The 56,844-nt window shown below is 61.5% G+C and carries 54 protein-coding genes (2 of these 54 cut by a window edge); 20 read left to right on the top strand and 34 right to left on the bottom strand.

Annotated elements, in window-relative coordinates; all coding sequences use genetic code 11:
• Together J2046_RS02880 and J2046_RS02875 are read right to left on the bottom strand one after the other, a co-directional pair.
• On the bottom strand, positions 1-743 hold the 5' portion of the coding sequence (locus J2046_RS02880; protein ID WP_210049294.1) for a tRNA1(Val) (adenine(37)-N6)-methyltransferase. It extends 55 nt beyond the left edge of the window; the window shows 743 of its 798 coding nt (coding positions 1-743); its start codon is at positions 741-743; the stop codon falls past the left edge of the window.
• Positions 740-961, bottom strand: coding sequence for a putative signal transducing protein (locus J2046_RS02875; protein WP_037159866.1), 222 nt, complete (start codon positions 959-961; stop codon positions 740-742). The genes J2046_RS02880 and J2046_RS02875 overlap by 4 nt, the downstream gene beginning before the upstream one ends.
• Before the next feature lie 109 nt (positions 962-1,070).
• On the opposite strand from J2046_RS02875, the gene J2046_RS02870 reads away from it, so the two are divergent.
• From J2046_RS02870 to moaB, 4 genes are all read left to right on the top strand, one after another.
• Positions 1,071-2,087: a polyprenyl synthetase family protein gene (locus tag J2046_RS02870; protein WP_210049292.1), complete on the top strand. Its 1,017-nt coding sequence runs from the start codon at positions 1,071-1,073 to the stop codon at positions 2,085-2,087.
• Positions 2,088-2,251: 164 nt separating this feature from the next.
• A complete protein-coding gene (locus J2046_RS02865) occupies positions 2,252-4,087 on the top strand; it encodes a tetratricopeptide repeat protein (protein WP_210049290.1) in 1,836 nt (611 codons plus the stop codon).
• 6 nt (positions 4,088-4,093) lie between these two features.
• Entirely contained in the window at positions 4,094-5,011 is a 918-nt protein-coding gene (locus tag J2046_RS02860) for a 4-(cytidine 5'-diphospho)-2-C-methyl-D-erythritol kinase (protein ID WP_210049288.1), read from the top strand.
• Positions 5,008-5,559, top strand: coding sequence for a molybdenum cofactor biosynthesis protein B (moaB, locus tag J2046_RS02855; RefSeq protein ID WP_210049286.1), 552 nt, complete (start codon positions 5,008-5,010; stop codon positions 5,557-5,559). Before J2046_RS02860 ends, moaB begins: the two co-directional genes overlap by 4 nt.
• A gap of 1 nt (position 5,560) precedes the next feature.
• On the opposite strand, the gene J2046_RS02850 is transcribed toward moaB, so the two are convergent.
• Complete coding sequence (locus J2046_RS02850) at positions 5,561-6,079, bottom strand: glycosyltransferase family 2 protein (RefSeq protein WP_210049284.1); 519 nt, start codon at positions 6,077-6,079, stop codon at positions 5,561-5,563.
• A 130-nt stretch (positions 6,080-6,209) separates the two neighbouring features.
• On the opposite strand from J2046_RS02850, the gene J2046_RS02845 reads away from it, so the two are divergent.
• Positions 6,210-7,367: a PA0069 family radical SAM protein gene (locus J2046_RS02845; protein ID WP_210049282.1), complete on the top strand. Its 1,158-nt coding sequence runs from the start codon at positions 6,210-6,212 to the stop codon at positions 7,365-7,367.
• A 169-nt stretch (positions 7,368-7,536) separates the two neighbouring features.
• Complete coding sequence (locus tag J2046_RS02840; protein ID WP_210049280.1) at positions 7,537-8,205, top strand: ribonuclease HII; 669 nt, start codon at positions 7,537-7,539, stop codon at positions 8,203-8,205.
• A 36-nt stretch (positions 8,206-8,241) separates the two neighbouring features.
• Here the strand turns inward: J2046_RS02840 and J2046_RS02835 are convergent, their stop codons facing one another.
• The 11 genes from J2046_RS02835 to J2046_RS02785 form a co-directional block, all read right to left on the bottom strand.
• Positions 8,242-8,880: a glutathione S-transferase family protein gene (locus J2046_RS02835; protein ID WP_210049278.1), complete on the bottom strand. Its 639-nt coding sequence runs from the start codon at positions 8,878-8,880 to the stop codon at positions 8,242-8,244.
• 112 nt (positions 8,881-8,992) lie between these two features.
• Positions 8,993-9,478, bottom strand: coding sequence for a F0F1 ATP synthase subunit B (locus J2046_RS02830; protein WP_210049276.1), 486 nt, complete (start codon positions 9,476-9,478; stop codon positions 8,993-8,995).
• Positions 9,479-9,482: 4 nt separating this feature from the next.
• The gene (locus J2046_RS02825) at positions 9,483-10,130 is read right to left on the bottom strand and encodes a F0F1 ATP synthase subunit B (protein WP_411828449.1); all 648 of its coding nucleotides are present in this window, start codon (positions 10,128-10,130) and stop codon (positions 9,483-9,485) included.
• A gap of 82 nt (positions 10,131-10,212) precedes the next feature.
• A complete protein-coding gene (locus tag J2046_RS02820; protein WP_037158317.1) occupies positions 10,213-10,440 on the bottom strand; it encodes a F0F1 ATP synthase subunit C in 228 nt (75 codons plus the stop codon).
• 66 nt (positions 10,441-10,506) lie between these two features.
• The gene (locus tag J2046_RS02815; protein WP_037158319.1) at positions 10,507-11,259 is read right to left on the bottom strand and encodes a F0F1 ATP synthase subunit A; all 753 of its coding nucleotides are present in this window, start codon (positions 11,257-11,259) and stop codon (positions 10,507-10,509) included.
• Between the two features lie 64 nt (positions 11,260-11,323).
• Positions 11,324-11,674: an AtpZ/AtpI family protein gene (locus J2046_RS02810; protein ID WP_210049266.1), complete on the bottom strand. Its 351-nt coding sequence runs from the start codon at positions 11,672-11,674 to the stop codon at positions 11,324-11,326.
• 267 nt (positions 11,675-11,941) lie between these two features.
• Complete coding sequence (locus J2046_RS02805; protein ID WP_233469478.1) at positions 11,942-13,096, bottom strand: cell wall hydrolase; 1,155 nt, start codon at positions 13,094-13,096, stop codon at positions 11,942-11,944.
• Positions 13,097-13,253: 157 nt separating this feature from the next.
• Positions 13,254-15,155, bottom strand: coding sequence for a potassium transporter Kup (locus J2046_RS02800; protein WP_210049262.1), 1,902 nt, complete (start codon positions 15,153-15,155; stop codon positions 13,254-13,256).
• A 13-nt stretch (positions 15,156-15,168) separates the two neighbouring features.
• Positions 15,169-16,140, bottom strand: a complete 972-nt coding sequence (locus J2046_RS02795) for a magnesium transporter CorA family protein (protein ID WP_233469477.1) — start codon at positions 16,138-16,140, stop codon at positions 15,169-15,171.
• A gap of 303 nt (positions 16,141-16,443) precedes the next feature.
• Complete coding sequence (gene apbC / locus J2046_RS02790) at positions 16,444-17,595, bottom strand: iron-sulfur cluster carrier protein ApbC (RefSeq protein WP_037158328.1); 1,152 nt, start codon at positions 17,593-17,595, stop codon at positions 16,444-16,446.
• Between the two features lie 370 nt (positions 17,596-17,965).
• A complete protein-coding gene (locus J2046_RS02785; RefSeq protein WP_233469476.1) occupies positions 17,966-18,700 on the bottom strand; it encodes a LuxR family transcriptional regulator in 735 nt (244 codons plus the stop codon).
• Positions 18,701-19,087: 387 nt separating this feature from the next.
• Between J2046_RS02785 and J2046_RS02780 the strand changes: the two genes are divergently transcribed.
• Both J2046_RS02780 and J2046_RS02775 read left to right on the top strand, forming a co-directional pair.
• Positions 19,088-19,969, top strand: a complete 882-nt coding sequence (locus tag J2046_RS02780) for an SMP-30/gluconolactonase/LRE family protein (RefSeq protein ID WP_210049252.1) — start codon at positions 19,088-19,090, stop codon at positions 19,967-19,969.
• 190 nt (positions 19,970-20,159) lie between these two features.
• Positions 20,160-20,756 (top strand): PRC-barrel domain-containing protein, encoded by a 597-nt coding sequence (locus J2046_RS02775; RefSeq protein ID WP_210049250.1) that lies wholly within the window; start codon positions 20,160-20,162, stop codon positions 20,754-20,756.
• A gap of 64 nt (positions 20,757-20,820) precedes the next feature.
• On the opposite strand, the gene J2046_RS02770 is transcribed toward J2046_RS02775, so the two are convergent.
• From J2046_RS02770 to J2046_RS02760, 3 genes are all read right to left on the bottom strand, one after another.
• A complete protein-coding gene (locus J2046_RS02770) occupies positions 20,821-22,866 on the bottom strand; it encodes an NADH:flavin oxidoreductase (protein WP_210049248.1) in 2,046 nt (681 codons plus the stop codon).
• Between the two features lie 106 nt (positions 22,867-22,972).
• Positions 22,973-24,328, bottom strand: coding sequence for a putative bifunctional diguanylate cyclase/phosphodiesterase (locus tag J2046_RS02765; RefSeq protein ID WP_210049246.1), 1,356 nt, complete (start codon positions 24,326-24,328; stop codon positions 22,973-22,975).
• A gap of 102 nt (positions 24,329-24,430) precedes the next feature.
• Positions 24,431-26,107 carry a response regulator gene (locus tag J2046_RS02760; RefSeq protein WP_210049244.1) on the bottom strand — a complete coding sequence of 559 codons (1,677 nt, stop codon included), beginning with the start codon at positions 26,105-26,107 and terminating at the stop codon, positions 24,431-24,433.
• Positions 26,108-26,468: 361 nt separating this feature from the next.
• On the opposite strand from J2046_RS02760, the gene mutL reads away from it, so the two are divergent.
• Together mutL and J2046_RS02750 are read left to right on the top strand one after the other, a co-directional pair.
• Positions 26,469-28,286: a DNA mismatch repair endonuclease MutL gene (mutL, locus tag J2046_RS02755; RefSeq protein WP_210049242.1), complete on the top strand. Its 1,818-nt coding sequence runs from the start codon at positions 26,469-26,471 to the stop codon at positions 28,284-28,286.
• Between the two features lie 66 nt (positions 28,287-28,352).
• A complete protein-coding gene (locus tag J2046_RS02750; protein WP_210049240.1) occupies positions 28,353-28,586 on the top strand; it encodes a DUF2093 domain-containing protein in 234 nt (77 codons plus the stop codon).
• Here J2046_RS02750 and lpxK read toward each other — a convergent pair.
• From lpxK to J2046_RS02720, 6 genes are all read right to left on the bottom strand, one after another.
• Entirely contained in the window at positions 28,583-29,626 is a 1,044-nt protein-coding gene (lpxK, locus tag J2046_RS02745) for a tetraacyldisaccharide 4'-kinase (RefSeq protein WP_210049238.1), read from the bottom strand. The two genes, J2046_RS02750 and lpxK, sit on opposite strands and share 4 nt — an antisense overlap.
• An 83-nt stretch (positions 29,627-29,709) precedes the next feature.
• Positions 29,710-30,441: an HAD family hydrolase gene (locus J2046_RS02740; RefSeq protein WP_210049236.1), complete on the bottom strand. Its 732-nt coding sequence runs from the start codon at positions 30,439-30,441 to the stop codon at positions 29,710-29,712.
• Positions 30,438-31,772, bottom strand: coding sequence for a lipid IV(A) 3-deoxy-D-manno-octulosonic acid transferase (waaA, locus tag J2046_RS02735; RefSeq protein ID WP_210049221.1), 1,335 nt, complete (start codon positions 31,770-31,772; stop codon positions 30,438-30,440). The genes J2046_RS02740 and waaA overlap by 4 nt, the downstream gene beginning before the upstream one ends.
• A gap of 185 nt (positions 31,773-31,957) precedes the next feature.
• Positions 31,958-32,200 carry a DUF4170 domain-containing protein gene (locus J2046_RS02730; RefSeq protein ID WP_210049220.1) on the bottom strand — a complete coding sequence of 81 codons (243 nt, stop codon included), beginning with the start codon at positions 32,198-32,200 and terminating at the stop codon, positions 31,958-31,960.
• Positions 32,201-32,260: 60 nt separating this feature from the next.
• On the bottom strand, positions 32,261-33,061 hold the full coding sequence (locus tag J2046_RS02725; RefSeq protein WP_210049218.1) for a 3'(2'),5'-bisphosphate nucleotidase CysQ: 801 nt from the start codon (positions 33,059-33,061) through the stop codon (positions 32,261-32,263).
• A 5-nt stretch (positions 33,062-33,066) separates the two neighbouring features.
• On the bottom strand, positions 33,067-34,413 hold the full coding sequence (locus tag J2046_RS02720; RefSeq protein WP_210049209.1) for a TldD/PmbA family protein: 1,347 nt from the start codon (positions 34,411-34,413) through the stop codon (positions 33,067-33,069).
• 112 nt (positions 34,414-34,525) lie between these two features.
• On the opposite strand from J2046_RS02720, the gene J2046_RS02715 reads away from it, so the two are divergent.
• Positions 34,526-36,334, top strand: a complete 1,809-nt coding sequence (locus J2046_RS02715; protein ID WP_210049207.1) for a monovalent cation:proton antiporter-2 (CPA2) family protein — start codon at positions 34,526-34,528, stop codon at positions 36,332-36,334.
• 40 nt (positions 36,335-36,374) lie between these two features.
• On the opposite strand, the gene J2046_RS02710 is transcribed toward J2046_RS02715, so the two are convergent.
• Positions 36,375-36,974, bottom strand: coding sequence for a TetR/AcrR family transcriptional regulator (locus J2046_RS02710; protein WP_210049205.1), 600 nt, complete (start codon positions 36,972-36,974; stop codon positions 36,375-36,377).
• An 86-nt stretch (positions 36,975-37,060) separates the two neighbouring features.
• On the opposite strand from J2046_RS02710, the gene J2046_RS02705 reads away from it, so the two are divergent.
• Positions 37,061-37,663 carry an NAD(P)H-dependent oxidoreductase gene (locus tag J2046_RS02705; RefSeq protein WP_210049203.1) on the top strand — a complete coding sequence of 201 codons (603 nt, stop codon included), beginning with the start codon at positions 37,061-37,063 and terminating at the stop codon, positions 37,661-37,663.
• Positions 37,664-37,668: 5 nt separating this feature from the next.
• On the opposite strand, the gene J2046_RS02700 is transcribed toward J2046_RS02705, so the two are convergent.
• Genes J2046_RS02700 through J2046_RS02690 form a run of 3 tightly spaced genes read right to left on the bottom strand, consistent with a single transcriptional unit; the run spans position 37,669 to position 41,171 of the window.
• Entirely contained in the window at positions 37,669-38,547 is an 879-nt protein-coding gene (locus J2046_RS02700) for a patatin-like phospholipase family protein (protein ID WP_210049201.1), read from the bottom strand.
• A gap of 23 nt (positions 38,548-38,570) precedes the next feature.
• The gene (rsmD, locus tag J2046_RS02695) at positions 38,571-39,131 is read right to left on the bottom strand and encodes a 16S rRNA (guanine(966)-N(2))-methyltransferase RsmD (protein WP_210049199.1); all 561 of its coding nucleotides are present in this window, start codon (positions 39,129-39,131) and stop codon (positions 38,571-38,573) included.
• A gap of 6 nt (positions 39,132-39,137) precedes the next feature.
• A complete protein-coding gene (locus tag J2046_RS02690) occupies positions 39,138-41,171 on the bottom strand; it encodes a pseudouridine synthase (protein WP_210049192.1) in 2,034 nt (677 codons plus the stop codon).
• A gap of 151 nt (positions 41,172-41,322) precedes the next feature.
• Between J2046_RS02690 and J2046_RS02685 the strand changes: the two genes are divergently transcribed.
• Positions 41,323-41,778: a nucleoside deaminase gene (locus tag J2046_RS02685; protein ID WP_210049190.1), complete on the top strand. Its 456-nt coding sequence runs from the start codon at positions 41,323-41,325 to the stop codon at positions 41,776-41,778.
• Positions 41,779-41,793: 15 nt separating this feature from the next.
• Here J2046_RS02685 and J2046_RS02680 read toward each other — a convergent pair whose 3' ends face one another.
• The 3 genes from J2046_RS02680 to J2046_RS02670 form a co-directional block, all read right to left on the bottom strand.
• Positions 41,794-42,423 (bottom strand): hypothetical protein, encoded by a 630-nt coding sequence (locus J2046_RS02680; protein WP_210049188.1) that lies wholly within the window; start codon positions 42,421-42,423, stop codon positions 41,794-41,796.
• Between the two features lie 133 nt (positions 42,424-42,556).
• Entirely contained in the window at positions 42,557-45,508 is a 2,952-nt protein-coding gene (ileS, locus tag J2046_RS02675) for an isoleucine--tRNA ligase (RefSeq protein ID WP_210049186.1), read from the bottom strand.
• A gap of 317 nt (positions 45,509-45,825) precedes the next feature.
• The gene (locus J2046_RS02670; protein ID WP_233469474.1) at positions 45,826-46,725 is read right to left on the bottom strand and encodes an MBL fold metallo-hydrolase; all 900 of its coding nucleotides are present in this window, start codon (positions 46,723-46,725) and stop codon (positions 45,826-45,828) included.
• 218 nt (positions 46,726-46,943) lie between these two features.
• On the opposite strand from J2046_RS02670, the gene J2046_RS02665 reads away from it, so the two are divergent.
• Complete coding sequence (locus tag J2046_RS02665; RefSeq protein ID WP_210049182.1) at positions 46,944-47,600, top strand: TetR/AcrR family transcriptional regulator; 657 nt, start codon at positions 46,944-46,946, stop codon at positions 47,598-47,600.
• Positions 47,601-47,626: 26 nt separating this feature from the next.
• Here the strand turns inward: J2046_RS02665 and J2046_RS02660 are convergent, their stop codons facing one another.
• Positions 47,627-48,607 carry a bifunctional riboflavin kinase/FAD synthetase gene (locus tag J2046_RS02660; protein ID WP_210049172.1) on the bottom strand — a complete coding sequence of 327 codons (981 nt, stop codon included), beginning with the start codon at positions 48,605-48,607 and terminating at the stop codon, positions 47,627-47,629.
• A 16-nt stretch (positions 48,608-48,623) separates the two neighbouring features.
• A complete protein-coding gene (locus J2046_RS02655; protein WP_210049170.1) occupies positions 48,624-49,472 on the bottom strand; it encodes a TIGR01459 family HAD-type hydrolase in 849 nt (282 codons plus the stop codon).
• Between the two features lie 309 nt (positions 49,473-49,781).
• Here J2046_RS02655 and groES point away from each other — a divergent pair, with 309 nt between their 5' ends.
• The 6 genes from groES (at position 49,782) to J2046_RS02625 (ending at position 56,028) form a co-directional block, all read left to right on the top strand.
• A complete protein-coding gene (gene groES, locus J2046_RS02650) occupies positions 49,782-50,078 on the top strand; it encodes a co-chaperone GroES (protein WP_210049167.1) in 297 nt (98 codons plus the stop codon).
• 57 nt (positions 50,079-50,135) lie between these two features.
• A complete protein-coding gene (gene groL, locus J2046_RS02645) occupies positions 50,136-51,776 on the top strand; it encodes a chaperonin GroEL (RefSeq protein WP_210049166.1) in 1,641 nt (546 codons plus the stop codon).
• Between the two features lie 362 nt (positions 51,777-52,138).
• Positions 52,139-53,710: a methionine--tRNA ligase gene (locus J2046_RS02640; protein ID WP_210049164.1), complete on the top strand. Its 1,572-nt coding sequence runs from the start codon at positions 52,139-52,141 to the stop codon at positions 53,708-53,710.
• Between the two features lie 54 nt (positions 53,711-53,764).
• Positions 53,765-55,306 (top strand): cation:proton antiporter, encoded by a 1,542-nt coding sequence (locus tag J2046_RS02635; RefSeq protein WP_210049162.1) that lies wholly within the window; start codon positions 53,765-53,767, stop codon positions 55,304-55,306.
• A 73-nt stretch (positions 55,307-55,379) separates the two neighbouring features.
• Positions 55,380-55,577, top strand: coding sequence for a hypothetical protein (locus J2046_RS02630; protein WP_210049139.1), 198 nt, complete (start codon positions 55,380-55,382; stop codon positions 55,575-55,577).
• Position 55,578: 1 nt separating this feature from the next.
• Positions 55,579-56,028, top strand: coding sequence for a DoxX family protein (locus J2046_RS02625; protein WP_210049137.1), 450 nt, complete (start codon positions 55,579-55,581; stop codon positions 56,026-56,028).
• A gap of 63 nt (positions 56,029-56,091) precedes the next feature.
• On the opposite strand, the gene J2046_RS02620 is transcribed toward J2046_RS02625, so the two are convergent.
• Both J2046_RS02620 and hisG read right to left on the bottom strand, forming a co-directional pair.
• A complete protein-coding gene (locus J2046_RS02620; protein ID WP_210049135.1) occupies positions 56,092-56,496 on the bottom strand; it encodes a GFA family protein in 405 nt (134 codons plus the stop codon).
• A gap of 25 nt (positions 56,497-56,521) precedes the next feature.
• On the bottom strand, positions 56,522-56,844 hold the 3' end of the coding sequence (gene hisG / locus J2046_RS02615; RefSeq protein WP_210049131.1) for an ATP phosphoribosyltransferase. The gene runs 376 nt beyond the window's last position; the window shows 323 of its 699 coding nt (coding positions 377-699); its start codon lies beyond the right edge, outside the window; the stop codon is at positions 56,522-56,524.

Here is a 56,844-nt window from a genome sequence, read left to right as displayed (position 1 = left end):
TTGTTGAGATCATCTACAAATGATGTGAAGCTATGGCCATCCGGGCCGTGCACGAAGAATGGAACCCGCAGCGCCAGCCGGGCGCGCGAGCCCTTGACCGCGGTGACGAGGATGCGAGTCGCGTTTTCATCCGGCCGTGGATGGACGGCTGTGATTTCCAGTCCGCCGAAACGTTTGCCGCAGGCGTCGATGATCTCGGCGATCGATTGCGGCCGGGCGATCAGCGACAACTGCCCACCGGGCTTCATGATCGCACCGGCAGTCCGTATCCATGCTTCGAAAAGGCCCACCGTCATCGCATGCGCCTCGGCTTTCAGAGCATCCGGCGTCCTGCGGTCGGCCGCATCGTTGAAGGGCGGATTCATGATGACATGGTCGCAGACCTCATCGAGCAATCCCGCAGCAATTCGCGGCTTGCCGGTCATCGTCACATCGGCCTCCAGCACCTCGACGCGACCGGCCAGAAAGGCGTTTTCGGGAAGTGCCAACGTCCGGCGGGCGTAATCGGCCATCAGCGGAGATTTCTCCACCAGCAGGATCCTGGCCTGTTCCAGACGTGCGGCCACGGCAAGGCCGGCGGCACCGGCGCCAGCGCCGAGATCCGCGACACGAACCGGCTTGTCGGCCACCACCAGCGAGGCGAGCAGCATGGCGTCGACGCCGGAACGATGTCCCCCACCCTTCGGCTGCGTCACATGGAAGCGACCGCGATGAAAGGCGTCGATGGTATGAGTGGAGGTCAAGGCCTCAACTCCGCCGCCAGGCCTGCATCCTTCAATATCCCTCGCGCTTCGTCAGCCTTCTCCGCCTCTACGAGAAAGCGGCGCGGCAGAAGCCCGAGCGAACCTTCCAGCACGCTCATCGACTGGTCCGCGATCATGTAATGGATGCCGGCATCCTTCATCAGGCTTTCCGCCAGCGACAGGATCACGACATCGTTGGTGCGGATGATCTCCAGCATGACGCTTTTTTGAAACCCCATTAAATCCGGCGGGATGCGATTTGCCCTTGCCGCCCTATCCGCCTCTTTCTATTGTCGTTTAAAAGATTTCGATAGGGAGGCCTCATCGTTGGGCGTCGTCATACCGCTTGAAGAAGGTAAAAACAAATCCGCGTCCGTCAAACCTTTGGTGGACCTTACCAAGGCGGACATGGAGCGGGTCAACCAGCTCATCCTGTCCAAAGCCGGCTCCGACGTGCAGATGATCCCGGAAGTCGCCAACCACCTCATCTCATCGGGTGGCAAGCGTTTGAGGCCGATGCTGACGCTCGCATCCGCCTCGCTGTTCGGTTATCGAGGCGACGGACATGTGAAGCTGGCGACCAGCGTCGAATTCATGCATACGGCGACGCTGCTGCATGACGACGTGGTGGACGAAAGCGATCTGCGCCGCGGCAGATCCACGGCACGGATGATCTGGGGCAACCAGGCAAGCGTGCTGGTCGGAGACTTCCTGCTTGGCCAAGCCTTCAAGATGATGGTGGATGCCGGTTCGCTTGAAGCGCTCGATGTGCTGTCGACAGCCGCCTGCGTGATTGCCGAGGGCGAGGTGCTGCAGCTCTCCGTCGCCAAGAATATGGAAACGACGGAAGATGATTATCTCTCCGTCATCCGCGCCAAGACGGCAGCACTCTTTGCCGCGGCTGCGGAAGTCGGTCCAATCGTCGCCAATGCAGACAAAGCCGGCCGCGCGGCGATGAAATCCTACGGCATGAATCTCGGCCTTGCCTTCCAGCTCGTCGATGACGCACTCGACTATGGCGGCAAGGCGGCCGATCTCGGCAAGAATGTCGGCGACGATTTCCGCGAGGGCAAGATCACGCTGCCCGTCATCCTTTCCTATCGCCGAGGGACAGAAAGCGAGCGTGCTTTCTGGCGCAACGCGATCGAGAATGGCGAAAGCAGCGACGAGAACCTCGAAAAGGCGCTCGGATTCATCAACAAGTACGATGCCCTGAACGACACGATCGCCCGTGCGCTGCATTACGGCACAATTGCCCGCGATGCGTTGGCGCCGTTACCGGCGTCGCCGCTCAAGGCAGCGCTTCTGGAAGTCATCGATTTCTCCATCCAGCGTGTCAATTAACACGCTGGATCACTAACGAAGGTGTGACCGGCACCGCCCGCCTGCGGCGCTGGAGAATTCCTTGCGGACGTGCTCCAAAAAAGCCATTCTGTTGTGAATCAATTGGAGCATGTGTGGCGGCTGATTTCAGCGCTGTACCAGGCTCTACACGAAAGGCACCTTTCATGCGGCGGAAATCCAGCCTTCTTCTGCTCTCCAGCGCGGCGCTTGCAGCCCTGCTTTTCATCGGCCCGGTTGCACGCGCGGCAACCGCGGATCCGAGGCCAACGGCAGAAGACGTGGTGACTTTCGATGCCAGCGATGTGAAGTCGTTTTCCGGCGCGTTCCTGGCAGGCCGCACCGCCGACGTGGATCACGACTACCTGACCGCCATCTCGCTTTACCGCAAGGCGCTCGATTTCGATCCGGCCAATCTGGAGATCCGTGAAAGGCTGATGATCTCGCTGCTGCTCAACGGCGATTTCGAGGACGGCCTCAAGGAGGCTGACGCGCTGAAGGAAGATGCGGCCGTCGAGCGGATCACCAAGATCGTCCGCGGCCTCGACGCCCTGCGCGACAAGAAGTTCGACACGGCGAGAAAGGTCCTCGCCTATGACGGGCCGAACGATCTCGACCGGCTGACGCATCAGCTCCTTTCCGCCTGGGCAGATATCGGCGCCGGCAAGGGCAAGCGCGCCATGGCCAATGTTGCCAATCTCAAGGGGCCGGCCTGGTACAAAGTCTTCACCAGCTACCAGCTCGGCGCCATGGCGCTCGTCACCGGCGACATCGGTACGGCACGCCAGCATCTCAACACGGCCGTCACCAACAACGAAGCCGTGGCAACCGCGCCCGATACCTTCATGCGCGCCGTGATGGCGCTTGCACGTCTTGAGGCCGCCGCCGGCAACAAGCAGAAGGCGCTCGATGCAATCGCTGTCGGCGATGGCATGGTGGCCAATTACGCGCCCCTGAAAGCACTCAGGCAGAGCATTGAAAAAGGCGAGAAGCCGCAACAACAGGTAACCAATGCCGCCGAAGGTGCAGCCAGCGTGCTCTTTTCCATCGGCGGTGCGCTCAATCGCCAGGGCGCCGAGGACATGGTGTCGCTCTACCTGCAGATATCCCACGCGCTTGATCCCAAAAGCGCCGATACGCTGATTCTGCTCGGTGGCATAGCCGAAAAGCTTGAACAGCCCGAGCGCGCCATCAAGTTCTATTCGAGCGTGCCGGTCGATTCGCCGATGCGGCGGATTTCCGAACTGCAGCTCGGCGTGACGCTTTCTGAAACCGGCAAGGCTGAGGAAGCCAAACAGCATCTGAAGGCGCTGATCGATTCCGATCCTTCCGACATTCGTAGCTATATCGCCTACGGCAGCGTGCTTTCCGAAGCCAAGGACTACAAGGCCATGGCGGAGACCTACGACAAGGCGGTCGAGGTGATCGGCCCCGTGCCGAAGCCCGGCGACTGGTCGGTCTTCTTCCAGCGCGGCATCGCCTTTGAACGGCTGAAGCAGTGGGACAAGGCCGAGCCGAACTTCCGCAAGGCGCTGGAGCTCAATCCCGAACAGCCGCAGGTGCTGAACTATCTCGGCTACTCGCTGGTCGACATGAGCAAGAACCTGGAAGAGGGCCTCGACATGATCCGCCGCGCCGTCGATGCGCGGCCTGATGATGGCTATATCGTCGATTCGCTCGGCTGGGCCTATTACCGTATGGGCAAGTTCGACGATGCCGTGACGGAACTGGAACGGGCCGTGCAGCTGCGTGCCGGCGATGCCACGATCAACGATCATCTGGGGGACGCCTACTGGCGCGTTGGGCGCAAGCTTGAAGCGGTCTACCAATGGAACCGGGCGCTCGTTTCCGAGGGCGAGGACATCAACCGCGAGCACATCAAGGAAAAGATCGAGAAGGGCCTCCCACCGCTCGATCCGAACGCGACCACTGCCGATCGCAGCCCGACCGAGCCTGCAGCTCCGCCGCCGCCCGCACCGGCAAATCCCGACAAGAAATCCTGACGCTTCATGCCGATCGACAACATGTTTCCCGAAAACGGGCCTGCCGGCGAGGCGGGCCTTTTTGAAATGGCGCCTGCCAAGATCAACCTCGCCCTGCACGTGACCGGACAGAGGGCCGACGGCTATCATCTGCTGGAAAGCATCGTAACTTTCGCCGACAGGGGCGACGTGCTGAGCTTTACCGCGGCGGAAGCCGACGACTTCATCGTCTCGGGCCGGTTCGCCCATTTCGTGCCGACCGATGCGGCGGAAGGGGACGGGAACCTGGTGCCGCAAGCGCGCGACCTCTTGCGCCGGACGCTCGCGGATCGGGGCATTTCAACGACGCCCGTCGCCATCCATCTCGAAAAGAACCTGCCCGTCGCGGCCGGGATCGGTGGTGGCTCGGCAGATGCAGCTGCCACGCTGCGCGGGCTCCTACGTTTTTGGGAGGCAAGCCTGCCGGAGCCGGAACTTATCGCGCTGTGTCTGTTCCTCGGCGCCGACGTGCCCATGTGCCTCAAGGGCGAGGCCCTGATGGCCAGGGGCATTGGTGAAGAACTCGCCGCGCTGCCTACCCTGCCCTCGCTGCCACTTGTGCTCGGCAATCCGCTCATTGGCGTTTCGACGCCGGATATCTTCCGGCGCCTGCTTCGCAAGGACAACCCGTCGATTGGCGCACGTGACGACGACTGGGTGCCTTTCCTCAAAACGTTACGCAACGACCTCGAACCACCGGCCCGCTCGCTTGTGCGCGAGATCGATCAGATCTCCAACATGATCGGCGCCGAAGGGGCCATGCTGACGCGCATGTCCGGTTCGGGCGCGACCTGTTTCGGGATATTTCCTTCCCTCGAAACAGCCCGAAAAGCAGTGGACAGCCTTAACGAGCAGAAGCCGGACTGGTATTTTCAGGCCGTGCAGACCATCGGTACAGAGCCATGAACCGGATAGACGAAACACGCAACTTCATTCCCGTCGGCATTGCAGTGCTGACCGTTTCCGATACGCGCACCCCGGAGAGCGACAAGTCGGGCGACACGCTCGTTGCCAGGATTGCCGAGGCAGGCCATCAGCTCAAGGCCCGCGCCATCGTGTCCGACGATAAGGAACGGATCGCTCAACAGGTTCGGGAATGGACGCTCGATCCGGAGATCGACGTGGTGATCACCACCGGCGGCACGGGCTTCACCGGCCGCGACGTGACGCCGGAAGCGCTCGAACCCCTCTTTGAAAAACGGATGGACGGTTTTTCCGAAGTCTTCCACCGTATCTCCTACGACAAGATCGGCACCTCGACGATCCAGTCGCGGGCGACGGGCGGCGTCGCCAATGCAACCTTCATCTTCGTGCTGCCGGGCTCGCCGGGCGCCTGCAAGGATGCCTGGGATGGCATATTGAAGGCACAGCTCGACTATCGCCACATGCCCTGCAATTTCATCGAAATCATGCCGCGGCTCGACGAGCATTTGAGGCGGGGCGCCGGAAAATAAGTCAGCGGGCTGACGCGGCCACCCAGGCAGGGATCATCTCGCTGACGAGCTTCGAGGCCTTCTGCCCCCTGGCGAGCGCTTCCAGGTCCATGCCGGACTTGGCGAGCGCGATCGCCTGTCGTTTCGGCAAAAGCAGGCCGTATTCCAGGGGCGGCACCGCACGCCCGATGCGCTTGAAGAACGGCCGCCGATAGGTTCGCGACGGTGCGAATCGGGCCGGCTGCTTGTTGAGCGCGATATATTCCATCACCTCGTCGATCCAGCCGGCCTGCAGCCGCGCGCCCGGCTCCACCAGAAGCAGCCACTCCCCCCGCGCGCCGCGCAGGATGTCCTTAATCTCCCAATGGGTGTGGAAACGGCAGCCGGCCGCATCGGCGACGTGGGAGGTTCCATCCCGCGAGCCGTGATCGAGCACCACCACATCGCTTACAAGCCCTTCCACCGCGGCGGAAACAAGAATGGAGAGCGTCTGCGCCAGCTCCGATTCCTGGTCGCGGCATTCCATGATGACAGTCAGCATTCCTGACATTTACCGCATTGCAACAGGGAATGCCAGAAACCGTTTTCAAAATTTGTTCTTGCAATGTTCTCGTTTTGCCGTTAGGAATTTAATCATCACGAACGGGGAATTTCCCCTTCAGGAGCGTCCGATGAACGAGCTGTCCCATCTGCGGCAGGCTGCCTTTGCGCCTGCCCATACGGCGGATATTGCCGATGCGCTGGTGAAGTCCTCCGGCCTCAGGGTAGAGGTCGACCGTCGGCGCGGGCGCGGCGCGGGCTTGAATCCGAGCGGCCGCTTCGAGGAGGAGCGCCGTGAGGTTTTCGACGACGGCTGGCAGACGATCGAGGAACTGGAACCGTTCAAGACCGAGGTGCAGGTGGAAAAGCCGCGTACGGCAATCACTCGCAACGACTCACCCGATCTCTCCTTCGACCGTTCAATCAATCCCTATCGCGGCTGCGAGCACGGTTGCATCTATTGTTTCGCGCGCCCGACCCACAGCTATATGGGTCTCTCGCCAGGGCTCGATTTCGAATCGAAGCTGTTCGTCAAGCCTGACGTGCCGAAGCTGCTCGAGAGGGAACTCAGCAAGCCCGATTACAAGGTGCGGGCGATCGCGATCGGTACGAATACCGATCCCTATCAGCCGATCGAGCGGGAATGGCGCATCATGCGGCAGATTCTCGAAGTGCTGAACAAGGCCAACCATCCCGTCGCTATCGTGACGAAATCGGCACTGATCACCCGCGATATCGACATCCTTTCCGAAATGGCTTCGAAAGGGCTTGCCAAGGTCGGCATTTCCGTCACGACGCTCGACCGCAAGCTGGCCCGCACCATGGAGCCGCGCGCCTCGACCCCTCCCAAGCGTCTTACCGCCATCAAGGCGCTGACCGATGCCGGCATTCCAACGGCGGTCATGGTGGCGCCCGTGATCCCGGCGCTTACTGATCACGAGATCGAGCGCATTCTGGAAGCCGGCCATGCGGCAGGAGCAGCCGAAGCAAGCTATGTTCTGCTCCGCCTGCCGCTGGAGGTGAGCCCGCTCTTCCGTGACTGGCTTCTGCAGAACTATCCGAACCGCTACCGGCACGTGATGTCGCTGATCCGCTCGATGCGCGGCGGCAAGGACTATGACGCCGAGTGGGGCAAGCGGATGAAGGGTGCCGGCCCCTATGCATGGCAGATCGGCCGCCGCTTCGAGATGGCGGTGAAGCGGCTCGGCATGGTGCGCCGCGGCCTGCCTTTGCGCGATGACATTTTTATCCGGCCGGACGGAGGCGGCATCCAGCTTTCGCTGCTTTAGGCATGACAGGCTTGAAGCCTGCGATTTTTTGATTTTCTCTTTCCGGCACCTTCCCCGCTTCCATTGCGTGCCGGAATCTCCCCGGTTCCACCGCCGCCCCGGTGGATAGCGACGCCGCATCGCTTGTCCGGGGTTGCAGGAGATCGGGTCGGCGTGCGAGGTTGCCGCCATGTTGCCTCGCACGTCACCCGATTCTCCGATGCTTTTCGAAGAAGTGCCGCTCGTTCCGGACTTCAGCCTGGAACTTCTGGCAGGCAAGGCCGGCCTTTGGCCGGTCGCCGGCACCGACGAGGCCGGGCGCGGGCCGCTAGCCGGCCCCGTCGTCGCGGCTGCCGTGATTCTCGATCCGAACAACATCCCGGACGGTCTCAACGATTCCAAGCAGCTCACCGCCGCCCAGCGGGAAGTGCTGTTCGAGGCGATCATGGCCACATCCGAGGTCTCGCTTGCCGCTTCCGGCCCCCGCCATATCGACGAGCGCAATATTCTGCGCGCCAGCCTCGATGCCATGCGCCGGGCGATAGCCGGTCTTGCCATAACCCCGGCCTATGTGCTGGCCGATGGCCGCGACGTGCCCGCGGGCCTTTGCTGCCCCGGCAAGGCGGTCATCCAGGGCGATGCACGCTCCGTTTCGATCGCCGCCGCCTCGATCATCGCCAAGGTCACGCGAGACCGGATGATGGCTCGCGCCCACCATGTATTCCCCGCCTACGGCTTTGCCAATCACGCGGGCTATGCCACGCCGCAGCATCGTGCCGGCATCGAGATGCATGGCCCCTGCCGCCTGCACCGGATGAGTTTCCGGCCGCTTCGGAAAGACGAACTGCCGGAGGGTTGACCGCCGAGGCCAGCTTTCGCCCGCTGGCGCCGAGCATCAACTCGTCGGGTCCGTCGCTCGCATGCTCGGGCGATTCGCCATCCGTTCCCACCACGCAAAGACCGCCGGATTCTCGGCCATCATGTCCGAAGCGACCGGTGCCTTGAGGAAATAGTCGATCATCGGCGCGACATGGAGGTCGGCGAGGCTGAGGGCGCTTCCGCATAGCCATGGGCCATTCACCATCAGATCACTGAGCGCCCGCAGACAGGTCGGCGCCCGATCGAGTGCTGGCTGCAGCTTGGCAATCTCCGTCTGCCTGCCGCTCAGGGGCTTCGAGACCTGCTCGACATAAATGCCCCAGACGAGAGTCGCGTAGAGATAACCATCTGCGATGCTGATGATCTGGTTCATCCGCGCCCGGGTGCGGGGATCGCCGGGCTGGAGAGCAGGCCCCTCGAAAGCTTCTTCCACATATCTGGTGATGGCGCCGGTCTCATAGAGTGCGAAGCCGCCGTGCTCGAAGGCAGGAATACGCCCGAAAGGCTGCCTTTCCAGATAGGTGGCGGGCGGGCCACCCGTCGCGAAGACGTCAACCGGCACCAGTTCGTAGTCAACGCCCTTCTCGAAGAGCGTCAGCCGCGCCGCACGCACATAGACACTATAACCGGCACCGAACAGTGTTGGCTTCCGCATTGGCCGTCTCCGAACCTTGCCTCGCTTCGCTGCAGCGAACGCGATGGCGGCAAAAGAAAAGCCTCCGGAGCTCAGCGCTTCGGAGGCTTCAGATGTTCGATGAAAATCGGAATCAGTTCAATCGCGACTGCACCTTGCCGACGGCATCCTGGAAGAGTGCATCCCGGGTGGCGGTGTCCGCCTTCTTGGCAATGACGCTTTCGGCAGCGGCGATCGCGAGATCGACAGCGGCAGCGCGCACGGCGCCGATCGCGTCAGCCTCGGCCTGCTTGATCTTCTGCTCGGAAAGCGCATTGCGGCGAGTGACAAACTCCTCCGTCTTCTGCCTGGCTTCCGCCGTCAGAGCTGCAGCTTCACGCTCGGCAGCAGCGACGATATGAGCGGCATCCGCTTCGGCTTCCTTGCGCTTGCGCTGGTATTCGGCAAGCAATAGCTGGGCCTCGTCACGCAGACGCTTGGCCTCGTCGAGTTCCTTGCGGATGTTTTCGGCCCGCTCGTCGAGCGACTTCGCCATCATGCCCGGCACTTTGAGATAGACGATCAGAGCCAGGAAGAGGACGAGACCGACAAACGCAAAAAATGTTGCATCGAATGCCATCGGATCAGGCCTCCGTCTTCACGGCTGCAACCGCAGCCTTGATGTCATCGCCGGTTGCCTTGGCGCCGATCAGCTGATCGACGATGGCAGACGCGGTTTCTTCGGCGATCTGGCCTACCTGGGCAAAAGCCTTCGCCTTGATCTCTCCGATACGGGTTTCGGCCACCGCAAGCTTCTGAGCCAATTCGGCCTCGATCGCAGCACGATCGGCAGCAGCCTTCGCCTTGGCGGCTTCGCGGGCGGTTTCGGCAATCGAATGGCCCTTGGAACGGGCGGCGGCCAGTTCCTTTTCATAGGTCTCGACGGCAGCATCCGCTTCCGCCTTCAGGCGGGCGGCCTCGTCGAGGTCCTGGGCGATCCGGTCATGGCGGTGTTCGAGAATGCCGCCGACGCGCGGAACGATGACCTTCTTCATCAGGAGATAGAAGAGGCCGAAGGTGATGACGAGCCAGAGGATCTGCGACGGGAAATAGGTCGCGTCGAAGGGCGGGAAGGTTCCGCCACCGTGCTCGCCTTCATGGGCGACGCCGGTTTCGGTATGCACTTCGCCAGCCGGCGCGGCATACGTGTCGCCCGCAGGGGCGGTGCCCGGCGCTGCAGGCGTTTCAGGAGCGGCCGGCGCGGTCTGCGCATGTGCCGAGGTCACGAACATCATCACCTCCAGGTGTATTCCAAATGCGAAGGATCACGGCGCGCTTTTCCAAGCGGCCGCGATCCCGATCCCTGGCCAGGTATCAGACTGCGTAGAGCAGCAGGAGAGCGATGAGCAGCGAGAAGATGCCCAGAGCTTCCGTAACGGCGAAGCCGAATACCAGACGGCCGAACTGGCTGTCCGCGGCGGACGGGTTGCGCAGGGCGCCCGAGAGGTAGTTGCCGAAGATGTTGCCGAGGCCGAGAGCCGTACCGGCCATGCCAAAGCAAGCCAGACCTGCACCGATGAACTTTGCTGCTTCCGCTTCCATGAGAAACTCCTTGAAATGGTTGTTGCGGCTGATGACTGACGCCTCAGGACGCCAATGTCGTTATCCTTAGTGCCCGCCGGGATGGATCGCGTCGTTGAGGTACATGCAGGTCAGCACCGCAAAGACGTAAGCCTGGAGGAAGGCGACGAGGAATTCGAGACCGGTCAGGGCGACCGTCATGATGAGGGGAAGGACTGCACCGCCGATGCCGAGTGCGCCGAGGGTTCCAAGCGAGGCGACGAAGCCTGCGAACACTTTCAGCGTGATGTGGCCGGCAAGCATGTTCGCGAAAAGACGAACAGAGAGCGAAACCGGGCGGGAGAGGAACGAGATGATTTCGATCGAGACGACCAGCGGCAACAGCGCGCCCGGCACACCGCTCGGCACGAAGAGCTGCAGGAAGTGCAAGCCGTGCTTGTAGAAGCCGTAGACGAGGACCGTGCCGATGACGAGCAGAGCAAGCGCGAAGGTGACGATGATCTGGCTGGTAACGGTGAAGAAATAAGGAAACATGCCGAGCAGGTTTGCGGTCAGCACGAACATGAACAGCGAGAAGACCAGCGGGAAGAACTTCATGCCGTGGCTGCCCGCGCCTTCGCGCAGCATTCCGGCGATGAACTCATAGGACATTTCCGCGACCGACTGCGCCCGTCCCGGGATCAGGCCGCGCTGAGACGTCGCAAAATAAAGGAAGCCGGCAGCGCAAGCTATGGTCGCAACCATGAAAAGCGATGCATTTGTGAAGGAGAAGTCGATGCCGCCGATCTCGATCGGAACGATCTTGCTGATCTGAAACTGATGGATCGGATCGTTTGCCACCGTCTACCTCTTTCCTTCGCCGCCGAAGCGACTTCGTTCATTATCGAAGCCGCCGAAGGCCGCTTCATTTCCCATCCTTGTCGTTCCGCTTCTGCATGGATGGTGGCGGAGCCACCATGCCAACGGAGCGGAGCACATTCAAAACACCGGCACAGAAACCGAGGAGAAGCAAAACGATCAGCCCCCACGGCGACGTACCGGCAAAACGGTCGAGCATATAGCCCAGGATGGCGCCAACCGCGACGGCGGAGATGAACTCGGAGGAAAGCTTGAAGCCAAGAGCCATGCCCTTGCGGCTTTCTTCCGATTGCGCGTCCCTCTTCGCCTCTGCCGCGTCTTCGGCCTTCCTGTTCGCAAGCTCTGCGGACAGGCGCCTCCGGCGCTCTTCCAGACCATCGTCCCGATCATCCGTCATTCGCGTCCTCCCCTCCTCCGGCTTCCAGACTAAGCAGCCTGCATGCCGGCCGGCCATCTATAATGCAGCCAGCGAGGGATTTCGCGCCTTCCGGCCCGTTTTCAAGTCGCGCGCAACATAGTTTTGAGCGCCCATATAGTCAAGGCGTCCAAGGCTGTTAGACTGAGGTAAATTAGCTGAGAAGTTTCATATAGTTACAGGCCATGCAACCTGAGCCGGGTAAAACTGTCGCGGGAATCGCTGCCCGTTATGACGCCGGGGGAAGCCTTAGCTCCAGCCGCCGCCATAGGTGCGATAGAAGACATGCAGGCCGATGCGGCCGACCTTCTTCATCGTGCGCGCCCAGGCCGGCCGCACATAGACGGCATGGTAGTGGGTGGCGGACCCCACTTCCGGCAGCCAGATCTTGCCCGCCGTCACGGCCATAGCCACTTCGCGGGCCATCTTCCAGTGATATTGCGAGCGGATGCGGTCCTTGATCCTGTCGCAGGCGAAGGAAAACTGGCAGCGATTGCGCCAATCCTCGTTCTGGTAGACAACGTCGCAAATCGTACCCGGATAGGCGGGATTGCGGACGCGGTTCAGAATCACCTGAGCAACCGCCGCCTGGCCGCGAGCGGATTCGCTGCGCGCTTCGAAATAGATGCCGGAGGCGAGGCATTGCTGTTCACGGGCGGAGAAGGCGGAAGGCGGCAGCGGCGTCGCCGCCCAAGCGTGATCCTTCGGCCCGATCGGTGGAATGAACCGGCCCACATTCGGCTTCTCCTTCAGAATCGCATCGAATGGCGACTGCTTGGCGAAATCGGGCTCCGGCGGTGCATAGGCGGTCGCGAGCACGTCGGCATGGCTGTTGTTGATGAGGCTTGCGACCATCGGCAGGAGACCGTCGTCCGGCTTCGGCTCTTCCTTCTTGCGGAAATAGAAGGAGGCGAGTTCGATCTGCTTCTGTGCCTTACCGGGCTTGGCAAAGGCCGTCAGTTCCTTGCGTGTTTCGATCGGCAGCGTGAGCGCGCTGGAGCGTTGCAGCACGGAACCCGCAGAAAAGGCCTTGGGCGGCTGCATCGGCTCGACGGCGACGACGCGCCCCTTCTTGGAGGCGCGGTTGACGCGGTCCTCATCCGGGCGCGGATCAGTGGATTTCTTCTCATCGACCAGTGCGATCTTGCGCCCATCCGGAAGAGTGATGCCCGCATTGCCGGAAACGGCGTCTTTCAGGCCCGGGAATGCCAGCGAGGCCTGATGGATCGAGCCTGCCGGGGAATTGGTGAGCACCATGCGCCACTGATCCGCGTTATCGAAACCGGTCAGAAGGTCGGCGAGGTCGCCCTGGGCGGGAGAGGATGGAAAAAACAGCCAGCAGGCGAGGCCGAAGACAGCCGGGGAAGTCCAGGCATCCGGACGGGACGAGGACTTGCGACTCAAAATACGCTTCGAACGCAAAACCGAAAACTCCACAACGGCAACGACGACCCGATAAAAGATCGATCATTAACCTTGATGAGCGGTTAACGCGGATGGCCGAAGCGTCCTGAAATCCGGCTTATTTAGCAGATTCACATAAATGTCAGGGTAATGTGTATCAGATGATGACATGCGAGCCGAGCTCCACCACCCGGTTGGCCGGCAGGTGGAAATAGTCGGAAGGATCGGTCGCGGTGTTGGCCATGGCGATGAACAGCCGGTCCTGCCACATCGGCATGCCGGATTCGGCATCCGGCACAAGCTTGCGGCGGCCGAGATAAAAGGAGGTCGACATGATGTCGAACTTGAAGCCGGTTTTCCTCAAATAGGCGAGCGCCTGCGAGACATTGTGCGACTGCATGAAGCCGAAACGCAACTCGATCAGCGTGAAACGCTCGGAAATCTTCTCGATCTTGAACCGCTCTTCCAGGGAGACGCGCGGCTTGTTGACCGTCACGATGGTCAGGATGACGTTCTTCTCGTGCAGGACGTGGTTGTGCTTGATATTGTGCAGCAACGCCGCAGGCGCCGTTTCCGGATCGCTGGTCAGGAAGATCGCCACACCCGGCACCGAGACCGGTGCATGATCGCTCTTCTTCTCCACCATGGGAACGAAGGTCGCAAGCGGCACGTCTATGCGGCGGGTCTTTTCGAAAAGAATCGCCGCACCGCGCTTCCAGGTCCACATGATGATGGTGAAGATGATTGCCATCGTGATCGGCACCCAGCCTCCGTCGTGGATCTTCAGGAGATTGGCGCCGAGGAAGACCAGTTCCAGCGCAAGCAGCGGGGCCAGCACGGCGACTGCGAGTGTCTGCGGCCATTTCCATTTCGCCCGCACGAATTCGAAGGCCATCAGCGTGGTGACGACCATGGCGCCGGTCACGGAGATACCATAGGCGGTGGCGAGCGCCTCGGAACTTTCGAAGCCGAGCACCAGCGCAGTCACGCCGACCAGAAGCAGCGTGTTGACCGACGGCAGGAATATCTGACCGATATTGGTCTCGGAAGTGATGAGGATCTGCATGCGCGGCAGATAACCGAGGTGGATCGCCTGACGCACCAATGAGAACGCGCCGGTAATCACCGCCTGGCTGGCAATGATGGTTGCGGCCGTCGCCAGGATCACCATCGGCAGCAGCGCCCATTGCGGGAACATCAGATAGAAGGGATCGGACATGGCTTCCGGGCGTTTCAGCACGAAGGCGCCCTGCCCCAGATAGTTGAGTGTCAGGGCCGGAAACACAAGCACGAACCAGGCCCACTGGATCGGCCGGCGTCCGAAATGGCCAAGGTCGGCATAGAGCGCTTCCGCCCCGGTGACCGTCAGAAAGACCGCGCCAAGCACAACGATGCCGACAAAGCCTTCGTGCAGCATGAACTCCGCAGCGTACCACGGATTGAAGGCGGCCAGGATACTGTAGTCGTCGGAAATATGAACGACGCCGAAGGCCCCGATGGCGATGAACCAGAGGGCGGTGATCGGCCCAAAGAAGGCCGAAACAAGCCCCGTTCCCTTCGACTGGATGGCAAAGAGCGCGATCAGGATGCCGACCGAAATCGGCAGCACGGCATTCTGCAAGGTCGGCGTCACCAGCTTCAGCCCCTCGACAGCGGACATGACCGAGAGCGCTGGGGTGATCATCGCATCGCCCAGGAAGAGCGCCGCGCCGATAAGGCCAAGCAGCATCAGGAATGCCTTATGGCCATTGGCAGTCTTGGTGAGCATGGCGAGCAGAGAGAGCGTACCACCTTCGCCATCGTTATCGGCGCGCAGCAGGAAGAGCACGTATTTGAACGTCACGATGATCGTCAGCGCCCAGATCATCAGCGAGATAAGGCCGATGACTTCGGTCTGGGTAACGCCGTCATGGGCGACCGGCTTCAGGGCCTCGCGGAACGCGTAGAGCGGGCTCGTGCCGATATCGCCGTAGACGACACCGACGGAGCCAAGCGCAAGCGCGAAAAGGCTCTGCCCTTTCGTTTCTTCGGTGACATGAATTTCAGCGGGTTGACCCATGGCGTGTCTGGCCTCAGAGCCAGCCTTTCCAGCGGAAGATGAAAAAGGGAATAATGGCGGACAGGATCATCGCGACGATTGCGAGCGGATATCCAAAGTGCCAGTCGAGTTCCGGCATGAGATGAAAATTCATGCCGTAGATGGAGGCGACGAGCGTGGGCGGCAGGAAGACGACCGATGCGATCGAGAAGATCTTGATGATGGCGTTCTGCTCGACATTGATAAGACCGAGCGAAGCGTCCAGCAGAAAGGCGATATTGCCGGCGATGAAGGCGGCGTGTTCCGACAACGTGTTGACGTCGTGTGCAACCGTGCGGCAAAGGCTGGCATCACTCTTGTCGCCCTTGATCAACGGGACGTTCATCAGGAAGGTCAAGAGCCTGGAAAGCGAGCCCAGGCTGTCACGTACCTTACTGATCAAACGATGATGATCGGCGATGTCCGCAAGCTTGGCTTCCAGGAACTGCGGCGCGCGGCGTCTGCCGTGATCACGGAAGATATCCGACGACAGCTTGTCGACACGATCGACCGCGTTCTCAAGAATCTCGGCCGTGCGATCGGCTATGGTCTCCAGCAGTCTCCCGAGCAGCGTCACACCATTGCGCATCTCGTCCGGTGCGCGGCCGAGCGCGGCGATGAAGAGCTGAAAGCTTTTCGGTTCCGCGTAGCGGACGGTAATCAGCCTGTTGCCCGACAGGATGAACGCCACGTCGGTGAGCTGGGGATCCCTGCCATCCGCACGCCAGACCAGCGAAGCGGTCATGAAGACCGCGTCCTTCTCGATGTAGAGGCGGCTCGACGGCTCGATGTCCCTGAGGTCATCGCGGGTCGGGACCTGAATGCCGACAAGCCCCTCCACATAGGCATCTTCCTGCGGGGTGGGGTTTACGAGATCGATCCACGTGACATCGTCTGGAAGCTGCGGCAGCGCCTCTGCCGGCAGAAGCGTCCTCGTCGAGCCATTGGCGCTATAGGCATTGATCAATCTTTGTCTCCGGCCGAAATCCGTCGGCCTTGAACGAGAAGCGGGCTTGCCGGCTCCTTCCAGGGCCATTCGGCCTCCAGCGGGACGCGCCTATAAAGATAGCCATAGTCAAAATCAAGAGGCGTATAAACGTCGCTGTCAGCGCGGCAACATGACTCCGGCCCGCAGGATGTTCAAGAGGGCATGCGGCTGCGAGAGGAATCTCGATCGGCATCAAGGCCTTGGCCGGGAACGCCGACCTCAACCACTTCCGACCAAGTCGGACGGTTCGGTTGCCGCGATGGCATTTCGCTTATACGGATTTTATTCGAAAACGATGGCCGGTGTCTGTCGTGGAGCGCGGCCGCCGAGCTCGGCCCAGACCTTTGCGGCGATCTGCCGGTAGATCTCCGCCGTCGCCCCTTGCGGATCGGAAACGACCACCGGAGTTCCGGCATCGGACCGTTCGCGGATGTCGATCGTCAGCGGCACCTCGCCCAGGAAGGGCACTCCGATCCGCTCTGCCTCGCCGCGTGCGCCGCCGTGGCCGAAGATGTCGTAGCGCTTGCCGGTATCCGGGGCAAGGAAATAACTCATGTTCTCGATGATGCCGAGCAGCGGCACCTCCACCTTGCGAAACATGGCGATCCCCTTGCGCGCGTCGATGAGCGCCAGATCCTGCGGCGTCGAGACGATGACGGCGCCGGCAAGCGGCACCTGCTGCGCCATGGTGAGCTGCGCGTCGCCCGTGCCGGGCGGCATGTCGACGACCAGCACGTCGAGTTCGCCCCAGGCCACTTCGCGCAACATCTGCATCAGCGCCGACTGGACCATCGGGCCGCGCCAGATCATTGCCGTCTCCTCATCCACGAGGAAACCCATGGACATGGCCTTCAGGCCATAATTCTCCATCGGCTTTATGATGCGATTCTCGATCTGTTGCGGGCGGCCGGAAATCTTCAGAAGCCGCGGTACGGAAGGGCCGTAGATGTCTGCATCCAGAATGCCGACGCGCAAGCCATTCGCCTGAAGCCCGAGAGCGAGATTGACGGCCGTCGTCGATTTGCCGACACCGCCCTTGCCCGAGGCCACCGCGATAATCGCGCCCACTCCCGGCACGCCGGCCTTCTCGCGCTGCGGCGGATGAGAATGTCCCGAAGCATGACCAGGGGATTGGCCGGCGGAGGACGGGGGCTGCGGACGCGGCGGCGGTGACGAGCCCGCCTTGCGGTCCGCCGTCAGCGTCACAAGCGCACCCTTGACGCCCGGCATCGCCTTGACGCTACGCTCGGCGGCGATGCGCAACGGCTCCAGTTCCTGCGCACGCTCGGACGGCACAGTGATGGAGAAATAGACCTTGTTGTCGGAAATAAAGACATCCGACACCATGCCGCGTGAGACGATATCGCCTTCCAGATCCGGGCCGCGCACCTTCGAAAGCACCGCCAGCACGTCTTCCTTCGTCACGTCGGACATTTTTCAAACTCCCGATTTCTCAAGCATCCTCCCGAAACGAAAGGTCGCTTTCGGCGTATATAGGTGTTCCGCATTGCCGGGAGCAAGAAAGATTAAGCCGCCGTCCGATCGGCAGCCGTATGGCGCACTGATCGAACGACGGCTTTTCTTGGCACGCCTCTTGGGGCGCTTCACAGTCCCCTCTGGACCTGTACCATACAGAAGCACGAAACATGCCAGACGGGAAGATGCTTCCTTTTATTGAGTTTTTTCAACTACTTCTGATGGGAAATACTGCTGCAGCGCAGCAACCTGCCAGATCCGGTCGCTTTTTTCGTCGATCTAGCCTTGAGCAGTGATGAATTTGTGTGCAGTGCAGCACGGATTTTTTTTATTTTATCAAGCCGATACGGAGTGCCTTGGCCACTGCCTGGGTGCGGTTGACCGTGTCGAGCTTTTTTGCGGCACGGTTCAGGTAGTGATTCACTGTATGCTCCGAGAGACCGAGGATCTCGGCGATTTCCGCGCTGGTCTTGCCGGCAGCCGTCCAATTCAGGCAGTCGACTTCACGGTCCGTCAGCATGTCCGTGACGCGCACGTCGAGATTGCGGATTTCAGACAGCCGCTCAAAGACATGGATGGAAATATACATCAGCTCCATCATCTGCTGACGGGTGAAGGGCGGACCGTCGCCGGCGAAGGAAACCGCGCCGCGGCCGCCGGACATGTCATGGACCGGAAAATAAGCGCCGCGGACAATGCCGAACCGCCCAAAAATGCTGCGCACCAGCGGGCCGCGCCGCTCGGGACCGACCGTTTCCAGATCGAAGATTATCGGCAGGGTCGAGGCGTGAAGCCTGCGAAGAATGGGACTCGTCCGCATCAGTCCTTCGCGATCGAAGTGGGCCATCAACTCGGCCGGCCAGTTCGTGATCACGGTGTTGCTCGACAATTCGAGAGAGGTGGCCGGGGGAAGGTTGAGAACCATGAAGGTTCGGCAGCCGTAATGTTCCGTCACTCGCTTCATGAACCGGAACACGTCGAACTGAGTCCTGAGACCCGCGATCTCTTCGACATTTCCGTCAAAGGCCGGAGTTTTTCCAGCTTTCTCGGTATTGATGGACATCACTTGCTTCTTTGCTCGCCCGCCGCAATCGAGCGACCCATGGCATTTCCCATACATCCGCCTCGAACCGGCTATTCATTATTTATTCGCAATACCTGCCGCGGCGGAAATGCACTGAGGACCTTCCGGATCTCACTGGTTGCATTCCCGCCCGACGCACCCTTGGTCAAGGTTGCTATCTTGAGTTTAAATAAGTGCCAAATTTATTGCTAATTATCAGTTCCGGCTTGTGATCGTGCCATTTGCTCATTTTAAAAAATCTTCGCATGCTTCCAATCCTTTGTCAGGAGATAATTGTTGGGGATCAAATCAGCTATGCCGAACATTTGCGAACTCGTGTTTGAATGATACAGATTCGCCCGCCCTGACTGCAATTGGAGATTTTCCGTGACGACCACTTACAATTTTGAGGGTGCTGTCCTTTCCTCGTCCCTTTGCGAACTTGGAGAAGGCCCCACCTTCGAATCGGAGACCGGAACGCTCTGGTGGTTCGACATCCTTGGGAAGGCACTGCACGAACTGCATATGGCGACCAGCCGCGAAATCGTCCACACATTGCCGGTCATGGGCAGTGCGCTCGCCTCCATCGATTCTACCCGGCAATTGCTGGCGAGCGACAAAGGCCTCTTTGTCCGCGACCGGGCAAGCGGAAGGCTTTCTCTCTATCGTGAACTGGAGCCGGCAAAGCCTGGCAACCGCTCCAACGACGGTCGCGTACATCCCTCGGGCAGCCTCTGGATCGGCACCATGGGCAGGAAAGCCGAAGACGGTGCCGGTGCCATCTACCATGTGGCACACGGCGTGGTAACGAAGCTCTTCGACCGGATCAGCATCCCGAACTCGATCTGCTTTTCGCCGGACGGGACGATTGGCTATTACGTCGATACGCGGATCAATCGGCTAATGCGCGTTCCGCTCGATCCCGAGACGGGCCTGCCGGCTGGCGACGCCACCGTGCTTATCGATCAGAATAGCAAACCGGGCGGCATTGACGGCTCCATCTGTGCAAGTGACGGGACAATCTGGAACGCACGTTGGGGGCAAGGAGCCGTCGATCACTATGCGGCGGACGGCACGCATCTGTCACGCCATCTCTTACCGGCGCGCAGGACCACCTGCCCGGCTTTCATTGGCGACGGGAGGCTCGCCGTAACCTCTGCCTGGGAGGGGCTGGACGATGCTGCCCGGGCCGGCGAACCATTGGCCGGAGCACTTTTTGAGATCGCCGCGCCGATTCAGTGCAATCCAGAACCCGCGTATCGCCCGTAAATTGAAGGGGGCGCCAAACTGCGACCACGTCAAAAAGTTCCACCAAAATCGCCTAAAATTTCAGCAATTTGATCCGGAACCAATCGCCTTTCATGACATTTCCCTCTTGAACCGACGCGGGCAAGGAATTCCAACTCAAGGGAAACCGCGCGTTCAAAAAGGAACCCTAGCAGAGGAAGGTAGGATCGTTATGAAGAAGACCCTTAGCACGATGGCGGCCGCAATTCTCCTGGCATCTACAGCCATTGCGCCGGCATTCGCCCAGACCCAGCCGACTCCTCCGGCATCTCCAGCGCCGGCTACGCCTGCCGCTCCATCCGATCCGGCTGTCAAGCCGGCTGACAGTGCGGCAACTCCTGCGCCGAATACCGGCTCCGATATGGCTGCAGCTTCCGGCGCGTATTTGACAGAGCAGACTGAAACCCAGATCAGCGCCAACGACTACATCGGCAAGCCGATCTATAATGCTGAAGACAAGAGCATCGGTGACGTCAACGACCTCATTATGGAAGAAAACGGCGGGATCGTTGCAGCCGTGGTCGGCGTCGGTGGTTTCCTCGGCATCGGCGAAAAGGATGTCGCCGTTCCGATGGACAAGATCACTATGACCCGGGATGCCGAGAACAACAATGAAGTCCGCCTGACAACGACCGAGACGGCTGAAGCCCTGAAGGCGGCTCCGGAATTCAAGACGCTGGCGGACCAGCAGGCCGAAACGGACCGGACGACCACTTCATCGACCGGCACGCAGATGCCTGCAGGTGGCGCCGCTCCTCCGAAGCAATAAAAATCCGGAAGGGCGACACGTCGCAAATTCCGAAAAGGGCGGCACGCGGCAGTGCCGCCCTCTTTTACAAGAGCGAGCAGAAACGCAAGGCGTCGTATATCGCCGCATGAATGTTGCGGCTGGCAACGGCATCCCCGATACGGATGAGATCGAAGCGGCTATCTGACTGCTTCATCGGCAAGGGCGGCTTGCGAGCGATCAGCGCACGGTAGTCCACCGCACCCAGATTTTTAGACATCCGCTTCAGGGCCAGGTAGAGTTCGGCATTGGCGGCTGTGCCGTGTTCCACCACGACCTGCGCCACTCGCCGCTCCTGCTCTCCTGCGGTCGAAAAATCCGACCCCAGGACGGCCACCAGCGCATTGCCGTCGCGTCGAACCGATTTCAGCCGCGTATTGATGGTGACACGCACCTTTTTCTCCGCAAAGGCTCTGGCGTAGGGCACATGGTTCATGCCGCCCATTTCCGGAGCGAAGAAGCGCTCGGGAGACACCACCTCCAGTACCGCGTCCGTCTCCGCGATCACTTCCGCCGCACTCATACCCGGATGGCCGCCGTTATCGTCGAACAGCAGGACCGGACCAGTCGGTTTCACCGTTCCCGCCAGGATATCCCAGCTCGACGTCAGAAGTTCATCGCCGCTTTCCACCTCGGGCATCTGCGCCACACCGCCGGTCGCCACCACGACCAAATCCGGCTCAAGAGCCAGTACATCTTCTGGTTCCGCGTAGACATCGTAGTGAATCTCAACGCCGAGCCGTTCCAGTTCGGCAAGCCGCCAGTCGATGATGCCGATCATTTCCCTGCGGCGCGGATTGCGGACGAGAAGATTGACCTGCCCACCGGCTTCGCCCGCCGCCTCCAAGATCGTCACGCGATGGCCGCGCTCGGCAAGAACTCTAGCCGCCTCAAGCCCCGCCGGCCCGGCGCCGACAACCACAGCCCTACGAATAACGTCCGCTTTGAAGATGACATGTGGCATGTCCGCTTCGCGGCCCGTCGCAGCGTTGTGGATGCAAAGCGCCTCGCCACCCTCATAGATACGATCAAGGCAGTAAGTGGCGCCGACGCAGGGACGGATGCGTGCTTCCTCGCCTCGCAGCACCTTTTCCGCAATATGCGGATCGGCGATATGGGCCCGAGTCATGCCGACCATGTCGAGTTTTCCGGTCGCAACCGCATGGCGGGCGGTCGCAACATCCGCGATGCGGGCCGCATGAAAGACCGGAAATCTCGTCGCCTCCCGCACCTCTCCGGCGAAATCCAGATGCGGCGCGGACCGCATGCCCTGGATCGGTATCACTTCGTTCAAAGGGGCATCGTGATCGATATGGCCGCGGATGATATTCAGGAAGTCGATCTTGCCGGAACCCGCAAAGTGGCGGGCAATCCCAATGCCCTCCTCCCGCGACAGTCCCCTGTCCCAAGCCTCGTCGGCAACCATGCGGATGCCGACGATGAAATCCGTGCCGACGGCCTTGCGCACTGCGTCGATCACCATCGTGGTGAAGCGCAGGCGGTTCTCCAGCGAACCGCCGAATTCGTCCTCGCGCCGGTTGGTGGCCGGCGACCAGAACTGGTCCATCAGATGGCCGTAGGCCTCGAATTCGATGCCATCGAGCCCGGCCGCCTGCATACGCCGCGCCGCATCGGCATAATCGGCGACGATGCGCTCGACATCCCAGTCCTCCGCCTCCTTGGGAAAGGCGCGGTGCGCCGGCTCCCTGACCGGCGACGGCGCCAGCACCGGCAGCCAGTCGCCCTTGTTCCAGCCGGTGCGGCGGCCGAGATGGGTGAGCTGGATCATCACCGCCGCACCATGCTCATGACAGTCGTCGGCCAAGCGTTTCAGCCACGGCACGATCTCGTCGCGATAGGCATGCAGATTGCCGAAGGCGGGCGGACTGTCGGCGGAGACCACGGCCGACCCGGCCGTCATGGTGAGCGCGACGCCGCCCTTGGCCTTTTCCACATGGTAGAGCCGGTATCGATCCTTCGGCAGGCCGCCCTCGGAATAGGCCGGCTCATGCGCGGTCGACATGATGCGGTTCTTCAGCGTCAGGTGCTTGAGCTGAAACGGCTGCAGAAGGGGATCGTTTGAGGTCGGCATCGGTTTCCGGGGCGTTGAGGCGATGGGCCATCATCGCCCAAGGTCGCCTACATCGCGAGAACCGTGCGCGGCGCGTTCTGTCCGAAGAGCGTCGTTTTGAGCGAACTCAGCTCCGTTCGATCGTCACGAAATCGCGATAATGGTCCTGGAGATAGCGCAGCGTCGCGGCGCTGTCAGCGGGTCTGCCGTAGTAGTATCCTTGGCCCATGCCGCAACCGAGTTCCTTGAGCTTATCGGCATCGGCCTTTTCCTCGATGCCTTCAGCCACCACTTCCAGATCGAGGCCCTCGCACATGGCGATGATCGCCTTGACGATATGTTCGGAAGCCCGGTCGGTGGTAATGCGCGAGACGAAGGCACGGTCGATCTTCACCTTGTCGAAGGTGAAGTCGCGCAGGCGGCCGAGACTCGACTGGCCGGTGCCGAAGTCGTCGAGCGCGATGCGCACGCCCTGCTTTCTGAGGTCGGTGATGATGCGCTGCGCCGTGTCAGCGGACGTCATCACCGCGGTTTCGGTGATCTCCAGTTCCAGCCGGTAGGGATCGAGGCCGACACGAGCCAGCGTCGAAAGGATGGTCTCGGTCGTGCCGGGGTCCATCAACTGGGCGGAAGATAGGTTAAAGGACAGGAAAAGTTCGCGCGGCCAGGAGAGCGCGGCCTCCGCGGCCTTGCGCAGCAACGTTTCAGAAAGCGCATCAATAAAACCCCGTTCCTCGGCGAGCGGCACGAAGATCGCGGGCGAGACGAAGCCCAGATCGGCATCGATCCAGCGGGCCAGCGCCTCGAAACCCACGACGGCACCGTCCTTGATGCGCACGATCGGCTGGAAATGCACGTCGACCGCATCGGCTATGACGGCATTGCGCAGCGCCTGTTCAAGCTGCGTCGCCCGCTTCATCTCCTGGGCGATCTCGCGGGAATAGACGGTGATCTGGCCGCGGCCGCGACGCTTGGAACGGTAAAGTGCGGTCTCGGCGCTCTTCAGCAGTTCCTCGAAATCCTCGCCGGCAAAGGGATAGATCGCAAAACCGAACGAGGCGGAGAGACGCACATTGCGATCACCGAGATCATAAGGGGCGGAAAGCACGTCCTTGATCATCTGGCCGATCCGTTCCGCCCCATTCCGCTCGAAGACCAGCGGCAGGACGAATGCGAACTCATCTCCGTCGTGGCGGGTAACAGTCGCGCCGTCAGGAATGCAAGCCTTCAGTCGATGGGCGACCTGACAGAGGATCTCGTCGCCCGCTTCGGCGCCGAAAAGATCGTTGATGGGCTTGAACCCATCGAGATTGGCGATGCAAATGGTGAAGGGCGCAGGATCCTGAGCGCGCTCGGCTGCCAGGAGGCGAACCTTGTCGCGGAGGCGGTAGCGGTTTCCGAGACCCGTCAGAGGGTCGCTGTAAGCCATCGCCTGCAGCTCATTCTGGCTGACCTGCGGCAATGGATTTCCCGCCGACTTCATGAATAATCCCGTTACGCTTCACAAGAACGAAGGCAGGATGGGGGAAAAAGATTAAAAAATCATGGCCCGAGCCTAGCTTACGCCAAAAGTTTGATTAATCGGTTAAGCATATGACCGCTTCACCGGAATGTCGAGATAGGCCTGGAACACTGCTTCCAGAGCCTCGGGGCTGATCGGCTTCAGGATCACGTCGTTCATACCGGCGGCGAAACACTCGTCCCGATCGCGATCGAACGGGTGAGCAAGCACGCCAATGATCGGGATGGAACCATCGATGGTTTCGAGCGAACGGATTCGGGCGCTAGCCTCGAAGCCATTCAGTTTCGGAAGCGTGACGTCCATCAGGATCAGCCGCGGCGAAAGTTCCCCCCACATCCGGACCGCCTCTTCCCCATCGGTGGCGATCGCATATCGATAACCGAAACCTTCGAGGATCTGCGAGAAAACGATCTGGTTCACCTCATTGTCTTCCGCGACAAGGATGTCGATTACGGGGCCATCGGCGTTCACCCCCGTGTCGATCTGCCAGTCCTCCTCCGGCATATTCTCGGCAGCTTCCGCGGGCTTTTGCTTGAGCAGATGAACGACGTTAGACGCCAGCTCCCGCATCATCTCCAGACCGTTGATCGCAAAGGTGGGAATGCCATGCTGCCTGGCAATCTCCACGCATTCAGCGTCGCTCGCCACGTCAATGACGATGAGATCCATGCGGATGCGGGAGTCTTTCGCGAATTGCAGGAAGAGCCGGAGTTCCGCAGCTGTCGAAACCGACGATGTATCGAGCCGAAGCGTGGCAAGAACGTTCGATGCTTCGGCCTCCACCTGGGCGTCCGCCGAAACCAACAGAACCTTCCGGGCTGTGACATCGGCGATGTCCCGCGCCGGGTCGGTACGCACATCGCGCTCATGGCGACCGAAGGTAGCGTCCATCACCTGAAGCCGGTCCTTGCTCAGGACGGGCTCACGTCCATCGTCACCTGTTCCGACGAGTGCCGTGATGTCTTCCATGGCTGTAACGACGTAGTAGCGGCCAGGTTTGCCGATACGATATTTGTTGGCGATGATGATTGCGTCCGGTCCATCCGGCCGTGTCACCCGCTCGGCGAGTTGGACCGGCGCCCCGGTCTCTAGGAGTTGCCGGTTCATGCCATTAAGGCGTTCTTCCAGCTTGGCGGAATGGATATCCGATCCCTTGTGCCCCAGGACGGCTTCGACCGGCAGACCGAGGAACCGGCTGGCAGCCTTGTTGACGGCGACGAAGGTGGAATTTCTGTCCTTTACCGTGATCGGGAACGGCAGATGGTCGAGCACTTCCTCGGTGATCTGCACCCGCTCCATATCTGCCCGCCATTGCTCCTCGCGCTTCTTATGGTCCGAGACATCCCTGATCACGGAAACGCCATAGCCGGAGGGCAGTCGACGCTTGGTGAAACTCAGCCAGCGGTCGGTCCCGCGGCGCTCAAGCGTGTCGGCGCGCTCTTTCCAGAGGGTAGCGATCTGTTCGGCAACCCAGTCCTCGCGGCTGAGCATGCGGCGTGGGCTGGTACTATCGGCAACGAAACGTCCGCCGCTATCGTAAACTGCGCCGAGGAAATCCCTGAGGCGCGTGCCTGGTGCAAGAAATCCCTTGGGAACCGGCAGGAGGCTGAGCAAATGCTGGCTGGCGAAAACGATCTGGTCGTTCTTATCGTAGACAAGCAGGCCGCCCGAGACGCCCTCGGAAATCACTTCGAGCATGGCAGTCTGAATGTTCGCGTCTGCCGACGCCAAATCATTCATAGGATGGAACTCCCCGTATGCTTTTTCGGCTCGGTTCAAAGACCGGCCGTTATGCCGCTTGGTCGCCTTTCGGCGTTATTCCTTCTAGTTTCAGTCGTGAGGGGTCGGAAAACATGCTGGCTCCAAGTCCTCAACGAGTGATCCGGTCTCGCATGACGGTGCCCAGCCGGCCGTCACCCCGATCACGCGCGGGGAGCTGGCACTCCCCCGGGTTCATCCAGTTCAATGTCAACACAAATATCGTTCTTGTCTTAAGGCCGGATTAATGAACACTCGTGCACTTGCGCGAACCTGTCCTCAAATCGGTTGAACGTGTCCATCGAGGCTTTTCTTCCTCACCCGAATCCCGGACAATGATCCCATGTCCGTCAAACAACTGCCCGAGACGCTGATCAATCAGATTGCTGCCGGCGAGGTTATCGAAAGACCTGCCAGCGCTGCGAAGGAACTGATCGAAAACGCCATCGATGCGGGTGCAACCCGCATCGAGATCGCCACCGCCGGCGGCGGCAAGAGCCTGATCCGCATCACCGACAACGGCTCCGGCATGGATGCAGCCGATCTCGATCTGGCTGTCCGGCGGCACTGCACGTCAAAGATTTCCGACACGCTCGACGACATCCGCACGCTCGGCTTCCGCGGCGAAGCTCTGCCCTCGATCGGTTCGGTCGCCAAGCTCACGATCACCAGTCGGAGGGCCGGTGACGCCGCAGGCTCGCAAGTCGCGGTGGTCGGAGGCAAGAATTCCGGCGTCAAGCCGGCGCCCGCCAATCCCGGCACGGTGGTGGAGGTGCGCGACATCTTTTTCGCCACTCCTGCCCGCCTGAAATTCCTGAAGACGGAAAGAGCGGAAGCCGGCGCCATCACCGAAATCGTCAAACGCATGGCGATTGCGTTTCCGAATATCCGCTTCGTGCTTTCCGGTTCAGACCGTTCCACCCTGGAATTCCCCGCGACCGGCGACGACCATCTCGCCCGCATGGCGCAGGTATTGGGAGCCGAGTTCCGTGACAACGCGATCGAGATCGATGCGGTGCGCGAGGACGTGGCACTTTCCGGTTTCGCCGGCGTGCCGACCTTCCATCGCGGCAACTCTGCGCATCAGTATGCCTTCGTCAACGGCAGGCCGGTGCAGGACAAGCTGATTCTTTCGGCAATCCGCGGCGCCTATGCGGAAAGCGTACCGTCCGGTCGCTATCCGGTAGCGGTGCTGTCGATCACGCTCGATCCGGCGCTGGTGGACGTCAACGTGCATCCGGCCAAGGCGGATGTGCGTTTCCGCGATCCCGGACTGGTGCGCGGCCTCATCGTCGGCGCTATCCGCGAGGCGCTCGTACGGGAAGGCGACCGCGCGGCGACGACCGGTGCGTCGGGCATGATGCGTGCGTTTCGTCCGGGTTTTTCATCCTCGCAGCCGACTCCGCGCGCGCCCTGGGCCGCAGCAGCCTCACCCTACCGACCGCTTCATCAGCAACCGGCCAACGATTTTTCAGAACAGGTGCAGTCGGGCTTCGATGTGCTGACCATGCCGACTGCACGCACCGACGCGGTCATTGCCGAACCCGTGGCCACGCCTGCCGCTGCGGAGGACGCGCCGCGCCATCGTCTCGGAGCCGCCCGCGCCCAGCTTCACGAGAATTATATCGTCGCCCAGACGGAGGACGGGCTCGTTATCGTCGACCAGCATGCCGCGCACGAACGACTCGTCTTCGAGGCGATGCGCAAGGCGCTGGACAGCAAGCGATTGGCGAGCCAGGTCCTGCTGATCCCCGAGATCATCGACCTGCCTGAAGAGGATTGCGACCGGCTGGTGGCGCACGGGCAAGAACTCGATCGGCTGGGGCTTTCGATCGAGCGCTTCGGTCCCGGCGCGGTGGCCGTGCGCGAAACGCCCGCCATGCTCGGCGAAGTCGATGCGGCATCCCTGGTGCGCGACCTCGCCGACGAGATCGCCGAATGGAACACGGCCGGCGGCTTGCGCAGCAAGCTCGAATATGTCGCCGCCACCATGGCTTGCCACGGTTCGGTCCGTTCCGGCCGCCGGTTGAAGCCGGAGGAGATGAACGCACTCCTCAGGGAGATGGAGGCGACGCCGGGCTCCGGCACCTGCAATCATGGTCGGCCGACCTATATCGAACTCAAGCTTTCCGACATCGAACGGCTTTTCGGCCGGAGTTGAAAACCGCTGGCAATCGGAGCCTGATCAGGATAGAGCAGGCATATGTTTTTCCGCAGGAGACGACAGATGAACCGGTTCGAAGGCAGCGGCTATCGCGAGGCCAAAATCCGGTATCTCGACGGCGACTACCAGATTCTCGCTGCAGGCTCCTACGTCGTATGTGCCATGACAGGCGCGCAGATCCCGATCGACGAACTGCGCTACTGGAGCGTCGCGCGGCAGGAGCCATATGTCGATTGCACTGCCTCGCTCGAAGCTGAAAAACGCGCCGGCGCCCTGCCGAACCAGAGCCGCGCCTAGGCTTTCGCTGAATTTTCCCTCAACCGCCGCTCGCGGAAATTGGCGATCGCCGTATCGATCATCTTGCCCGGCGCCTGCGGATCGTCGAAGGTCATGTCGACCTCGACCACTTTCGCCTTCTGAGCCAACTCCTCCATGCGGCCGTGGTGACCGGCAAGCCGTACCGCGTCCTTGGCAGTCGTGACGAGCGTCAGATTCTCCTTCGCGGCATCATCCAAGAGGTCGGCGATCTCGTCCTCGCTGAAATAATGGTGATCCGGGAAAGCCCGTTCGATCATGATCCGTCCACCGATCTGTTTGACCGTACGGTAGAACTTCTCGGGGTCGGCAATGCCGGCGAAGGCAAGCAGCGGCCTGTCGGCGATCTCCGGGGCCTCTCGCGGCTTCAACGCCGCAACATAGACCTGCTTGCCGGCGCGCGCCGCCTGGCGCACCAGCTTGTCGGCCGCCGCTCCGGTTCCGACCTTGAGGATCGCCGAGAGCTGGCGCATCTGTTCGGCGATCGGCGCCCTCACCGGCCCGCCCGGCACGAGATGGCCGTTACCGATGCCGCGCATCGTGTCGATGGCGACGAGCGCGAAATCGAGTGCAAGGCGCGCGCTCTGGAAACCATCGTCCATGATGATGAGGTCGACGCCTTCCTCCACCAGCTTGCGGGCACCGTCGACGCGGGTGCGGGAAATGACGGTCAGCGCCTCGCGGCACAGGAGCAGCGCTTCGTCACCGACCGCTTCGGCTCTGTGGTGAGCGGGATCGACCACGGTCGTCACGTCAAGCGAACCGCCATAACCACGGCTCAGGAACCCGGGTTTCAGCCCTTTTTCCCTTGCCGCACGGGCAAGCGCAATCGCTGTCGGCGTCTTGCCCGCACCGCCGACGGTGAAATTGCCGACACAGAGTACCGGCACCGGCACGCTGGCCCGGCGCGCGCGCGCCATGCGGCGCCCGGCGATCCAGCCATAAAGGAAGGAAAAGGGGGAAAGGCCCCAGGCACGCCAATCCGCTTTCGTCCACCAGAATGGCGGTGCTTCCGTTACCATGCGCTACGCTCTCCGGATGATCCGTCCTGAAACAGCCGCGAAGAAGATGGGAATTTCCCAGAAAAGGCAAGCCCCGGCGGAGGTTAGAATGCTCCGGCCTGGTCGGGCAGAAGCGCCTCCAGTGCAGTGATATCGTCGAGGCAGATGTCGGCGGTCGCCGACAGCGTCTCGCGGGAACCGGTGCCCGTCATGACCGCAACGTTGAGGCCGACGCCGGCCTGCTTGCCCATGTGCATGTCGTGATTGTTGTCGCCGACCATGGCAACGCGGTCGGGATCGAGGCCGACCGAACGGCAGAAGCCAAGCAGCATGCCGGGCTCCGGTTTCACGCCATGGCCACTATCGTAACCGGCAATGAAATCCAAATACTCGATGAACCCGAAACGGATGGCGGTCTGGTGGATCGCCTTCTCGTTGTCGCTCGAGGCGACCCCCAGCTTGTAACCCCGCGCCTTCAATCGGGAGAAGAGGCTGGCAAGATCGGTGACCGGCACCGAAAATTCGGCCGAACGGATAAACAAATCATCGAGTAACCGGGTCAGTTCCGCAACATCGACGGGCGAACCGGCAGAGACGAAACCTGCGGCGATCTCGGCCGCATTGCCGGCAGCAAGCAGGCTGTCCGGCCGTGTATGGCCGGATACGGGATCCATGCCGCCGGAGAACAGAAGCTGCGGTTCGAGTTCGGCATTGCCGGCGGATGCGATGCGGGCAGCCTCACGGTTTACCGGTCCCCAGCTTTCATCGTAACGCAACAGCGTCCCGTCCTTGTCGAACAGGATGCCGGCTATCCCTGTGAACTTTCCGGTGTTCATCGGACGGCGGCGGCAGCCGTTGCTGCTTTCGGCTGTAGCCGGGCACTTACTGTCAGCGGATTGATGTAGGGTTCCAATGCCTTGACCGTCTTCGAAAGGGCGCCGCGCATCTCTTCCATCGCATCATAGCCCGAATCGACCATCTTGCGGCGGGCGAGGTCGTTGATCATCAGATAGTGAACGGCCTTGGCCAGCATTTCGACATCCCGGACGATACGGGCTCCGCCCTTGCGCACGAGGTGCTGGTAGGCGTCGCGGAAATTCTGGATATGCGGACCGGAAAGCACTGCGCAACCCAGCATGGCCGGCTCCAGCGGATTCTGGCCGCCCTCAGCCGCGGCAAGCGACTTGCCGACGAAGGCGATTTCGGTGAGCCGCAGGTAAAGCCCCATCTCGCCAATGGAATCGCCGAGGAAAATATCGGTCTCCGGCGTCAGAGGATCGTTGCGCGAACGACGCGCGACAGTCAACCCCGCCTCTTTCAGCATGCTTTCGATCGCATCGGCACGATCGGGATGCCGCGGCACGAGAATGGTCAACTGGCCATTCTTCGGTTTCAGCGCACGATGGACGGTCGCGACCGCCTGCTCCTCGCCATCGAAGGTGGAGATCGCCGCCCAGGTCTGGCGGTCACCGATCTCCTTGCGATAACGAGCCAGCAGGGTCTCGTCGCAAGGGGGCGGATCCGTATCGCTTTTCAGGTTCCCGGAAACGATGACCGGCCAGGCGCCGAGGTCGCGAAATCGTTCCGCATCGAGGTCAGACTGAGCCACGACCAGGGCCATCTTTTCGAACAGCGCCTCGGCAATCGAGCCATAGTTGCGCCAGCGTTCGAAGGAACGGTCGGAGATGCGGGCGTTGACGCGGATCTGAGGGATATAGCGGCGGGCGAGTTCGGAGACCGTCGTCGGCCAGATTTCGGATTCCGCCGTAATGCAGGCATCCGGCTTCCAGTAGGCGACGAAGCGCTTGATCGGAAATTTCACGTCGAGCGGCACGTATTGATGGATGACCTCGTCGGCAAGGCGCGACTGGACGAGGTTAGCGGAAGTCACGGTGCCGGTGGTGAGCAGGATATGGATTTCGCGGCGCCGCAGCTCGCGGATCAGCGGCATGATGGCGATTGTCTCTCCCACACTTGCGGCGTGCATCCAGACGAGCGGCCCCCGCGGACGGGGAAGGCTCGCATAACCCAGCCGCTCCAGCCGGCGGCTGCGGTCTTCCTTGCCCTTGATAGCGCGGTAGCTGAGATAGGGGCCTACCAGCGGATAGAGCAAGATACCAGCCAGCCGATAGCTGAAAAGAGCCGTGCGCGCCAAGCCACTGCTCATAGTACCTGCACCCGATCGATCGTGACCGCCGTCAATATGACAACCCCTCTTATTTCGTAATCCGTAGCCCAATTTCTTGTGTTTTACAAATGCGTCAAAATGGGGTCCTCGCAGGGGCGTCGTCAGGCGGAGGACTTGTATTCGGATGCGGCCCGGAGCCAGCTCCTTGGAGAGTGCGGCTTATCTCAGACAGGCTTGACGCCGGGGTCCAGCAACCGGTGCATATGAACGATGAAATAGCGCATTTCGGCATTATCGACCGTCTGCTGCGCCTTCGACCGCCATGCGGTAAGCGCGCTTGCATAGTCGGGGTAAATGCCAACGATATCGAGCTTCGAAAGATCCTTGAATTCCACGCCTTCAAGGTTCTTGAGCTCGCCGCCGAAGACCAGATGCAGAAGTTGTTTGTTTTCGCCCGTTTCCGTCATTGTCGATATCCGTCCGTTTCAGCTCCCCGGCCCCTCCTCTGCGGCATTCTCGAAGAAACGTCAACCCGCTCCGCCGGCGACCTTCGGCAGCAGATCACGAACCGCCCTTTCGGCACCGGCAACCAGCATTTCGTGGCGGACATCGGTCCGGTTGTAGACAAGCCGTCTGCCGTCAAGATCGACGAGACGCCCGCCGGCACGTTCGACGACCAGATCGGCTGCGGCGAGGTCCCAATCGTGGGAGTTGCGCCTGACGATCGTGCCGTCGATCCGGCCATCCGCCACCATGGCCAGCCGATAGGCCAGCGACGGGATGTGCCCCACACGATGCACCATCTCGCGGAAGGCCGGATCGAATTTCTTGACGAGGGCCTCGTCCGCCGCGATCACCAGCTTGTTATCGGCGTGCCCGACGCTAACGGTGATCGGATCATCGTTCTTGAGCGCCGGGCCGTCCTTGACCGCGGAAAATTCCTCGTTCAGCGCCGGCGCGACCAATACGCCCGCGACCGGCTGGCCCCGGTGGACGACGGCAACCGAGACGCACCAAGTCTTCTCACCATTGATGAAGGCGCGGGTGCCGTCGATCGGATCGACAACGAAAAGCGTCTCGCAGGACAGACGGGCGACGTCGTCATCCGTCTCCTCGGACAGCCAGCCGTAGTCCGGCCGTGCTTTCCGGAGCAGGCTTTCGAGACGGTCATTGGCGGCGAAATCCGCGGCACTGACCGGAGACCTGCCCTCGTTCTTCCACCAGACTTCAGGCGCCTGGCCGAAGAAGCCATAGGCAACCTCGCCGGCCTGCCGCGCCGCATGGAGGATGAGGTCGAGGTCTTCCTCCCAATGCTCAGCAGTGCTCATCGGGATCACCGTCCCGCCAGTGTCATGCCCTCGATGGCGAGCGTCGGGGAAGCCACGCCGAACTTGCGGTCGATATCGTTTGCCGGCGTGATCCGCATGAACATGTCCTTGAGATTGGAGGCGATCGTCACTTCCGAAACGGCATAGGCGAGCTCACCGTTCTCGATCCAGAAGCCGGTCGCGCCGCGGCTGTATTCACCGGTGATCATGTTGACGCCCTGGCCGATCAGTTCCGTCACGTAAAAACCGTTGCCGACCGACCTGATCAGGTCCTCGGGGGAAATGTCGCCGGGTTCCAGCGCGAGGTTGGTCGAGGCGGGCGTCACCGCCGTGCCGCCCCGCACCCCACGGCCGTTGGTCGCAAGTCCGAGCTCGCGGGCCGTCGAGGTCGAGAGGAACCAATGCTTCAGCACGCCGTCCTCGATCATCACCATGCGCTCGCCCGTCACGCCCTCCCCGTCGAAAGGACGCGAGGAGGCGCCCCGGACGACGAGCGGATCATCGGTGATGTTCAGTCCAGCCTTCAGCACCTGCTGGCCCATCCTGTCGCGCAGGAAACTCGTCTTGCGCGCCACGGACGCGCCATTGATGGCGCCTGCGATATGGCCGACGAAACCACGGGCGATGCGTGGATCGAAGACAATGGTAATATTGCTGCCGGTTTCCACCTGGCGGGGATTGACGCGCTTGACCACCCGCTCGCCGGCGCGGCGACCGATCAGCTTCGGATCATCGAGATCGGCGGCATAGAGGCGGCTGTCGAAATCGTAGTCGCGCTCCATCTTCGTGCCCTCGCCGGCGATCACGCTGACGGATCGACCGAAGCGGCTCGCCATATAGCTGCCGGAAAAGCCGTGCGAGGTGACAAGCACGAGACCGCCCATGCCTGCGGAGGCTCCAGCACCGGAGGAATTGGTGACGCCCGGGACGTCGAGCGCCGCCTGCTCCATTTCGAGCGCCGCCTCCCGCAATGCCTCGGTCGGAACATCCGTGCTGTCGAAAAGATCGAGATCGGGGTAGGATTTTGCAAGGTCCTTCTCATCCGCCAGGCAGGCGAAGGGGTCTTCGGGCGACACCTTCGCCATGGCGACGGCGCGTTCAGCGAGCGTCTTCATGTCGAAGCCGGGATTGGCCGAAACACTGGCAACCCTTTTGCCAATGAAGACGCGAAGCGAAAAATCATCGCTTTCGGAGGCTTCCGTTCCCTCCACCTTGCCCAGTCGGGCACTGACGGAGCGGGAGCGGGAGCGCACGACCACTGCATCCGCCTGATCCGCCCCCGCGGCCCTGGCTAGATCGATGAGTTCGCTGGCGCGGGAAAGCAGAGCGGCGGAATCGATTTGGGAGGTCATGATTGCAAGCCTTTCATTCTCGTCCCATTTATTGTGCACTGTCAGAAGCATCAAGGGCGACTCGCCGATTCTTGAGAGGACCAATGCCTGCCGAACTCCGAAAGTGTCTCGCATGACCGCACCCGGCTCCCTGCTTTCCCAAATTCTTCTGCTTTTGGCTGGAGCGGTCCTCGCCGCACCGCTGTTCAAAAAGCTCGGACTGGGTACGGTGCTCGGTTATCTTGCTGCGGGCGTGGTCATCGGACCGGTGCTGCAGCAGATTATCGATGCTGAAGAAGTGCTGCACTTCTCCGAGTTCGGTGTCGTCTTCCTGCTGTTCATCATCGGGCTTGAACTGAAGCCCTCGCGGCTCTGGCAAATGCGCGGCGACGTCTTCGGACTCGGCCCGGCACAGGTGGTACTGACCGGTCTCGTGCTGATGATGCTTGCCTATTTCACCAACATGGCAGACTGGCGCGGTAGCCTCATCATCGGTTTCGGTCTGGCACTCTCCTCGACCGCCTTCGCATTGCAGATCTTGAACGATGAAGGCGACATGAACAGCCGCTATGGCCAGCGGTCTTTCTCCGTACTGCTTTTCCAGGATCTCGCCATCGTGCCGCTTCTGGCGCTGATCACGATTCTGGCCCCTGGGACGACGGAAGCGGAAGCAACGCCACTCGTCGACTTCGCCGTGGCCGTTGCCGCCGTCGGCGCCATGGTACTTGCCGGCCGCTATCTGCTCACTCCGATGTTCCAGGTGATCGCCCGCACGGGGGCGAGGGAGGTTATGATCGCCGCCGCACTCCTCGTGGTGCTCGGATCAGCCACGGCCATGCAGGCTGCCGGCCTTTCCATGGCGATGGGAGCCTTCCTCTCCGGCGTGATGCTTGCCGAATCCTCCTACAGGCATGAGCTGGAAGCGGATATCGAACCATTCCGCGGCCTGCTGCTGGCGCTCTTCTTCATGGCGGTCGGCCTGTCGCTCGAAGTCCACGTCATCCTGGACAATATCCTCTTCATCCTGCCGGCAGTGCCAATCTTCATGGCTGTCAAGGCGCTGATCGTCTACGGGCTGTGCCGCCTCTGGGGATCGTCGCACAACGATGCCGTCAGGATCGCCTTCCTGCTGCCGCAGGGTGGTGAATTCGGTTTCGTGCTTTTTACGACAGCGACTGCCGCGGGCCTCCTCTCCTCCGCGACCGCTTCGCTGCTCATTGCCGTCGTAACCCTCTCCATGGCGTTCACGCCGCTCGGCGCGGCACTTTCCAAGCGTTTCCTCAGCGGTGAAACGCGCGAGGAACTAGAGGAGGATTTCGACGGGGCAGACGCCGACGTGCTGATGATCGGCTTCTCGCGTCTCGGCCAGATCGCCGCGCAGATCCTTCTTGCCGGCGGTCGCGAGGTCACCGTCATCGACGATTCCGCCGACCGCATCCGTCAGGCGGCATCGTTCGGCTTCCGGATCTATTTCGGCGACGGCACGCGCCGCGACGTGCTGATCGCCTCGGGCATAGAGCGGGCAAAAGTCGTCGCGGTCACCACCCAGAAGCGCGAGACGACCGACCGGATCGTCGATCTGATTCGCTCGGAATTCCCTGACGTGCGCCTCTTCGTGCGCTCTTACGACCGTATTCACTCCTTGTCGCTTCGAGCCCGGAATATCGAATACGAACTGCGCGAGACGCTGGAATCCGGTCTTCTCTTCGGCCGCCGGACGCTGGAGGCGCTCGGCATGTCTGAAAACGAGGCGGAGGAGATCGGCGATGATATCCGCCGTCGCGATGAAGAACGGCTGCAGATCCAGGCCGTCCAGGGGCTCGGCGCCGGCCGCGAGATGCTCTTCAACAGCCCGGTTCGGCCGGAGCCGCTCATCAAGCCGAAGCGGGCACCGGTCATGGAAGAGATGGGTTCGGAGCCGGCGGTGGCGGAGACCAGCTAGAGCAGGTCGGCCGCCTCTGTTCTTCCCACGCAAGCCGGCGCTACTTATTGCGCTCGGCCATCGCGACGATCGTTGCGAGGAGTTCCTCTTTGGCCTGCGACGGCGTGATCTCACCGGTCGCAGCAGCGTGGGAAAGAGCCTCTGCCGCGCCAAGCATGCTCCATAAACCAGCCGACCTGATAGTGCCCGCCTTCGCAAAGGGGGCAAGAACAGCCCGGCACTTCTCCATGAAGACAGCCTGGTAATCGCGCTTGATCTTTTCAAGCTCCGGGGAACCGGCAAGGGCGGCGATGACGCCCGGTATTTCACGCCCCTGCTGCAGGACGCATTCCACATAGGAGGAGGCGATCACTCGAGCGCGGTCGGTCAAGTCGGCTTCGCCCTTCTCCAATGCAGCGTCCATAACGGCGGTCTGGCGCACATCGAACTCCTGGTAGAGAGCTATCAGCAAATCCGGACGTGTGGCGAAATGATCGTATACAACTGGCTTGGCGACCCCCGCGCCTTCGGCCAGACGACCCAGGGTCAAGGCATCGGTCCCCTCGTCTCGGGCAATTTTCCATGCCACATCGAGAAGCTGACGATGCCGGGCCTCGCGCGTGAGGCGCTGGCGTGGACGGCGGGTGGTTTGCTCTTCCATGCTTGACTTCACTATATACCAAAAGTAACTTACTAAAAGTATATAATCTCCAGACCTCCACAGCAAGCTCATCAGGAGTACCCGACATGCATGCCCTTATCGTCGTCGCGCATCCCGAGCCAGGTTCCCTCACCCATAATGTCGCTGCCCATATCGGACACGGTATCGCCTGCGATCCGGCCAATTCTTTCGAGATCGCCGACCTCGCGGCCGAAGGCTTCGATCCCCGGTTTACGACAGTCGATCTGGCGGTCCATCGTCGCGAGATGGCGGCTTCCGCTGACGTCATCGCCGAACAGGCGAGAATAAATCGCGCCGATGCGCTTGTACTGGTCTATCCCGTCTATTGGTGGTCGATGCCGGGACTGCTGAAGGGGTGGATCGACCGCGTCTTCAGCAATGGCTGGGCCTATGACGAAGGCGCCGATCTGAAGCTCGTCAAAAAACTTCAGCGGCTCCCTGTCCATCTGGCGGCCATCGGCGGAGCCGACATGCGCACCTATGCGAGGCATGGTTATTTCGGTGCCATGAAAACGCAAATCGACCATGGAATTTTCGACTATTGCGGCGCCAGGGTGGTGACTTCGGAGCTTTTGCTGGAGCAGCGGGAAGGAGAAGATCAGCGATTACAGACCGCGCGCACCATTGGCTGCAATCTTTTCAGGAAGAAGATGTCCCAGGCCGCCTAGCGATCTCAGGCCTCAATCGCTGCGTGAAGCGCGTCGATGGCGCGCTTCAAGTCGTCCTTCACGCCCTCGGATTCCTCCAGGATTTCGCGGGCTCTCAGGAAATCCAGCACCCGGAACCGGTTGACCGAGGGCCGCAGGAAAATCTGCGGCGGATTGAGCTTCAGCTTGAGCGCGATAGTCGCCTGCATGGTGAGTTGGCTGGCGCCGAACAGGCTGTCGATGCGGCTCGGAGCATGGGTACCATCTCCTTCGGGCGCGCCGACCACATCGACGCCGATCACCACGTCGGCAAGCTCCATCAGATGTTCGTAGGGAACGGGATTGAAGACGCCGCCGTCGACCATGATCCGGCCGTTGACGCGCACCGGCATGAAAAGGCCGGGAATGGCAGCCGAGGCTGCGATCGCCGTGCGCAGTTCGCCCTCCTCCAGCACCACCTCCGCCTGGCCGTAATAATCGGTGGCCGAAATCTTCATCGGGATGTGGAGATCGGCGAAATCCTTCGGCACATCAGGTGGCAAGAAGGCATCCAGGATGAGTTCGAGATTGAAGTGGCCGAAGCGGAAGCCGCCGAGCTTATCGCGCATGGTGGCCGGGCCGAGGCTCCAGAGCTTGTTGAGCAGCACACCGCGATTGCCGATCGTTTCCAGCGCAAAATTGCGGATCTCGCAGCCTTTCATGCCCGACGCCATGCCGGCCCCCATGATCGCGCCGATCGAGGAACCGGAGATCGCTACCGGCCGGATACCAAGTTCGTCGAGCGCCTCGATGATCTGGATATGCGAGATGCCCCGCGCGCCACCTCCGCCGAAAGCGATCGCAAAGGTCAGCCCGCTTTTCCGTTCCGCAGACTCGACATCGGGAAGCGCAAGCTTGACGTTCATTCCTTTCCTCTCACGCCTTTCTTTCACATCGGCTGGTAGCGGAAGAAATCCATGCGGGTATCGCCGAAGAGGCGGCTTTCGAGCAGTTTGAAGGCCGGACCCACCGCAGATTTCACGTCGGCACGCTCCTCCAGGATCGCAAGGGCGCCAGGGACCAGCCAGCCGCCCGTGTGGGCCGCGAGCAAGGCCGCATCGCCCAGACCCTGACCATAGGGCGGATCGGCGAAAAGGAAATGGAAAGGCTCCATCGTGCCGACCGCGCCAAGCTTCGTAGCATCGCGGCGCAGGATACGAGAGCGGCCATGCAAACCGAGATTGTCGATGTTTTCCCAGAGCAGGCCCCGCCCTTCGACGCCGTTCTCGACAAACAGGGCATGACGACAGCCTCGCGAGACGGCTTCGAGACCGACCGCGCCGGTGCCGGCAAAGAGATCGATCACCCGCGTGCCGTCCAGCGCCTCCGGATAGACATGGCTGATGATGTTGAACAGGCTTTCGCGTGTCCGGTCGATGGTCGGCCGGATAGCATCGGTTTTCGGTGTGGCCAAGGATCGGCCGCGAAACTCACCACCTACGATCCGCACTGTCCGTCACCCCTTTGGCCCACGCGGCTTGTTGCCGGACCTTGCCCCGCCCGGACGCGAACCGCCCGGACGACCGCCAGGTTTGCCGGCGCCGCCCGGCTTTCCACGACCGCCAGCGCCTTTTCCGGCAAAACCACCTGCGCCGGCCGGCTTGCCGCCGAAGGATTTGCCAGCCGGTTTTCCGCCGCGCGGCTTGTCGCCGAAAGGCCGGTCGCCGGCGGGCCGCTCGCTGCGCGGACGTTCGGAGCGAGTGCGTTCGGCACGCCCCTCGCCCGAGGAGAAGGATCGTGCGGGACGATCACCATCCTCCCGAGGCCGGCGTTCGCCCCTCGGCTTATCGAAGGACCGTTCGCCACGCGCCGGACGGTCTCCAAAGGGACGGTCACCACGCGGATGCTCGGAGCGCCTCTCGCCCGAGAAAGAACGGGCCGGGCGATCCCCGCCCTCGCGTGGCTTGCGATCACCACGAGGCTTATCGCCAAACGGGCGTTCGCCGCGCGGGCGATCACCCTCTTCGCGCGGCCTGCGGTCGCCTCTCGGACGGTCACCAAAGGAACGCTCTCCCCGTTCGGCCCGATCGCCAAACGAACGCTTGCGGCCGAAATCGCCGCCCTCTTCGTCGCGCGGACGGGGGGCCGGCGCCTCGGCGCGGATCCAGTCGTTGTCATCGTCGGCGCGGTTCACCACGACGCGGCGATCATTTTCGGGCGCAGGCTTCTTGAACAGCCGTTCGGCGTCAGCACGCGCGGAGATTTTTTGGGCCTTGCCGTCCGTCGTGGGGCGGGCGCCCGGCGCCATCCAGACATTGGCGGTGCGGCTGGTGCCCATCGGAGGACGCTTCTTCGGGCGCTCCTCTTCGTCCCGATCCCGGTTGCCGAATGATTTGCCGCCGCGGGGCTTGTCCGCAAACTTGCGGTCATCGCGCTTTGTGTCGAGCCGGCCGAGTGCCTTCTCGCGCCTGTCTTCCGGCTTGCCGGCTCGCGGGCGCTCCGTCTTTTCCGGCTTTACGGCCCAATCGGACCGTTCGGAGGCGGACCGTTCGGCGCGCACCGGCTTGTCGTCTTCCGAGCCCCTGTCGTTGTAGAGCGGCGCATCGAAATTCGCCTTGGCTTCCTCGATCAGGCGCGGCCCGAGCTGGTCGCGCAGCATGCGGCCACGCACTTCGATCACCTGGCCCTCGGGCAGATCACCGAGCTGGAACGGCCCATAGGAGATACGGATCAGGCGGTTGACCTCGAGCCCAAGCGCGCCGAGAACGTTCTTGATCTCGCGGTTCTTGCCTTCGCGAAGGCCCATGGTGATCCACACATTGTGACCCTGGCCACGGTCCAGCGTCGCATCGATCGAACCATAGAGCACGCCGTCGACGGCAATCCCCTCCTTGAGCTTGTCGAGCGCTTCCTGATCGACCTCGCCATGGGCGCGGACGCGGTATCGACGCAGCCAGCCCGTTGTCGGCAATTCCAGGACGCGCGACAGGCCGCCGTCATTGGTGAGCAGCAGCAGGCCTTCCGTGTTGATGTCGAGTCGGCCGATCGAGAGCACCCGCGGCAGACCTTCCGGCAGGTTGTCGAAAACGGTCGGGCGGCCTTCCGGATCGGAATTGGTGGTCACGAGGCCGGCCGGCTTGTGATAGAGCCAGAGGCGGGTGCGCTCGATCCCGCGGATCGGCACGCCATCCACCTCGATCTTGTCGTTAAGCGTCGCATTGACAACGGGCGTGTCGAGAAGCTCACCGTTCAGCTTCACCCGACCCTCCATGATCATCCGCTCGACATCGCGGCGGGAGGCAACACCGGCGCGCGCCAGGAGCTTGGAGATGCGCTCAGGCTTGCCTTCGGCCTCGGCGGATATCGTTGCGGCCGGCGCGGGCTTGCGCGCTGCCTTTACCGGTTTTTCGGAAAAGGCTTTCGGCGCGGCGTTTTTCCTTGCCCCCTTGGCGGCCTTGCTGCCGGCAGCCGCCTTCGGGGCCGATCTGGGTTTGGTTTCGCGAACGAAAGTTCTGCCTTCGCCGCGCTTCGGCTTGTCTTTGGAATTCATTTGTTGTTTGCCTGAAGCGTGATGTCTGACGGAGATGATCCGGACATTCTTGTTCGTGTTGACTTAAGTGGTGTTAGGCCCGCAAATCGGGCTTCCGGTTGGATGCTTCCTACCAGTTCGCGCGATCCGGGTTAAGAGGAAATCGCCTGAAATGGCCAATACCGATGGTTTCATGGACACAGCGCTCGCCGAAGCCCGGGATGCCGAAGCCCGCGGCGAGGTTCCGGTCGGCGCCGTGCTGGTGCTCGACGGCGTCATCATCGCCCGGTCGGGAAACCGCACCCGTGCCTACAACGATGTCACGGCCCATGCCGAGATGGCCGTGATCCGCGATGCATCCGCAGCACTCGGGCAGGAGCGGCTTGCCGGGGCCGATCTTTACGTGACGCTCGAACCCTGCACCATGTGCGCGGCGGCAATCTCTTTTGCCCGCATACGCCGTCTCTACTACGGCGCGGAAGACCCGAAAGGCGGCGCGGTCGACAACGGCGTCCGCTTTTTCAGCCAACCGACCTGCCACCATGCGCCGGAGGTCTATTCCGGGCTTGGCGAAACCGAGGCGGCAAGCCTGCTCACCGGTTTCTTCCGATCGAAGCGAGAGGGTTGACCGGCATGCCGGCAATCAGAAGAGCTTCCACCATTCGCGGGAGTTCTTTGCCTCCGTGGCTTCCTTCTTGCGGCGCCTTTCCTTCTGGAGTTCGGGCTCGCCAAGATCGCTCAGATTGGCCGTATCCGCCGAACGGAACTCCGCAGGCGGTTCGGTAAGCGAACGGCGGCGGGCAGAGACGTCAACGGTCTCGGCGTCCTGCTTGGCCTTGCGGAAGGCCTCCCACTTTTCGGATTCGGTCAACTGACCGCCCTGGCCCTTGCCGGTGATAAGGGGAGATTGATATCTCGGATTGTTCGCGTTTGCATCCGCCTCTTCGCGGAGTCGCTTACGCGTTTCTTCCGGAGATTCGACCCAGTTCGGATTGTTTTCGCGGTTGGCAAGCGATTGCTGTGGCGGCGGCAGGTTAGCCGCATCGCCCTTGGCGACGACAAGCGAAGGGCGCGGATTGTATTTCAGATTTCGCTTGGCTTCGTCTTCCTTGCCACCGATCGAAACGGCCGAACCAAGGTCGTCGGTGAGTTGCTCGAGGGCAGTCTTGTCGGTGCCGTAGGTGGGGCTGCCAAGGCAGCCCGAAAGGGTCAAGGTCGAGGCGAGGATGCCGGCCACGCCCATGCCGACACGAAACGCAGATGTCGTTGTCATCAAAACCCTTCCAGCGGCGCCCGTCCTCGACGCCTGAGACTACTTGCACCCCAGATGGCGGGAAAATCCGGCCAATTTCGGGCAGAAATACCGGATGATGCGCCAAAGCGCAATCATCCGGCGGCTTTTCAGGTCAACCGAGGCGACCGAGGGCTGCGAGTTCGCGAAGTGCCGCAGCGTCGCGTGCGGAGACATCCGGCCAGTCGGGATCGGAACCGACATCCTTCGTCACCCGCCAGGAGCGGGCGCACTTTACGCCTTCAGCGAGCTTCGGATCGACGGCGACGCCCGGAACTTCCGGCAGCCGGAAGGCGCTTTCCGGCCCCTCGCCCGCCACGATCTTGATGCCCGAAGTGATGCAGATCTCCTCGAAATCCTGGCCCTCCAGCGCCTTCAGAAGCGCCGCATCGGTGACGTGGACGACGGGAGCCGCTTCCAGCGAGGAACCGATGCGCTTGTCCTTGCGCTCGATCTCCAGCGCGCCGGTGACGACGGAGCGGACCCGGCGGATCGCGTTCCATTTTTCGGCAAGCATGTCATTGCGCCATTCGGCCGGAACGTCCGGGAACTGTTCGAGATGCACGGAGACCGCGCCCGGATTGCGCGACAGCCACGCCTCCTCCGTGGTGAACGGCAGCATGGGCGCAAGCCAGGTCACCATGCAGTCGAAGATCCTGCGGATGACGGAGAGTGCTGCACGGCGGCGCAGCGATGACGGCGCATCGCAATAAAGCGCATCCTTGCGCACATCGAAATAGAAGGCCGAGAGTTCGACATTGGCGAAATCGATGAGCGCGCGTGCAATCTTCTTGAACTCGAAGGCGTCGTAAGCCTCACGCACGAGCTTATCCAGTTCCGCCAGGCGATGCAGCATCAGCTTCTCGAGTTCCGGCAGGTCGGCATAGGCGATCTCCTCGCCCTTGTCATGGGCGAGCGTGCCAAGCATCCAGCGGATCGTGTTCCTGAGCTTGCGATAGGCATCGACATTCGTCTGGATGATCGTCTTGCCAAGGCGCTGGTCTTCCCAGTAGTCCGTCGTCATGACCCAGAGGCGCAGGATATCGGCGCCGGCATCCTTCATGACGTCCTGCGGGGCCACGACATTGCCGAGTGATTTCGACATCTTCTGGCCCTTCTCGTCCATGGTGAAACCATGGGTGATGACCGTGTCATAGGGCGCGCGGCCACGGGTGGCGGCCGATTCCAGAAGCGAGGAATGGAACCAGCCGCGATGCTGGTCGGAACCTTCCAGATAGACGTCAGCCGGCCATTTCAGGTCCGGGCGATCTTCCAGCGTGAAGGTGTGGGTGGAGCCCGAGTCGAACCAGACGTCGAGGATGTCCATCACCTGCGTCCACTTGGCCGGATCATGCCCATTGCCCAGGAACCGTTCCTTGGCGCCTTCGGCAAACCATGCGTCCGCGCCTTCCACCTCGAAGGCATCGAGGATGCGCCGGTTGACGGCCTCGTCAGCCAAAACCTCGCCATGCTCGTCGACGAAGACGCAGATCGGCACGCCCCATGCCCTTTGGCGCGACAGCACCCAGTCCGGGCGCTGCTCGATCATGGCGCGCAGGCGGTTCTGGCCGGCAGCGGGCACGAAACGGGTGTCGTCGATTGCCCTCAGCGCCCGCTCACGCAGCGTCGTGCCGTCGGCAAGCGTCTTGTCCATATAGACGAACCATTGCGGCGTATTGCGGAAGATGATCGGCTTCTTGGAACGCCAGCTATGCGGATACTGGTGCTTCAGGCGACCGCGGGCGAAGAGCATGTTCTTCTCGATCAGCGCCTTGATGACGCGGTCGTTGGCATCGCCCTTCTTGCCGTTGTCGTCCATGACGCGCGCACCCTCGAAACCAGGAGCGTCTGTCGTATAGGTACCGGAATCGTCGACCGGGAACGGGATCTTCGTCTCGATGCCGCGCGCTTCCAGCTCCCGGATATGATGTGTCCAGGCCTCGAAGTCCTCACGACCGTGGCTCGGCGCGGTGTGGACGAACCCGGTACCAGCATCGTCGGTGACGTGGTCGCCGGCCAACAGCGGCACAGGGAATTCATAACCGCCGCCGAGGCCCTTGAGGGGATGGGCGCAGGTGATCGCCGCCATCTCGTCGGCCGAGATATCGCGAAGACGCTTGTACTGGAGCTTGGCCTTGGCGAAGCTTTCTTCGGCCAGCTTGTCGGCAAAGATCAGCTTTTCGCCCGGACGCGGCCCGAAGTCGTTTTCCGCCGCCGTGACCTCATAGAGACCGTAGGCGATCTTCGGCGAATAGGAGATCGCCCGGTTGCCGGGGATGGTCCATGGAGTCGTCGTCCAGATAACGACATGGGATCCACGTACATCATCCATGTACGACTTAGCCTTTTCAGGCGTGTCAATCGCACCAACACTTACAACGGGAAACTTCACCCAGATCGTGTCGCTCTCGTAATCCTGATACTCAACCTCGGCCTCCGCCAGCGCGGTGCGCTCGACCACCGACCACATGATCGGCTTCGAGCCGCGATAGAGCTGGCCGCTTTTGGCGATCTTCAGCAGCTCGCCGGCGATGCGCGCTTCGGCGTGAAAATTCATCGTCAGGTACGGGTTCTCGAAATCGCCGACGATGCCGAGGCGCTGGAATTCGCCTGCCTGCACCTTGATCCATTTTTCCGCATAGGCGCGGCATTCGCGGCGGAACTCGGTCATCGCCGCAGGCTCGGAAAGATCGGGCTTTGCCTTGCCCTTGGAACGATAGTTCTCTTCCTCGATCTTCCACTCGATCGGCAGGCCGTGGCAGTCCCATCCGGGCACATAGTTCGAGTCATAGCCGCGCATCTGGAACGAGCGGGTGATGACGTCCTTGAGGATCTTGTTCAGCGCGTGGCCGATATGGATATTGCCGTTGGCATAGGGCGGGCCGTCGTGCAGGACGAATTTCTCGCGCCCGGCGGCAGAGGCGCGAAGCTTCTTGTAAAGGTCCATCTTCTGCCAGCGGGCAACCAGTTCCGGCTCCTTCTGCGGCAAGCCGGCGCGCATCGGGAAATCGGTTTCGGGCAGATAGAGGGTCTTCGAATAGTCGAGTTTTTCGGCGGTATCGGTCATGATGGCAATCGTTTCTGGCGCCGCAACGGGGCGCGTCTCGATGAAAACACGGTGGCGGAAGGCGCTTGTCGTAAGCGCCGAAAACCCGGACCCTCCGGCCGCTCTTACAGCGCGCGGAAGGCCGGGCCGATAATTCGTATGATCTGAGCCAGCCGAAATTTTTGCATAGTGGCGGTTGTTTATGTGTTCTTGCCGAAAAAAGGAAGAGGGTCGGTCCGGAATATGAAGACCGGCTTCGGCAAAATATCGGACCCGCCTATCTCCTGTCCCACCCGGTTAAGGCAGGCGGGACAGGAACAGGACTGAAACAATGGCGTTCAGCCAAGCGGGATTTCGAGCAAGTCGCGTCCGACGACAATCTCCCCGCCAAAATGCGTGGCGGTTTCGGCACGCCACATTTCGTCGGTGATCCACTCCATGTCGCCAGGCCCGAAATGGCTGAGGACGAGTTTTTTCGCGCGTGCCTGTGCGGCGATCATCCCCACCTGCTCAGCCGCCGTGTGGCTTTCGACGATGTGCTTGCGGAAAGCGGGGGTGCCATTCGCTCGCTTCACCAGGGCGTCGACGCCGGGAAGGTAGAGGACTTCGTGCACCAGCACGTCCGCATCGCGCGCGAAATCGGCCAGCGCCGGATTATAGGCGGTGTCACCTGAATAAACGACGACCCCATACGGCGTCTCGAACCGGTAGGCGAGATTTTCCAGCGGAGGGTGGGGCGTCGTGAAGGCGGTCACTTTTACGCGCTCATCCTGCATGACCAGTCCGTTCTTTTTGGTAAAATCGTGGGCGCGCAGGAGCTTGGACGGGTCGGCACGCCCCTCGTCCTCCATCCTGGTCGCGACGTCGAGACGGTTGAGCTGCCAGAAATCCCTTGCCATATCTTCAAGCCCGGCCGGTCCATAGGCATCGATCGGCTGCCGCAGTGCCCCGGATACCCAGATATTGTAGACCAGATTGCCGAATTCGAGCTGATGGTCCGAATGCATGTGGGAAATAAGGATCGTGCGGATGCTTGCAAGATCGATCCCCGCCTTCACGACCTGAGCCGTTACCCCCATGCCCGTGTCTATGATGTAGGTAACGCCGTCGACGATCAGCGCATTGGCGGGGCTGGATCGATTTCCACCCACGCGCGGCCCGCCCTTGGTGCCCAGCAGCACAAGTTTCGCCCCCTTGGGAACTGCCGGCGCCTCGGCATGAGCGGCAATCGGAAACATGCTTGAAGCACCGGCTGCCAGGACAAAGTTAAGAACATTCCGACGAGTGAATGCATGCCCGCTGTTTGAAATCTCCATCTCTCTCCTCCCTCCGATCAGAGAGCCGAAATTTAACAACAGCCGAACAAGGAATCAATCAGAATAAGAATCTCATTCTGTTTTAAGCTGATGGACAACGAGAATACGATACGCAATTCATAGAGGAGAGGCGGTGCATATTGAGAACGACAGCGAATTGGCATGACGATCTGGCGCGAGTTGGCGTTCTTCCGGCCCAGCAGTCGCGCAGCCGTGAATTGCGCGATCGCCTGATCGAGGAAGGGCTGCGCATCGCGCGAAAGATTTCCTTCGACGAGGTCGGCGTTGCCGATATCTGCAACGCCGCCGAATGCTCGACCGGTGCCTTTTACGCACGCTTCCCCGACAAGCTGACGCTCTTCAAGGCGGTCATGGTCGCGGCTGCGGCGGAATCTGGGCCAATGCTCGAGGCCATTGTGCGGGAGACGACCTTCAACCGTATTCTCGCTGAACTGACACAAGCGCAAGTCGCCCGCTACATCGAGCAGAAAACCTTCTTCCGTTCCGCGTTCAAGGTCAGCCTGGAATCAGGAGAGGCCTGGGAACCCTTCCGCCGGAACGTGCATGCGCTGACCGATGCCTTTCTCGATCGGGTTGCCCGCGAACCGTCTATCGATCATGCCCGCGTCGATGAGGCCCGCATCCGCTTCGCCTTCCAAGTGATGTACGGCGTTCTCAACAACACCATCATCAACCAGCCCGGCCCCTTCTTCCTGGAAACACCGGAGTTTCCGGACATGCTCGAACAGACGATGCTGGCGACAATGGATTTGCTGCGCAGGCCGACTGCGAGCTGACTTGCGGACCTCTTCACCAAACGACGTCAGAATGCGATTTTCGCGTCCAGTTCCCCGAGCGGCCTGACACCGGAAAGCAGTGCCTGCGCTTCCTCCTCGTCGCGTTTGATCTGCACCACCAACGCGTCGAGGCTATCGAATTTCAGCTCGTCGCGCAGGTGCCCGAAGAAGGAGACGGAACAGATTTCACCATAGAGGCTGTCGGAGAAATCGAAGAGATAGGTTTCAAGCAACGGTGCGCCGTTCTCCGTCACGGTCGGACGGCGCCCGTAGCTTGCAACGCCATCGTGGAGTGTGCCGTCGGGGCGGCGGAACCGTACGGCATAGATGCCTGCCTTCAGCTCTGCTTCCGGGGACAACTGCATGTTGGCGGTCGGGAAGCCGAGCTGCCGGCCGAGCTTTTTGCCGCCGATCACCTCCGCCTCGACCGTGTAGCGATAGCCGAGAAGACCTGCCGCACCGGTGACGTCGCCTTCCCCCAGCAGAGCCCGGATGCGGCTCGACGAGATCACCTCGGCATTTTCATCCCGGAAGGCATCGACCAGCGACACCGCGAACCCGTGCCGCTCTCCCGAGGCCATCAGGAAGGCCGGGCCGCCCTCCCTGCCCTTGCCGAAATGGAAATCGAAGCCGGTGACGACTGCGCCGGCATGCAGCCAGTCGACCAGGATCGTCCGGATGAATTCTTCCGCCGAGCGCGTCGCGAATTCCCTGGTAAAGGGATATTCGATCACCGACTGAAAGCCCATGGCCTCCAGCAATCGCGCCTTCAGCGGCGCGGGCGTTAGCCGGAAGACGGGTTCCTCGGGCCGGAACACGGTGCGTGGATGCGGCTCGAAGGTCAGCACCAGCGCGGGTGCGCCGCGCTCTTCGGCAAGCGACAACGCGCGCTCGAGAACGCTGCGATGGCCGCGATGCACGCCGTCGAAATTGCCGATGGCGATGACGCCGCCCTTCAACGCCTCGGGCAGCGGTTCTTTCTTTTCGTTGCGGTGGAATACGGTCATCGAAGCGATTTCCGGTTCAGGCAAGCCTCTGCATCCAGTATTTCGGCGCGGCGTTTTCCGATTTCAGCCAGGCATTGAGGATCGCCTCGTCGGTCCGGCCGTTGACGGTGTATTCCGCCACATGGATACCCCCGCTGATATAGAGCAGGTCGAGCCCGTATGCGAGCGCGCCGCGCACGTCGGTGGGCATGCCGTCGCCGACCGCCAGCACGCGGTCCATCGGGAAATCGCCGCGCACTTCGCGAGCGGCGGCAAGCGTCGCCTCGTAGATCGGCCGGTGCGGTTTGCCAGCAATGCGCGTCTTGCCGCCGAGCTGTTCGTAATAGGCGGCAACCGCACCGGCGCAGGGGATGATGCGGTGGCCGCGCTCGACCACGAGGTCGGGGTTGGCGCAGATGAACGGCACGTCGCGCTTGACGAAGGCGGTCAGGAGGTCGGTGTAGTCCTCCGGCACTTCCTTCTCGTCGTCGAAGAAACCGGTGCAGACGATGCAATCCGCGTCCTCTGCCGAAACGGCCTCGACGTCGAGCCCGTCGAACAGCGGCATGTCGCGTTCGGGGCCGAGCAGAAAGACCTTTTTCGGCCCTTCGGCAATCAGATGGCGCGTCACGTCGCCGGAGGTGACGATACGGTCATAGGTCCCATCCGGCACGCCGAGCAAGCGCATCTGCTGGATGACGCCCGGCGCCGGACGCGGCGAATTGGTGATCAACACCACTGTCGCGCCGGTCTCCCGCGCCTCGGCAAGCGCCTTGCAGGAGTGCTGGAAGGCATCGACGCCATTGTGCACGACGCCCCAGACGTCGGAAAGAACGACGTCGTAGCCGCCGATCACTTCGCTCAAACTGTCGATACGCTTCGCCATATGTCCGTCCTGTGCCTCAAGGTCACCGGTGACATGGCAAACCGTCGAAAAGATTACAAGCAAAAAGCTCCCGTTGCGCCGCGACGACACGCTGGTGTCATTTTTGCGCCGCACCATGGCCCAGCTTATCCATTAAGCTTGTTTTCAACCGGCAGGCGGGACCGCCTTTAAAATTTCAGCTTCATCCTTGACTCAATCGCCGGTCCCACTTATCTCGACCCTCGTTAGCACTCCCGCAAGGTGAGTGCCAACAGCCAAGCGATACGGATCTTGCGATCCGTCAATGTCATTTGATCGAGGGATTAGACAATGGCAAGCACCAATTTCCGCCCCCTGCACGATCGCGTCGTCGTTCGCCGCGTCGAGTCTGAAGAAAAGACCAGAGGCGGCATCATCATTCCGGACACCGCCAAGGAAAAGCCCGCTGAAGGCGAAATCGTCGCCGTCGGCCCCGGCGCCCGCGACGATTCCGGCAAGATCGCCGCGCTCGACGTCAAGGTCGGCGACCGCGTTCTCTTCGGCAAGTGGTCCGGCACGGAAGTCAAGATCAACGGCGAAGACCTTCTGATCATGAAGGAAACCGACATCATGGGCATCATCGGCTGATTTCAGCCGGTCGTGCTTTCCGAAATTCTCTGACACCCGTTTCAGGAGTTCTCAAAAATGGCAGCTAAAGAAGTCAAGTTCGGCCGTAGCGCTCGCGAAAAGATGCTGCGCGGCGTTGATATTCTCGCCGATGCAGTCAAGGTCACGCTCGGCCCGAAAGGCCGCAACGTCGTGATCGACAAGTCCTTCGGCGCTCCGCGCATCACGAAGGACGGCGTTTCCGTCGCCAAGGAAATCGAACTGGAAGACAAGTTCGAAAACATGGGCGCCCAGATGGTCCGCGAAGTCGCTTCGAAGACCAACGACATCGCCGGTGACGGCACCACCACCGCGACCGTTCTTGCCCAGGCGATCGTCAAGGAAGGCGCCAAGGCCGTTGCAGCCGGCATGAACCCGATGGACCTGAAGCGCGGCATCGACCTCGCCGTCAAGGCCGTCGTCGCCGATCTCCAGGCCAAGGCCAAGAAGATCAACACTTCGGAAGAAGTCGCCCAGGTCGGCACGATCTCCGCCAACGGCGAGCGCCAGATCGGCCTCGACATTGCCGAAGCCATGCAGAAGGTCGGCAACGAAGGCGTCATCACGGTTGAAGAAGCCAAGACCGCCGAAACCGAACTCGAAGTCGTCGAAGGCATGCAGTTCGACCGCGGCTATCTCTCGCCCTACTTCGTCACCAACCCGGAAAAGATGGTTGCTGACCTGGAAGATGCCTTCATCCTCCTGCACGAGAAGAAGCTCTCCAACCTCCAGGCGATGCTCCCGGTTCTCGAAGCCGTCGTCCAGACCGGCAAGCCGCTCCTCATCATCGCTGAGGACGTTGAAGGCGAAGCGCTCGCAACACTCGTCGTCAACAAGCTGCGTGGCGGTCTCAAGATCGCTGCCGTCAAGGCTCCGGGCTTCGGCGACCGCCGCAAGGCCATGCTGGAAGACATCGCCATCCTGACCGGCGGTACCGTCATTTCCGAAGACCTCGGCATCAAGCTCGAGAACGTCACCATCGACATGCTCGGCCGCGCCAAGAAGGTTTCGATCTCCAAGGAAAACACCACGATCGTCGACGGTGCCGGCCAGAAGGCCGACATCGAAGGCCGCGTCGGCCAGATCAAGGCCCAGATCGAAGAAACCACCTCCGACTACGACCGCGAGAAACTGCAGGAACGTCTTGCCAAGCTCGCTGGCGGCGTTGCCGTCATCCGCGTCGGCGGCTCGACGGAAGTCGAAGTGAAGGAAAAGAAGGACCGCATCGACGACGCGCTCAACGCAACCCGTGCGGCCGTTCAGGAAGGCATCGTACCGGGCGGCGGCGTCGCTCTGCTGCGCGCTTCCGCTCAGCTGACGGTCAAGGGCGAAAATGCCGACCAGGAAGCCGGCGTCAACATCGTTCGCCGCGCCCTGCAGGCTCCGGCCCGCCAGATCGCCGAGAACGCCGGTGACGAAGCTTCGATCGTTGTCGGCAAGATCCTCGAAAAGAACGGCGACAACTACGGCTACAACGCCCAGACCGGCGAATATGGCGACATGATCGCCATGGGTATCGTCGACCCGGTCAAGGTCGTTCGCACCGCCCTGCAGGACGCAGCCTCGGTTGCCGGTCTGCTCGTCACCACCGAAGCCATGATCGCCGAGCTGCCGAAGAAGGACGCTCCGGCAATGCCGGGCGGCGGCATGGGCGGAATGGGCGGCATGGACATGATGTGAGACTGACGTCTCGCATCTGAGCCATCCGGTTCAATTGAGGGGGGCGGTCTTCGGGCCGCCCTTTTTCATGTCAACGAGGCCGCCGTCATCCCAGACGGCTCTGCGCGTCGAGCGCCCCGGGCTGTCGACTTCCGCTTCCCCGAAGCATCAATTGACGGGAACCCTCCAAGAGGATAATTGGACTTCATGACCAACAGCGCCTCGATCGTCAGCATCTGCATGATGATGCCGCTTTCCAAATCGGAAGCGGCAGGTCTTGGCGTGTAATCCACGCGGATAAGCAAACATCCAAGTCGCTTCCACCCGGGGCGGCTTTTTTGTCTTCAGGGACCGCCTCGTTCTCAAACCCGAGAGGTCTCCCGATGCCCGCGAATGCTCATTCCATCAACCCATCTCATCGCTACGTCACGACGGCAATTCCCTATGTGAACGCTCGGCCCCATATCGGCTTCGCGCTGGAGGTCGTTCAGGCCGACGTCATCGCCCGATCCCACCGCTCCACGGGCGCCGATACGCGCTTCCTGGCCGGCACCGACGAGAACAGCATCAAGAATGTTCAGGCGGCCGAAGCCGCCAGGCTGCCCGTCGAAACGCTCGTCGAGCGCAATTCCAATCACTTTCGCGCTCTTCAGCAAGGTTTGAACCTTTCCTATGACGACTTTATCCGGACGAGCAGCGATCCACGCCATGCACCCGGCGCCCGCAAGCTCTGGGCGGCGTGTTTCAGGAGCGGCGACATCTACAAGCGTGCCTATCGCGGCCTTTACTGCAATGGCTGCGAACAATTCTACAAGCCCGAAGAACTCGCGGACGGCAAATGCCCGGAACACGGCACTATCCCGGACCTCGTGGAAGAAGAAAACTGGTTCTTCCGCCTCTCGCGCTACGAGGAGACGCTGCGCAGATTGTATGAACGTCGCGAGATCGAAGTGGTGCCGGAATCACGGCGCAATGAGGTCCTGGCCTGGATCAGGGGAGGCCTTGAAGATTTCAGCATTTCGCGCAGCGCAATCCGTGCGCGCGGATGGGGCGTTCCCGTGCCGGACGATCCAGGCCAGGTGATTTATGTCTGGTTCGATGCGCTTGCTAACTACATCACGGCCCTCGGCTATGGCACGGACGAAGCCTTGTTCCGGCGCTTCTGGCTTGAGAGCGCTTCCCGAGAACACGTGATCGGCAAGGGGATCACCCGGTTCCATGCCATCTATTGGCCGGCCATTCTTCTTTCGGCGGGCATCATCCCGCCCACGCGCATCTTCGTCCACGGTTATGTGACAGTGGACGGCCGGAAGATCGGCAAATCAGCCGGCAACGCGATCGATCCCGTTCCATTGGCCGATGAACTCGGGACAGACGCCTTGCGTTATTATCTGTTGCGGCATATCCGCCCTACGGGCGATGGTGATTTTTCCTATGAGCGCTTCCGGCAGGCGCATGACTCCGAACTTGCGGATCAGCTCGGCAATCTCGTGCACCGCGCTCTCAGCATGATCGACCGCTATTGCGGCGGCATCATACCGGCTCCCGAAGGCATCGACATCAAAGAGGACGACCTGCTTCATCAGGCGGCCGACCTCAGGAAAAACGTCGCCGGCTCCATTGAGGCCTGCGCATTCGACGAGTCCCTGGATGCCGTGTGGTCGTTTGTCGCGTCGACAAATCGCTATGTCGCGGAACAGCAACCCTGGGCTCTGGCCAAAGCCGGAGGTTCCGAACCGGCGATCAGGTTGCGCAACTGCCTGTTTATTTTGGCGGCGTCACTGCAGGCGATCGCCGATTGCCTCAGCCCCCTGCTGCCGGAGACGAGCGAAAAACTGCGATATAAACTGGGTGGGCCATTGCGGGGCGCCGCGGCCCTGGAATTGGCCGGGCTCAAGGTTGACAGAGGTGGCGCACTGTTTCCCAAGGGAAGCATCTCACGCAATCCCGGCTAGAGCAAAGATGCAAGGCCGCTGACAACTGCCCGCGCCGCAATTACAGTCGCGCTCATGAGTTTCTTTGAAAGCCTTCTCCTTCTGGTGCTGGTCGCGATCGTGCTGCTGCAGGTTTCGCGCCGCCTCTCCGTGCCCTATCCTTCCATGCTCGCCCTGGCGGGTGCGGCCGTCGCGCTGGTTCCCGGCACGCCATACATTTCCCTCGACCCGGCCACAGCACTCGCCCTGTTCATCGCGCCGGCGCTGTTCGATGCCGCTTTCGATTTTCCGGTGGGCGTCGCGCGCCGCTTCTGGCTGCCGCTCGTCGTCTTCGCCGTGGGTGGCGTCGTTGTGACGGCGGCGGCAGTCGCATTCTTTGGCTGGGCTTTCGCCGGCCTGCCGCTCGCCGCAGCGTTGGTGCTGGGCGCGATCGTCGCGCCGCCCGATGCGGCGGCGGCGACCGCGGTACTTTCTGCCATGTCGATCCCCCGCAGCACGGATACGGTCCTGCGCGGCGAAAGCCTCTTCAACGATGCCGCAGCACTCCTGATCTTCGACGCTGCGCTCGCCATCCAGTCGGCGGGCGGCCTCGACATGCCCATCGCCTTGCACCTCACAATTGCCGTTCCCGGCGGCATCCTGCTTGGAATCATAGCTGCAACGCTGGTCCGGCACCTGGCGCGCTTCGTCTCCGGCACGCTTGGCGGAAACCTCCTGCAGTTCGTGCAGACCTTCCTCCTGTGGGTCATCGCCGAACGTCTCGGTCTTTCGGCCGTGCTCGCCATCGTCGCCTTTGCGATGACGCTGGCGTACAGCAACAGGACGCCGACCTCGGTACGGATGCGGGTGCAGTCCTATGCGGTCTGGAGCGCCGTTGTCTTCGTGCTGAACGTGATGGCCTTTCTTCTGATGGGCATGCAGGTTCGCGATATCGTCGGAGGAATGCCAGCAGACCGTCTCGGAGAGGCGATCCGTTTTGCCCTGATCACCGTCGTCATCGTCGTCCTGGTGCGTTTCGTGGTCTATGTCGGCTTCAACCGCTTGCAGGCCTGGCGTGCGCGCCGCCGCGGCATAGCGGAACCAGCCTCCGCCAAACAGGCGCTGCTTGCCAGCTGGTGCGGTATGCGCGGACTTGTGACACTAGCGACGGCCTTCGCCTTGCCGGCCTCATTCCCCGAACGCGATATTGTCGTCCTGACGGCCTTCGCCGTCGTGCTTGCCACGCTGGTCGTCCAGGGGCTGACGCTCGCGCCGATCATCAGATGGCTCGGTCTCGACCGCCGCCAGAAAGGGCCTGGCGAACTCGCCGCCCGTCGCAGCGAGATAGCGTTGGCGGGGCTCTCGAGACTCGAAGGAGCCGTGGAGGACGAAGCGGAACTGCTGCGCGCAAAATTCCGCCTGGAGCAGGAGGCCGTGTCCCATACCGCAGGCGCGACATCGCTCGAAACCTATCGCCGGCTGGCGCTCGATGCCATCGTCGCCCAGCGGGAGGCGCTCGAAGGACTTCGCGCAGCCGGCCAGCTCAATGTCGACGAATACAATCTTCTCCTGGAAGAAATCGACTGGCGCGAACTTTCCGTCCTGCCGGAGAACGCGCGGCGGATCGAGGAGATATGAGTTTTTAGGCGCGAAACCTCACCCCACCCCGAGAGAACACCGAAGGCCACGCGAATGCGGAGCCACTTTTCCAATGAGGTTCCGCATTCGTGTGGGCTCTCCGGTTTTGGACATGGTGGAAAAAGAAAATGCCGAACTGCGTCTTTCTTGTTCATCATTTGAGAACAATGCGTCTCTTATCGTTCATCTTTCCGATCGCCCCAAAAACAGGCAAATAAGCGGACAGAAATTAACTGCCTGTCTCACCACAGACATTGACCCGGAGATTTAAAATGTCCTCTACCGCAACCAATTTCCTGCTTCTGGCGGGCCGTGTGCTTTTGTCCGGCATGTTCATCCTGTCGGGCTTTCCGAAGCTCCTCGACCCGTCGGCCACCGCCGGCATGATCGCTGGCGCCGGCATTCCGGCTGCGACCTTGCTTGCCTATGTCGCAGGCCTCTTTGAGGTCGTGGCTGGGCTTGCCGTACTGGTGGGCTTCCAGACCCGCATTGCCGCGCTCTTGCTTGCTGGCTTCTCGGCCTTCACCGCCCTCGTATTCCATTCAGGCGCAATCAATATCCCGGACTTCCCGGAAGCTGCAAATGGCCTGCTCACCCTCTTCAACAGCCTGATGATGATGAAGAACCTGACGATCGCCGGGGGCTTCCTCACCCTTGTCGCCGCCGGCGCCGGCGCCTACTCGATCGACGCCCGCCGCGGTTCGGTCGCAATTACCGCTTAACTTGCCAGCATTCCCTGCCCTGGACTGATCCGCTGGACCTCGCGTCCGGCGGATTTTTTGTCTCTAATCCTTTTCGCGGGCCGGCAATTCGCCGATATGCGAAAGCCAGGCCGGCGAGGAGCGGCACCAGACCTGCCGCTGCGGTTTCAGCTCCATCCGCTGGTCGATGCTGCCCCAGCGGATGCCCCAGATCTTCGAGGCCTCTCCCTCGCCGTTGACGAAGAGCTGCGACCCGCATTCCGGGCAGAAATACTGGAGCCGGCCGCGCCCGCTTTCGGCCGTCTTTCGGTACTGCTTCGGCGGCTTGCCGGTGAGCTTCAAATCGCTTTCCGGAACGACCGCCGTCACTCGAAAAGGCGAGCCGGTAAGTTTCTGGCAATCGGTACAGTGGCAGATGGCGACCCGCTGCGGATCGAGCTCGGCCTCATAGGTCACATAGCCGCAATGGCATCCACCGGTAATGTGCATTAGGTCATCTCCTCCCCGTTGAAACTCAAAGCACGCCGCGGACCGCCTCCACGATCTGCGCCACCCGCGGGTCGTCCTCGTGATCCGGCTTGCGGGCTCTCACCAGGCAGGCCTCGGATTTCAGGATCACCCCGTCCGACAGGATCTTCAGATGGTTCGCCCGAAGCGTCGAGCCCGTCGAGGTGATATCGACGATGATATCCGCCTGGCCGGCCGCCGGCGCGCCTTCCGTGGCGCCGAGACTTTCCACGATGCGGTAGAGCTGGATGCCATGCTGGCTTGAAAAGAACTGCTGGGTGAGCCGCCAGTATTTCGTGGCGATCTGCAACCGGCGGCCATGGCGAGCGC

Source organism: Neorhizobium petrolearium, from assembly GCF_017873175.1.
Classification (GTDB): domain Bacteria; phylum Pseudomonadota; class Alphaproteobacteria; order Rhizobiales; family Rhizobiaceae; genus Neorhizobium; species Neorhizobium petrolearium.
Note: the sequence above shows the minus strand (reverse complement) of the source record. Positions and strands in the feature narration are given on the sequence as shown.

Bases quoted from the DNA above. Each gene is read 5' to 3' on its own strand.
- apbC (WP_037158328.1), bottom strand. From the start codon at position 17,595: ATGTCCGACGTGACGAAGGAAGACGTGCTGGCGGTGCTTTCGAAGGTG.
- J2046_RS02730 (WP_210049220.1), bottom strand. From the start codon at position 32,200: ATGACGGAAACGGGCGAAAACAAACAACTTCTGCATCTGGTCTTCGGC.
- waaA (WP_210049221.1), bottom strand. From the start codon at position 31,772: ATGAGCAGTGGCTTGGCGCGCACGGCTCTTTTCAGCTATCGGCTGGCT.
- J2046_RS02630 (WP_210049139.1), top strand. From the start codon at position 55,380: ATGAGGTTCCGCATTCGTGTGGGCTCTCCGGTTTTGGACATGGTGGAA.
- J2046_RS02810 (WP_210049266.1), bottom strand. From the start codon at position 11,674: ATGACGGATGATCGGGACGATGGTCTGGAAGAGCGCCGGAGGCGCCTG.
- groL (WP_210049166.1), top strand. From the start codon at position 50,136: ATGGCAGCTAAAGAAGTCAAGTTCGGCCGTAGCGCTCGCGAAAAGATG.
- J2046_RS02845 (WP_210049282.1), top strand. From the start codon at position 6,210: ATGAACGAGCTGTCCCATCTGCGGCAGGCTGCCTTTGCGCCTGCCCAT.
- J2046_RS02720 (WP_210049209.1), bottom strand. From the start codon at position 34,413: ATGACCTCCCAAATCGATTCCGCCGCTCTGCTTTCCCGCGCCAGCGAA.
- J2046_RS02825 (WP_411828449.1), bottom strand. From the start codon at position 10,130: ATGTTCGTGACCTCGGCACATGCGCAGACCGCGCCGGCCGCTCCTGAA.
- J2046_RS02840 (WP_210049280.1), top strand. From the start codon at position 7,537: ATGTTGCCTCGCACGTCACCCGATTCTCCGATGCTTTTCGAAGAAGTG.
- J2046_RS02750 (WP_210049240.1), top strand. From the start codon at position 28,353: ATGAACCGGTTCGAAGGCAGCGGCTATCGCGAGGCCAAAATCCGGTAT.
- J2046_RS02785 (WP_233469476.1), bottom strand. From the start codon at position 18,700: ATGTCCATCAATACCGAGAAAGCTGGAAAAACTCCGGCCTTTGACGGA.
- J2046_RS02820 (WP_037158317.1), bottom strand. From the start codon at position 10,440: ATGGAAGCGGAAGCAGCAAAGTTCATCGGTGCAGGTCTGGCTTGCTTT.
- J2046_RS02865 (WP_210049290.1), top strand. From the start codon at position 2,252: ATGCGGCGGAAATCCAGCCTTCTTCTGCTCTCCAGCGCGGCGCTTGCA.
- J2046_RS02635 (WP_210049162.1), top strand. From the start codon at position 53,765: ATGAGTTTCTTTGAAAGCCTTCTCCTTCTGGTGCTGGTCGCGATCGTG.
- J2046_RS02725 (WP_210049218.1), bottom strand. From the start codon at position 33,061: ATGAGCACTGCTGAGCATTGGGAGGAAGACCTCGACCTCATCCTCCAT.
- J2046_RS02830 (WP_210049276.1), bottom strand. From the start codon at position 9,478: ATGGCATTCGATGCAACATTTTTTGCGTTTGTCGGTCTCGTCCTCTTC.
- J2046_RS02765 (WP_210049246.1), bottom strand. From the start codon at position 24,328: ATGAAGTCGGCGGGAAATCCATTGCCGCAGGTCAGCCAGAATGAGCTG.
- J2046_RS02760 (WP_210049244.1), bottom strand. From the start codon at position 26,107: ATGAATGATTTGGCGTCGGCAGACGCGAACATTCAGACTGCCATGCTC.
- J2046_RS02860 (WP_210049288.1), top strand. From the start codon at position 4,094: ATGCCGATCGACAACATGTTTCCCGAAAACGGGCCTGCCGGCGAGGCG.
- J2046_RS02670 (WP_233469474.1), bottom strand. From the start codon at position 46,725: ATGTTTCCGATTGCCGCTCATGCCGAGGCGCCGGCAGTTCCCAAGGGG.
- J2046_RS02800 (WP_210049262.1), bottom strand. From the start codon at position 15,155: ATGGGTCAACCCGCTGAAATTCATGTCACCGAAGAAACGAAAGGGCAG.
- J2046_RS02690 (WP_210049192.1), bottom strand. From the start codon at position 41,171: ATGAATTCCAAAGACAAGCCGAAGCGCGGCGAAGGCAGAACTTTCGTT.
- J2046_RS02850 (WP_210049284.1), bottom strand. From the start codon at position 6,079: ATGCTGACTGTCATCATGGAATGCCGCGACCAGGAATCGGAGCTGGCG.
- J2046_RS02625 (WP_210049137.1), top strand. From the start codon at position 55,579: ATGTCCTCTACCGCAACCAATTTCCTGCTTCTGGCGGGCCGTGTGCTT.
- J2046_RS02715 (WP_210049207.1), top strand. From the start codon at position 34,526: ATGACCGCACCCGGCTCCCTGCTTTCCCAAATTCTTCTGCTTTTGGCT.
- J2046_RS02640 (WP_210049164.1), top strand. From the start codon at position 52,139: ATGCCCGCGAATGCTCATTCCATCAACCCATCTCATCGCTACGTCACG.
- J2046_RS02620 (WP_210049135.1), bottom strand. From the start codon at position 56,496: ATGCACATTACCGGTGGATGCCATTGCGGCTATGTGACCTATGAGGCC.
- J2046_RS02660 (WP_210049172.1), bottom strand. From the start codon at position 48,607: ATGACCGTATTCCACCGCAACGAAAAGAAAGAACCGCTGCCCGAGGCG.
- J2046_RS02835 (WP_210049278.1), bottom strand. From the start codon at position 8,880: ATGCGGAAGCCAACACTGTTCGGTGCCGGTTATAGTGTCTATGTGCGT.
- lpxK (WP_210049238.1), bottom strand. From the start codon at position 29,626: ATGGTAACGGAAGCACCGCCATTCTGGTGGACGAAAGCGGATTGGCGT.
- mutL (WP_210049242.1), top strand. From the start codon at position 26,469: ATGTCCGTCAAACAACTGCCCGAGACGCTGATCAATCAGATTGCTGCC.
- J2046_RS02705 (WP_210049203.1), top strand. From the start codon at position 37,061: ATGCATGCCCTTATCGTCGTCGCGCATCCCGAGCCAGGTTCCCTCACC.
- J2046_RS02685 (WP_210049190.1), top strand. From the start codon at position 41,323: ATGGCCAATACCGATGGTTTCATGGACACAGCGCTCGCCGAAGCCCGG.
- J2046_RS02700 (WP_210049201.1), bottom strand. From the start codon at position 38,547: ATGAACGTCAAGCTTGCGCTTCCCGATGTCGAGTCTGCGGAACGGAAA.
- J2046_RS02875 (WP_037159866.1), bottom strand. From the start codon at position 961: ATGCTGGAGATCATCCGCACCAACGATGTCGTGATCCTGTCGCTGGCG.
- groES (WP_210049167.1), top strand. From the start codon at position 49,782: ATGGCAAGCACCAATTTCCGCCCCCTGCACGATCGCGTCGTCGTTCGC.
- J2046_RS02655 (WP_210049170.1), bottom strand. From the start codon at position 49,472: ATGGCGAAGCGTATCGACAGTTTGAGCGAAGTGATCGGCGGCTACGAC.
- J2046_RS02710 (WP_210049205.1), bottom strand. From the start codon at position 36,974: ATGGAAGAGCAAACCACCCGCCGTCCACGCCAGCGCCTCACGCGCGAG.
- J2046_RS02775 (WP_210049250.1), top strand. From the start codon at position 20,160: ATGAAGAAGACCCTTAGCACGATGGCGGCCGCAATTCTCCTGGCATCT.
- moaB (WP_210049286.1), top strand. From the start codon at position 5,008: ATGAACCGGATAGACGAAACACGCAACTTCATTCCCGTCGGCATTGCA.
- J2046_RS02770 (WP_210049248.1), bottom strand. From the start codon at position 22,866: ATGCCGACCTCAAACGATCCCCTTCTGCAGCCGTTTCAGCTCAAGCAC.
- ileS (WP_210049186.1), bottom strand. From the start codon at position 45,508: ATGACCGATACCGCCGAAAAACTCGACTATTCGAAGACCCTCTATCTG.
- J2046_RS02680 (WP_210049188.1), bottom strand. From the start codon at position 42,423: ATGACAACGACATCTGCGTTTCGTGTCGGCATGGGCGTGGCCGGCATC.
- J2046_RS02740 (WP_210049236.1), bottom strand. From the start codon at position 30,441: ATGAACACCGGAAAGTTCACAGGGATAGCCGGCATCCTGTTCGACAAG.